The organism is Methanobacterium formicicum DSM 3637 (genome assembly GCF_000302455.1).
In the GTDB taxonomy this organism is placed as follows: domain Archaea; phylum Methanobacteriota; class Methanobacteria; order Methanobacteriales; family Methanobacteriaceae; genus Methanobacterium; species Methanobacterium formicicum_A.
On the sequence record NZ_AMPO01000009.1, the window covers coordinates 1 to 57,671 of the forward strand.

Sequence of the window (57,671 nt, forward strand, 5' to 3'; positions counted from 1 at the left end):
ATCAATAATAGGTGTACCATCAAAAGCATCAATACCAGTAATTTCCACAATTCCCTCTTTTTCATTAACATCAATTAGTTTGCAGGTGGTTAACGCCAGTGGGTTGGGTCGGTACTCCGCACGAGTGGCAAAAACCCCAGCTAGGTGATTGGTAGCGTATGGGGGATGAGTACGTAATGCAGTCCTGTATTTGGCATTGTCAAATTTATCCGCCCACCAGAATACCATGACATGACTAAATTCTGCTAAGTGCTTTAATCCTGGACGGTATGGTTCTGAAATTTTCAGATAGGTTTTGGAATTTTTCATTACCACCTGTCCAATTTTAAAGATTTTATAAGTCTCAGGGGTCTTTTGAATGTCAAAGAATTCTATGCCGGATCTGGTTTCATCCTGACATGAATCTGGAACTATGGGAAACTGTATCTCGGTCAAAAGCTCGTTTTCATTTACATCCTGGGGGCTGTTAAGGTAAATCTCACGGGGAGCCCCGATCATTTCACCCCCTTCTTTAAAAAGGTGTTCCATCATTATTCCATAAGCTGAAACCACTCCATGGTAGGGTCCATGGTAAATACTGAAGATAACCTGGTGTTGGGGCATTACCTTTATTTTGATCCTTCCTTCACCCTTTACCTGTCCTTTGAATGGTATTCCTACATCGTATTCCATCTTTTCGGGGGCTACATCCATGGGGCTGGTGTAGTATACTACAAATGGTGGTTCGTTGATTACTAATCCTTTACTCATTATCCAACCAGTTAATTCCCCTATTAATTCTCCCATATCTTCTACTGGTCCAATATATGATATGCTGGCTACCTGTTTTTCTTCAATGGTTTTTGAATCAATTTTCATGATTTTTCTCCTATTGATGGTTAGGCATAATCTGAACATCATCCCATATATATTTAATTTTTTACGGAATAATATTCCGTATTTTAATGAACTTATGTTTATGAATTAAATGATGGTTTAAAAATGAGATTAATTCAACAAATGAGAAAAATAGTGAATTTGTGAAAAATGTAAATCAAATATTAATAATAAAATAGATTTAAAGAAAAATATTTATTTTAAAAAAGAATAAAAGAGTTTCATGGATAAAAGAATAGATTCAGACCTTTCAAGAGAGTTTCTATTAGATTCCATTGAAGAGATAGTTCCTATTTTAAAGGCCATTGGGAACCCAACCCGGTTTAAGATCCTTATTTTGTTGTTAAATGGCCCTTCAAACTTTCAAATGCTCCTTGATGAAACAAATCTAAAAAAATCTGCCTTGGCTAATCATCTCAACACTCTGATAAAATCAGGATTATTGGAAAAAATCCAACATGGAACTTATTGCCTCACTGAAGATGGTAAAAAATACGTTGAAACCATTGGAAAGACTTTTAAAACCAGCCAAATGATCCAAGAAGAAATGAAAATATCAGAACAAAGGAAAAGTCTTTCATTGACCTTTTTAGAACGTAAGAAAAGGAAAAATTAGATCAAGGTCTAAATTTTCAAAGTAATGTTCAAATCATCCCATAAAAATTATCCCATTAGGTGTTCAGGCAATTATTTAACTGAGAAATATTTAGTCCATTCAAACTGGAATAAAAAATTAAAAAATAAAATTATTCTGTAATATCGTACAATATTTTCATGGCCTTGGTGAATGGAGGGTTACCCGAAGTTAAAAGAACCACCCGTAGGACATCAACAATTTCATCCCGGGTTATATCAAATTCTTTCATGGCACTCATCATCTGCTTCTTCATGGCCCGGTCATCAGAGGCTGCGGCAGTTATTCCCAGGGCGATCAGCTTCTGTGTACGATAGTCTAAGACTTTTCCAGAATATGCTGCTTCATTCAACTCAACTACTGCTTTAAAGATATCAGGATAGTCTTTTTTAACATGAGCCATTCCTTTACCATAAAAAACATCTTCTTTCATCTTATAACCTCCATAAATATATTCATTACTTTTATTTTATGTTATTTATTCCATATATAATTATTAACCGTAAACAGTGTTAAAGGAATATATTAGACATCATGAGATATGACACTGCCAAAATATTGGATAAAATAATTTAAATAAAGAAAAAAAAGAGAAATATTAACAGAGATATTTTTGGAATATAATTATTATCTTTCAGGTAATAAGATGAAAACCAATAAAATAAGTGGTATTTTGCTCTTAATCCTATTTTTTAACTTATTTTTTGTTCAATCAGATTATGCATCTCCCTCTGAAGATATAATATCCCATGTAAAATATATAACCCAAGATATAGGGCCCCGTCCAGCAGGATCAACCTCCGAAAATCAAACAGCACAATATCTAGCCTCATGCTTCCAAAAGTATGGAGTTAAAACTGAAATTCAAGAATTTAAATACTATTCTCTTAACTCAAATGATATAAAAACTTCAAGGAATGTGATCGGCACCATAGAAGGTGTTTCGGATAAAGAAATAATAATATGTGCTGATCTAGACACTCCCCAAGATATTTTAGTTGGTAATTACAGTCCAGGGGCCAATGATGATGCTACTGGCCTGTCAATTCTAATTGGTTTAGCAGGTAAATACCAGAATAAAAAACCATTTTACACAATAAAGCTGGTAGCTTTTGGTGCTGGAGAAGATGGTTTTACATTTCCCCTTATAACTCCTAAAAGATCCAATTTACCACCCGATGCCTATCATCAAATTGTTTACCTTCCTTATTTGGTGGGCGCTCGTCATTATTTGCTTAATCATCAGAATGAGGTGAATAATACCCTGGCAGTGATCAGTGTGGAAGCAGTAGGTATCGGAACTCCTTGTGTTATTTCCAAGGATTATTATACAAAAAATGATGAATTTCTAGTTAACTTTTTAGTGTGGAACGGGAAATTACAGGGAATAAATACCGAAAAGATCAATTTTATGGCATCAAATAGAACTATTGGTGGCGAATCTGCCATCAGCCATATTTATCTGCCATTTTCTATTGCTGGGATCCCTTCAACCTTTATAACTTGTATGAAAAATCCTAATATAAACTCTCCAGTTCACGACGTGGAAAATGAGATGCCAGGATACCTTTCAGTAGATGATAACTATCAAAACCTAGTGAATCAAAATGGTAATGAAGGAAATTTAGAAACACACTTGCAAACTGTTCTTTACCTAATATTTGATGATATTAATAAATTATCAATCTTTAATATTATAAACGGGCAGATTTAACAGTTATATGACAACATTTCAAACCATAAAAACTAAATTCTATTAAAAAAAGAATATTAATATAAAAAAATGGAGGAATTAGGGGAATCATATTAATTTATGGGGGGAAGTAAGAAATGCAGTTGAAAAGATTCATAAATTTTTTTTTCACATCAATATTAGTTTTTTTAATGTTAAACGTGTGTTTTGCCGATGATGGGCCAGTTATAGATAAAAATCAGGCCCAGGCTATAGCACAAGATTATTTAAATACCCATAGTTATTCTTCTTACAAAGCTGTGGCCACTGATACATTACTAGCAAAGGTTAAGGATAAATCTACCGGAAATACTTATTGGATGGATGCAGGTCAAGCCAAAAGTGATGTTCGTGAAGAAAATCCTAAAATCGATTTAGTTTTAAATTTTGTTAGAGTGGTTGATATTGTAAATAACGGAAAGATTGTCGGTAAAATCTATGTAGACTCTTACGATAATGTTGGTGAGATTGTTTACAAAGAACTTCCTGAAAACAGTGCCACAAGTAGTGATGGTGGAAGCAACGGAGAAAGCAGCGACGGAGGCGATTTAACATATAATGGAAGTGGGGACCAAAACTCTGGAGGAATCATAGGGACGATTCAGAGCTTCTTCAATGGAATATCATCCTTTTTCCAGCAAATATGGACTTCCATCTTCGGAGGAAATACTAGTTAAGGTGAATGAACCGTTGAAGATGGGGGTTTAAATGAATGAAAAAAAGGATAACAATATTATTATTTTTTATAGCGATTATTGCATCGTCTGGATGTACAAATTCGGATAACGACCAAAATGCAACAACTGAATTAAATAGAACAGATTCGAGTAGTGGATCAGGAAGCGGTTCAACTGGAGGCAGTAGCTCAGGTGGATCAAGTGGATCTGGCGAAGGAACTCTTATTGACTCAGGTAAGACTTCCGGACCAACTACAGAATTATTAAGTGGTGAAACCTATGAATGGAAAACCTACAAGATCAATGATAACAAAATAGTTATGTACAGTACTTTTACAAATACGGATGGAAAAGTTGTTAAACAAACAAATACTTGGGAAAAAGCCCCAAATGATCCAGATCAACTCATACAAATAACTGTAATTCCAAAAGAATCAGGCACAAGCAGCTGGGAGCACCAAACTTCAAATCAAGGTTACTCCACCGTATTAAACTACTATTGGCATGTTCGAGGTTCCGGATTCGGCGGACCAATACATTGATTGAATAAAGGATGATAAAATAAGATTAAAAGGAGTTTATGTATTGTATTGGTAGGTTGTTTTGTGGACTTGCATATGCAGATTCAGTGGAATAACACCCTTTTTCCAGCAGATGGGACTCAATCTTTGTAGTTTAATAAATTTAGATGAATGTGATAAGGGGAACTGAGTAAAAATCAGTTCCATGGTTTTATCTATGGGACAATGACACTTTCAGGAAGTTTTCCATTGGATTTATACTCATTTAATACCTTAATAAATGTTTTAAGGAGCATTTCTGGTGATAGATCGTTAGCACCACCTTCATAAACACCAATATAGTTAGGAACTATACTATTTTGATCCATCCATTTGTAGGTACGATCTGCCATGTCCACGTATTCATTTTTGGCAATTTTTGCTGAATTGACGGTACCAGAAGGGTTTTCAGCTTTTTGGTAAGTTTTTATGGGTATATTGCCTTTTTCTCCACTATTAATCATTACAATGCCCTTGGCAAATATATAAAGGCACTGGTTCATAGAAAGGTTAACCCCTTTGAATTGAATGCTTTGAATACTTCCAGTTGATTTTGATACTTCAGAAGCTAAATTAGGAACTTCAGATACTGGAATCCCCGAGCTTTCAGAAATCGTGATATTATTGTTACTTGTACATCCTGAACAAAACAAAATCAACCCAACAATTACTATTCCTAAAACAAACACACCCTTCATATTATCCCCCCACTATTTAAGTAACAAAATATTCTTTATTTTAACTTCATATTAAACTTTTAGAATACTGGGAAGTAACAGAAACAGGAGTTAGGAATGACAGAAACATTTGTTGAAATTAAAAATCTAAAGAAAGCCTTTACAACGGGAAAAATAAAGGCCAACTAAAAAGATAAAAATATTTTGATTGATTAATTATTTATTGTTTAAAAATCTTTTTTAATTCATTATATGAGTTAAGATATTAATAGAAGTCATAATGGTCCTTTATCAGGGTGCCCTTCCCTCATTCCCATTCCCGCTTCCTTCTCCAGTGCTCCCTTCTTGAAGAACATTTTAACCAGGTTCTGGGCGTGTTCACGGGCACGGTTATCTGCCAGGAATTTCAGGTCCTTCTCATCAACCCCTTCATCTTCGTGGACGAATACTTCCAGGATATGGGTGTTGGTCATGAGCTGTGCCTGTATGAGTCCAGTGGATGCTTCATGGGCACAGGTTTTATCCATTACCTCCGGTCCGGGCATTCCCAGGGCCATGACCACTTCACATCCTTCCTCTTCAATGAGTTTTTTACAGGCCACTGGAAGGTCCTTGACTCCAGGGACTGTTCTTCGGATTATTTTATTATTAGCCACGTGTTGATTTATCTCATTTATAGCAGCAGACGCCATGTCGTAACGGGCAAAAGTAGTATCGCAGATTCCAATTTTCATTTTATCACACTGATGGTTATAAGGTAAGTACGAGTTAAGATTTTCTCTTTGCATATTGTCTTGGTACTGACTTTATATGAATATTTTGTAAAATAACCAAAAATTATGGAACCGCTATTTCATTGAATGAAAAAATAGTTTTCTAATGAAAAAATAGTAGTTTCGAATGAAAAAATAGTTTCCCTGCTTTTCAATTAATCCAGTGATATTAAAAAAGGTTCTAAAAAAGTTAAAAAGTAAGTAAAAAAGGTTGCAGGGGAATTACCCTACAATCCAAAGGATTTTTTCAATAATTCCACATTGACGTATCCTGCTCTGAATAGTTCTCCAGTGGTAAGATCGTTGATTACCACTTCTGCTGGTGCGAACATTCCCTTATCAATCTTGAAGAAGTCGAAGTTGGCTTCTTTGAAGACATCATAGAATGGTTTTCCATATCCATCAGCAGCAGAGGATGGTAAATTCTCGGCCAGTGATTTCAGGTCGTCCTTGGTTTCTGATTCAATGTAATAGTAGGTTCGGCCACCGAATAAAACTGCGTCGTTGGTTTTTCCCATGGCTTTTAAGCCGTCAGGGTCCACAGGAGCTATTGGGGCTATTCCTGCTGCGTGTTTGACCTTGTTAACATCGAAGTGCAGGGCCTCCAGCATCTTGTAGGTTCCGTTTTCCACTACCCTTCCTGCTATCTGGATAGAACCAACCAGGGATGATGTTGGGGCTACCAGGGCGTAAACATTCTCAGGTGCAACTTTACATTCTTTAGCTACGTAATCCAGGACATCGGCTCCAGGGAGTTTGTCGGATTCCAGAGTTATGATGGCCAGGTCTGCTTCATCCATGTAGCCGATTTCTTCATAGGTTTCTTCAGGTTTTAAGGCTAATGCTCTTGCTGGACCTGAGCCCAGGGCAAAAAAGTCACCCACACTGACAGACCATCCAGCTTTCTGTGATCCCAGGGTTGAAATAGCTGGCTGGTGTGTTTTTATCTTCACTGAGGGTAGTGCTAAACCTTCAGAAAGGTCTCCCGGGATGGATATTCCCACTTCAGCCAGTCCACCGAGACATACAATAGTGTAAAGTTCTCCTGCTTTAAAACTTCCAGTTACATTGACTCCTGCATCTATAACTGTTGAACCGTTTTCCAGTTTGTGAACTGCAATATTAAGGTCGTCTGCATTCTCAATCATTAAGTCTACTGTTTTTTTAGCTTCTAAATTGACACTTACCATCTGATCATCTCCAATGAAAGCAAGATCCAATGGACATTATAAAAATTATCCATTAAATTCCTTTTAATCTACCGGGAGTTTTAAGTTTTTTTATTTGGTTTTCATCTATCTTAAAAAGATATCTTAAAAATCATATTCATTAAATTAATAATCCATTTATTAGGTTATTAACCTATTTACTGAACTATTAATCCTATTAATTAGACTATTAACCTATTTATTGAACTATTAATTTATTGATTAAGTTGTTAGCCTATTTACTAAACTATTATTTATACTGCGGCCATTACTAAATTCAGTTAATTCTTAAATCAGTATTTAAACCCTTAATGCCTCTTCAAAGTTCACCTGGTATATGTGGGCGCTGATTGAGTGTATGGTAAGACTGCCCACTTCTACTCCCACTTCTCCGGCAACGTAACGGGAGAGATGAGTTAATCCCACTGCGTTGGGGAACCATGCTCCATATATGTCATGGGAACGCCAGAGTCCGGTGGTGTGAAGTTTCCCTTCCCTTATTTTAAAGTCCACCAGGATCATGCAGGGCACTTCCTCGCTTTGAGTGTCAGTAGGAGGGTCCCATGTGACGGATATTGCCCTTCTGGATTCTTTACAGTTTTTAAGACGATTGATTGCTTCTTTTATCTGGTCTATACCATCAAAATGTTTCCTTAACCGGTTTCCATAGGTGTACACGAATCCCTGTTTATCATCACTCAGGAACTGTTCAGCATATATCTCCAGTTTCTCCCCACTCCAGAAGTATCCATCAGGAATCTCCAGTTCCAGTGGTTGGCTCATGGTTACCACTGTGTTGCGAAGTTCCAGTGTCAGGGAGCCTCTTTCATCGTTTATTTCAGAACCTTTCTGCATTACCCTCTTAACCAGTGTTTCCCATCCATTTTTTATGGTGGTTGTTTTAATCAGGATAGCCATCCAGCTGCCTCCGTCATGTTTTTCAGTTTTTTATAAGCTGCTTCTTCTGGCAGCATACGCATTCCACAGTCCGGGTCAACAATCATGTTTTCTGCTCCAATAATTTTTACTCCCCTCTCCAGTAAGGTTCGAATTTCATCTGGACTTTCCACCTGTTCTTTTTTGGTGTCCACACATCCAAAACCAATTTTCTTACTCTTAAGATCGGTGTTCTGGAGAATTTCCATATTTTTTTCTATTCCTGCAAATTCACAGTCAACTATGTCCACCGGGAATTTCAGGAGTTCTCCCAACACCTGACTTACATCTCCACATACGTGCATGGCCAGGGGCACATTCAATCCTTCAGAAGCTATTTTTATGGCATGGTAGGCTGTTTTGATATCTGCCATTCCAGTGGAGAGGAATGGTTCATCGAATTGTATCATAGCTGCACCGGCCTTTTCCAGGTATTTGGCTTCACGGTTAAGGGCATGCGCCAGGTCGATGATTGCTTTATCACGTTTTTCCAGAGTGTAAAATCCTTCCATTCGTGAGGATAAGACCAGTGTGGTGGGACCTGTGATGATTCCTTTAACACCCCGGGCATCTTCATTGAATTCACCCTCAGATAAAACATTTTCACCTGATTGGAACTCTTCAGATATACCACCCGCAGTTTTTAAGGCGGTTTTAACGTCTTCTGCTCCGATTGAATGGTTTATTGGGAGTATTTTACCTTTGATCTTTGATGTTCCATCCTCCCAGACCATTCCAGTGATTTCCCGGGCGAATATCTCCACCATGTCCCCCCGTACCTGTCCAGTGGATATGATGTTCACACCTGCTTTTACCTGTTGGGTGACAGCAAACTCCACCGCAGCATGGTACGGGTCGTAACTTCCCAGGAAAGAGGATAGTCTGGAAGAGAATGATGATGGTTCCTGTGGGGATGCAGGGTAACTTCCAACTACTGTTGTTAACATTTAAATCCTCGTTGTATGTTTTTATAATTATAATAGTCTTATTTAATGCGCAATAATCTATTTAATGTCAAATAGTTTTATTTAACACATTATAACCTATTTAATGCCCAATAGTCTTATTTAATGTATTCTAAATGTTTTTTTATTTTTTTGTTTCTTATTCCCTAAATAATATACTCAATCACTGAATATGGCTTTCTCGATATATAAAATCAATTATTATCCTGACCAGAGATTACTTATCCAGCTGAGATTACCTAAACTGAGATTAACTATCCAACTATTTATGATTTTGACAGGGTTATCATTATATTAAATAAACCTGTGAAAACATAAAATAACACGTACTAAAATTAGTTATGGAGTTAATTAATAAAACAGGAGGGCATATTGTATGGAATTTGCAGATTGTTTGAAATTCGCCAATGAAAATCCTGTTGCCTGGTTGGCAACTAGTGAGGGTGACCAGCCCCGTGTGAGGGGTATGGGAATGTGGTACGCGGATGAAACTGGTTTTTATTTCCAGACTGCTACCATGAAAGAAATGGTGGGACAGCTTGAGAAAAATGGTAAGGTGGAATTTGCCTTCTACCATCCTGATGAAGCAGTGGGAACCATGCTGAGAGTGGCTGGTGAGATTGAATTCCTGGATGATATTGAAATTAAAAAGAAGGTTTTAGCTGACCGTCCTTTTTTAGCTGAGTTTGGTCTCACAGCTGAAGGTCCAGAACTGGTTGTATTCAGGATCTCCAAGGGTGAAGCTCATTTCTGGGACTGGGAAAGTAACGTTAAACCAAAAGAGATCATTAAGTTTGGGGATTAATCAATTCTAAACTTTTTTTTAAATATTTTTCTTTCGAAGAATGGAAGTATATGGTTTTAGACTGTATGCTCCATATAACTTTTTTTAGATTTATGGCTTTTTAATTTATTAAAAGGATTCTAAAAAGAGTATTTTAACTAAAAAATAATATTTAATCTATTTTAACAGCCCTTATCTTTTCCCGTTCCTCAGGAGGAACCGGTACTTCAACTGTAGCTGTCCCATAACAGGGTTTGGTGTAAGGGAGCATTATAGTGCCTTTTTCCTCATTGATACCAATTGGTACTGGGGGTACACCAATGATGCGGGCTCCCACTATTTTTTCCCCGGGATTGACATGAACCACTTCCGGGGCGTTCTTTTCTATGAAACGAGCACAATCTTTGAACCCGGATCGGGTCATATGTATCTCGTAATCTTCTGATTCACGAAGATAAGTGTCAAGGCAAAACATTTAGGAATCCTCCGGTTTATCAAGTTTATTTTTCATAGATTCAACCTTTTTATCCGATTCACCCTTCTTTTTAGGAGTTTCCATCTCAGGAGATTCATCAGGGTTCTCCAGTTTTAACAGTGCCCTGTCTAAACGTACCCTGAGGGGCGTGGGGTTGTGGTATGCTCTGGCAGATGCAATATCAGCCTGAGTGTTCTCCCGGACTGTGTTTTCAAAGGAATCCAGTTTTTCCTGATCACGGTGGAATACCAGTGCCAGGCTCTGGGTATTGAGGATGTGATAGAAGGTTACAAAATAGCTTACTGCAGCATCTTTAGCCACGAATCCTAAAAGAAAATCATAATCTCCCTCATTTAATCCATCCAGACAGGATTCTATGTCTATCTTGTTCTGTATGTAATATTCCTCAGGATCAGACACTTCCACCAGTTTCTTGGCTGATGGTGTGCTGACCACCGTAACATGGTATCCCATCCCAGTTAATTTATGGGCGGCATAAATTGTCAGTGGAGTTTGTGAAGGTGATTCAGGACATCCTAATAATATAATGGCTTTTTTCATGATGCATTCCTCAATTTTCTTTTTATTATCCTTAATTTCTCTTAACCAGTACCACGTGTCCCACCACCAGGGCACTCAGGAGCAGGAAGGTTAATAGAGCAGTTCCATTAATGGAACGGTTCATTAAAAACAACCCAATTGTTCCCTGGGCAATAAAAGCAGTTAATGACCCTATCAACAGGGCTTCTCTTCCCAGGCAACCTTTGTCCCCATTTTCTCTACGTTCGCGGTAGATGCGGAGTATTCTAAATCCAGTGTACATTACAAAGATGCACCATCCCAGTAAAAATACAAGGAACAGGTAACCGAAGTCGAAAGCCATTCCAAATATGCCTGGGAGCATGTAGTCGATAACGTCTTTTTTGGTTACCAGTATTCCGTAGAATATGGGGAATGGTAGGCCAAATAGGGTGATTAAGTTTACGGGTAATGATATGTATCCATCGGAGCCTCCTAAACAGGCATCACCCCAATAACAGGACCCTAACTGGTGTCCCAGTAGAGTGGTGTTTTTAATTACCATCTGAACACTGGCGGTTGCATAGTTTTCTATCCTGGAAAGTCGCAGCAGTGGGCTGAGCACACTCATGTCCAGAACCCGTGAGAGGACTTCCAGTGATCCAAAAGCAACCAGGGCTGCCACTATAACCAGAGCTATCCTCCGGATAGTGAACACTGATTTCTGGCGGAAAGATTTGGATATTATGAAGAATCCTATGAAAAGCCCGAATAACCATAGTAAAAGGAAAGACCGGTGCATTAACCCTCCAACAATGGTTATGAATAGTATAATTCCACCCATGTATATTTGAAGACTTCTGGTGTTTATACCCGACTTTTTCATCATAGGAATAGCAGCCATTATGGTTACCACTGCCAGTAAAGCCAGTGGCCCGTAGGGATGGGTGAATTCCGAGTGTGTGAATCCTGGTATGAACAAAAACAGGGCATCTACTCCAAACATTAAGGCAAATCCTGCTGCCACGATCATGGCCAACAGGAGAATCAGGTTCAAACCCATTGGTGCCAGGTTTAATATAAAAACAACCGCTATTTGGATTATGATCGCGATTTCTATTATGTACTGTAGGTGAGTCTGAGCAATTAAAGCCATACTGTATAATTCCTCCAATTTAGGACTTTATTTACTAAAAGGATAGTTTATATTCTTTAAAAATTCATAAAAAATCATATGATTTATTAAATGCATTAGTTACCTTGAGTTATGAATAATTTTAAATAAATCTGAATATTGTTTTAATGATGAATATTTTCCAATAAAAATATTGTTATTCTAATGAAAATATTGTTCTAATGATTTTAATATTCAATAATTTATTCACTAATTTCAACTAATTAATTTCAACATCAACTAATTAATTTCAACAAATATTAATTTAGTTTTTATAATATCTCCTTCATAATTTTACAAGCCGTATTTTTATATACTTATAAGGCATGTATTTAAAAGCTTTTGTGAAAGATCATCTGACATTGAATAGTATTCCATACTTTCCATGATTTATTATAATCTTTAATACCAGAAATAACACCAGTTTAAGTAGTTATATTCGGTTTAATACGAAATTTATTACCTTCAATAAAATTTTGAATTATTCATGGGAAAATAGGGGCAAAGAAGACTATTAACCGTCTTTCTCCTTTTATCTTACGTTCTATTTCAACAGGTATTACTTTTCATGGTATGTAACAGCATTAAGTTTAAATACCCGAAAAGATAAGTGTAGTAGAGGGCTGGTAGCTCAGGTTGGTAGAGCGTCGCCTTGGCATGGCGGAGGCCCCGGGTTCAAATCCCGGCCAGTCCATTAATTAAAGGCTTAATTTTTATTTTTGACGGAATATTTTTTTTTACTGAATTATATTTTCCTGAAATTATATTTTCAATTTCTTAAATTATATTCTCATTATTTTCAAGAACTATATCTACTAAATAAGAACTAGACCCTGCTTGATAAATTCCATTAGATATATATTGGTTGGAAATTCCATTAGAACTACATTCGATTTATTAAAATAAGATACTAATTTTCGATTAATACTGCTAAGTATCCAATTAATGATGTTAATTCTCCAGATGAAAGTTTTTTATTACTTTATAATAAATCGGATTTCTACTTAATTCGAATAAAAGGTAAATTAGACATGGAACTTGAGTTTTGGAATGGAAATAAAGAATTAAGGAAAAAATAATAAAAAAAGATTTAAATTAAGATAATTTGTTTTCACCATTTGCAGCCTGATAAATTCGGTCAATCATGATCTCAAACAGATCATCAGTTGAAAGTTCAAGTGAGGAGTGATCATCTTTAAGAAGCTCCTTTGCCATTCCAACTATTTCTTCAGGACGTGTGGATCGTTTCATGAGCCCCTTTTTGATGTAGTAAGAATCCACGGAAAGTAGTTTACCAGGATAACATGATATCACTGGTGTTCCTAGAAGAGCAGCTTCACGGTTCATGGTTCCACCAGCACCTATAACCAGGTCACAGGCTTTCATAAGACTGAACGTGTCCACAGGCGGTTTTATAAGCGTGATCTTGTCATCATTTTCAAAGATCTGTTGCTGTTCCCTGAAGCGCGGTATCACCAGAATGTTGGCCTGATCCTCCAGAGCTTCAACAATAGGAGATAAGACAGTTTTCCTACAATCTGCATCCAAATAGGAAGCTAATGCAGGTTCTGGGCGCATAAGTATAGTTTTTTCTTTTTCCAGGTCTAATTTTAGGTCCTCAAATATGTGAGGATTGTACTGGAAGTCCACCAGATGAGTGATCTCTGATGTGCCATTGTAAGGGAGCAAGTGGTCAGGATCTGCACCACAACGAACCACTGTCTCTTCTTCAATCACTTCCGGGAGGACAATGGTATCACAAAGAGATAAAGTTAATTTATTAGCAGCTATGGCATGTTCATTATCCAGAACATAAACACTGGGAATATTTAAACCATATGCAACACGAGGAAGCTCAATAGAGTGTTTAGAAACAGCTACATCTGGTTTTTCCCTGCTTATAATTTGGGAAAGCTCGTAAGCCCTCTGTGTACTTCGGATGAGCTTTTCTTCCAGACTCACTCCATGCCATCCCACCAAATGGTAATCGATCCCGAATAGATCCAAGAGTCTATGCACATCACCAAAACGGCGGGCAGTTATAAAAACTTCTTCACCCTGTTCCTCTAGGTAGCGGATTATACTGTGGAAAAACCGCACATGAGGAGAGTTAACTATATCAATCCATACCTTCAACCCATCACCAGCTCATTAATTTGATTTAACCCAAATTGATTTTTTTAATCAATTATCGTTTATGAAGGCATTAATAGCCCCAATAACATCTTCAAAACCGGTTCCGGTTTTAAGACTGGTTTTGATAACCTGTACTTCTGGGTTTAGTTGGTTAACATCACTAACCATTTTGTCATCGTCTGCACCCACTGCTTCAGCCAGGTCCACCTTGTTGATGACCACCAGGTCTGCATCCTGGAAGATCAGGGGGTGTTTTTCCACGGTATCGTCTCCTTCAGTGACACTGATAACCACCATTCTCATGTGACTGCCCAGGTCAAAGTCCACTGGACAGATAAGGTTACCCACATTTTCAATGAATAGCACGTCAATGTCTTTCAGGGGCATGTCATGAAGGGCGTGTTCTACCAGGTGTGCATCTAAATGGCACTCTTTACCAGTGTTCAGTCCTACCACTGGCACGTCATGTTTTTCAAACCGACCTGCATCGTATTTACTGATAACATCCCCAGCAATGACACCGATCTTGTAGTCAACTGCATCTATTATGGCTTCAATAAGGGATGTTTTTCCAGATCCTATGGCTCCCACCACATCCACTGAAAAAACTCGGTCTTTATCCAGTATTCTCTGATTTTTACGGGCCAGTTTACGGTTGGCCACCATTATATCGTGTTGAACTTCCACTTCTGCAACTTTATGCATCCTCATCACTCTTTTCTATTTTAATGGTTTTAACATTACATTCTTTTCCAGTTAAGATTTCCACATTCCTTTCCCCGCACTCTGGACATAATACTATGGTCAGATAATGGTCTGAACCGTCAGTATTTGCCAATCCAGTGAATTCACAGCCGTGGCATTTAATTTCCACCGAAACATCTTCAATTATAATTTCTGCGTTTTCAAGGAGTGTGTCCTCTACTATGACATCTAATAAGAATTTTAACTGCTCAGGATTTAACATTGTGAGCATTCCCACTTCAATAGTTACTTCTACTACCTCTGTGGCATTATTTTTCTCTGCTGCATCTAGTACTGTGTCCACTATGGCCTGGGCCATGGATAATTCATGCATTGGACTACCTCTCTAAGCTTGTATTTAACCTATGTTATGGGAAGCTTATTAATAAAGTTAACAAATAATTAAAAGTGAAACTAAAAAACTGGCAGCTTCTTCTCATGTCAATAATAGTCTGAGAAGTTAAAATAAGCTATTTGAAATCTTTAGTAATATATTAATTAAGTTTTGGTGATTTTAATGATAATCGGAGGATCCTCTTCCCAGAAATTAGCCGCAAACATTGCCCGAGAGATGGATGATGTTCTTTGTCCAATTGAAACTCGAAAATTCCCTGATGGAGAACGCTACGTAAGAATTAAACAAGATGTGGAGGATGGGGTGGTGGTGGTGCAATCCACAGGTTACCCCCAGGATGAAAACCTCATGGAACTCTTCCTGATATTAAAAACCATTCGTAATATGGGCATCACTGACATACGTACCGTGATCCCCTATTTTGGTTATGGAAGGCAGGAAAAAAGTTTTAATTATGGGGAAGCTGTATCTGCAGAGGTGGTCTGTCAGCTAATAGAATTTGCTGGGGCCAGTTCAGTCTACAGTATAAACTTACATGAGCAGAGCATCTGTGATCTTTTCAAGATCCCAGCCTATAATCTGTCAGCCATGCCTGCAATTGCTGATTACGTGGAGAAAAATGTGGAAGATCCAGTAATTGTGGCCCCAGATAAGGGTGCTCTGGGCTTTGCCCAGGAAGTTGCAAGCATACTTAACTGTGAATCAGACTATCTGGAGAAAGTACGCCTATCCCCTGAAAAAGTGGAAACAAAACCCAAAAGCCTGGATGTTGAGGGAAGAGATGCAGTTATAATCGATGATATCATCAGCACTGGTGGGACTATTGTCAATGCCTGCGGTATCCTGAAAGAACATAATGCTAATAAGATTGTGGTGAGCTGTGTGCACCCTGTACTGGTGGGTGATGCTTTGCTTAAGATATTCGCTGCCGGAGCAGATGATGTGGTGGGAAGTGACACCCTTAAATCTGAAGTGAGTAATGTTTCTGTGGCGAGTATAGTAGCTGATGCACTAGAATAAATGATAAATAAATATAATGCATTATCGAGAAAATAATAAATTGAGGAAAGTTTTAGGAAATTTATAGGGATTATTACTGTAAAATATCTCTAATATTCCCCCTAATATCTATCCCATCCTCAAATATTCATTAATCCATCCCAATTCCATTAATTCATCCCATTGAATCAGTTGAATACATGCAATAACATAGTATTCAGGAGATAAGAAGATCATGGTGGAAAATACAAACTGGACCCCTGTACTCATAGGAATTGTTGTAACTGTGATTATCGGACTGGTGGGCATATTCATACCATTTTTAGGCGTTTTAGCCCCGATTATTGGTGGTTTTGTTGCAGCATATCTGGTAGGGGGAGATTACAAGGATGGTGCAGTTAATGGAGGTATTGCAGGTGCAGGTGGTGGAGCTCTCCTTGGATTCGTATTATTAGGTGCTTTCACCGCGATCATTGGTGGCCTGGCATTGGGCTTTATTTTCGGCTTAATACTGGGAATTATCGGAGGAGTAATTGGAGTAGTAACTAAAGACCGGTTTGATTAACAGGAGTGAGTAACAATGGTGAATTGGACAGCAGTGGCTATTGGTTTCGTGGTAACAGTTATACTGGAAACAATTGGAATTATGTTCATATCATTAGATGCAGCAGTTTCTGCATTTATAAGTGTTTTTGCACCAATAATTGGTGGTCTTTTAGCTGCTTATTGGGGCACTGCAACTTATAAAGATGGGATTATTAATGGAGGTCTTGCAGGAGGACTGGGTTCTTTATTGGCTGCTATAATATTCATTCCCGGAACTTTAACATTTATTGCAGAAAATGCAGTGATCAGTTTTATTAGTAGCGCAATTCTGGGAATTATAGGCGGTTTAGTGGGAATATTAGCCAGAGGGAAACCACAAGGAAAAGAAACCTCTCCACAAAAACCAGACACATGATCTATACATTAGATCCCGGTAAAAAAAATTAACAAATAATTTTTTTGTTAAACTTACATTTCCACTTCAATATAATCCACTTCTATTTTTCCGTTGAATAATTTTTAAGATGATTATAGTTTGAGTTACATTCTAAGTTTTAGCAAAAAATTAGATTCAATCTTAACCTCCTACTTCCACGACAACTTATTCATTGCCAACATATTCTCAGATTACTGGTCGCTTATCTGGCAGAGAATTCAAAAATTATATTATAAAACAGTGCTCACAATAAATATATGGAGGGGTTGTCTTGATGAAACCATTTTTTATGGACAATATGTATAGGGGGAATAACAAACAGGAACTTTTCTTTGAAACACGTTTTTTGGTATGCTTTATAGAAAACCATTTGCTGAATTTCACAGTCCCATCCTATTCAATTAACCAATTTGATTATTTTTTATCACAATCACCATCTTTTTCTGCATCCAATAAAATTAAGTTATCTCCTTCACAAACCAACCCATCTCTTTCTCAAACCAGCCTATATCCTTCACAAACCAGCTCATCTCTTTCTCAAATCAAGGGCATTTCAGGTTTGTATCCAGTAATTTATTTCCTTGGAGGTTGAAACCATGACCCCCAGTACAGTTGATAAACCCAGTACAATTGATAGAAATAAAGTTGATAAAGAAATTTTAGCTTCCTTAAAATTCAAAGCAGAGCTAAAATTACTCCCCATAGTTTTACGTGCTGTGCGGGATGTTGCCTGTAGATATGGTCTGGATGAAGTTTCAATAAGGGACTTGGAACTGGCAACAGAGGAAGCCTGTCATAACGTTATAGAACACGCCTATGAACCGGGTGAAGAAGGATACTACAAGGTGAAAATTCATCGTGAACCCACCTGTTTCCGTATTACAGTGAGGGATGAAGGAATGCCCTTCAACCTCCAGCGTTTAAATGAGGATGAACCCTCAGATATTGGTGTTAAGTTAATGCGGGCCTGTACAGATGAAATTAAAAGTAAATATTTGGGAAAAAGAGGGAAAGTGGTGGAACTAGTCAAAAATTTCCCCTTTGAAACTGTGGTTGATGTTGAACCATCCTCTACCATTAACCAGCCCAGTAACGTGGATCTGGCACCTGAATCTGAAAAAGTAAATTTGAGACTGATGCGTTCTGATGAAACCGTCTCCCTGGCAAGATTGATATACAGGGTTTATGGTTACACTTATCCCCATGAAGATATTTACTACCCTGAAAAATTCGCATCCCTCATAGAATCTGGACTGGTAACTTCATGTGTGGCGGTAAATGAGGAGGATGAGATTGTAGGACATCTGGGAGTTTTCCTGGAAACACCGGAAGATCATGTGGGTGAATCTGCTCTGGCTGCAGTAGACCCCCGCTATAGGGGAAGAGGACTGTTTCCCCGGATGAAAAAGATGATGATGGAAGAAGTGGCATCCAAAGGTATTCTCGGCCTGTATAGTCGTGCAGTGACTGTTCATGTGGCATCCCAAAAATCCAACGTTAAAATGGGTTCCAAGGAAACTGGCTTTGTTCTGGCACACTCCCCTCCCACTGCTATTTTTAAGAAAATGAAAACTGAAATAGCAGATATCCGGCGTACTGTAGCCCTCTTCTATGTACCGGTAGTTCCGGACAGGGAGCAGACTGTTTTTTTACCCCACCCCCATCAGATAATCATCAGCAAAATCTACCAGCACGCAGAATTACCACGCGTTTTCAAAAAAGCTGATCCGGATAATGTGGATTTGGCTCCCCATTCCCATATTCACTCTCATGTTTTACCTGAAATGGCCAGTGCATTTTTAAGGGTTAAGGAATTCGGAGTGGACTTCCTTGATGAGCTACGACTCCATGTTCGGGATTTGAAAGAGCAGAAAATTGAGCTCATAGTGCTGGATCTGCCTCTGAAGGATCAGGGCACTGCTACGTTGTACCCTAAAATTGAGAAAATGGGCTTCTTCTTCTGCGGTATCATGCCAGAATACCTGGATGGAGATAGTATCCGCCTGCAGTACCTTAACAATGTGGCCTTTGATCCTGAAAGCGTGGACATTTATTCAGAATTTGCCCATGAAATATTTGATTATGTGGTGGCTGAATGGCGGAAACATTACTAGCAGAAATTATAAAATTAAAATTGATTATAAAATTAGAGAGCATGAGATTAATGAAGTAAGAAATTAAAAGAATGGAATAAATGTAACAGAATGGAATAAATGTAACAGAATGGAATAAATGTAACAGAATGGAATAATGGAATGAAATTGAAGGAATTTATCTAGTTTCTCAATAAATAAATCAGGTTGAAATGTAGGGAAGGGTGTGGAAATGGAAATCACAACAAAAACAGTAAATGAAGTGGAAATAGTGTTCTTAAATGGTAGGTTGGATGCCTATAATTCCAATTTGGTTGAAAAAAAGTTGGATGAACTTATTAACGCAGGTAAAATTAAAATGGTAGCTGATCTTTCTGGAGTGAAGTATATAAGCAGCTCAGGACTAAGGGTGATGCTTTCATCCCTTAAAAAGTTGAATAAATTGGGTGGCACTCTTAAACTATCATCCCTGCAACCCTACGTTATGGAAATCTTTGAAATTGCTGGTTTTACACAACTATTCCAGATTTACGATGAAAAAGAGGAAGCCATTACTAGTTTCTAAACCTTCGAAATGATTAAATTAAGATTTTGAATTAAGAATAAAATCTAAACTCAAAGAATGAAAGGGGAAAATGGTAAAAATAACCTGAAAAAATATAAACTCCTGTAAAAAATTAAAATAAGATTTCTATGGAACCCCTGAGCATAATCCTTTTTACTGATCTGATAGAGAAAGTCTGTGTTATATTTGTGATGGCTTACCTGTTGACCCGTCTGAAATATTTCACCGAAGTCCTTGAGGGTAAATTGACCATTAAAAATCAGATAATACTTATTTTAATATTTGGTGGTATATCCATCTACGGATCCTATTCAGGGGTGGATTTATTTGGGGCAATTGCCAATGTCCGTGATCTGGGCCCCATGGTTGCGGGGCTGGTTGGAGGGCCAATTGTAGGTTTAGGTGCAGGGTTAATCGGAGGTTTGCATCGCATGACCATGGAGGGATTCACCTCCTTTCCATGTTCATTATCCACCATCCTGGCTGGATTGTTTGCAGGTATCATCTACCTCGCCAACCGAAAACGTTTCATTGGCATTTGGGGGGCAGTTTTATTCTCCGTTTTATTTGAGACATTCCACATGATCCTGGTGCTCATAATGGCATCACCATATGCTCAGGCCCTGCAAGTGGTTGAAAGCCTTTACATACCCATGATACTGGCTAATGCAGTGGGAATGTTCATTTTCGCTTTTATGATATCCAACCTCATAAAGGAACGTGCAACTAAAAGAGAACGTGATAAGCTCTCAGCTCAACTTGAAAGAAGGAAAAAGGAGCTGGAAATAGCTAAACAAATTCAGGAAAGTTTTCTACCCCATACCATACCATTTATTGAAAATTATGACCTGGCTGCTAGCAGCATCCCAGCCCAGGAGGTTGGGGGTGACTTTTATGATTTCATACCCATTTCTAAGGAACAAATCGGCCTTACCATTGGGGATGTTTCTGGTAAAGGAATTCCTGCAGCCCTTTTCATGGCATTTTCACGCACCCTCCTCCGTGCCAAAGCCTGCCGCAACCCGGGAGTGGGAAGGATGATAGAAAGCGTTAATAACTTCATTAATGAAGAACCCCACTCTAACATGTTCGTAACCCTGTTTTACAGTATTCTGGATACTTTCCATAACAAACTCACCTTTGTAAATGCAGGTCACAACCCCCCACTACTTCTAAGAAATGAAAATGAGGAAATCATCCGATTAAGTACTGGGGGAGTTGTTTTAGGAGCTATGAAGGGCCTTAAAATGGCTGAAAAAACTATAGATCTCTGTCCAGGGGATCTCCTGGTTTTATACACCGATGGGGTTACAGAGGCCATTAACCAGCAGGAGGACCAGTTCGGTGAGGAACGATTGATTAAAATTATAATGGATAATAATGATCTGTCTTCTGATGATCTGAAGAATCTTATTATTGATCAGGTTTATGATTTTGCCTCTGGCACACCCCAGGCCGATGATATCACCCTCATGGTCCTGAGGCGGATGTTATGATCTTGAAAGAGATGACCTACAAAAAGATGAAATGATCTTATAGATGATATCCCCAGGGAGATTCTGTGACCTTAAGGAGAATTATGATCTGAAAGAATGATAATCTACAGAAGATGATTTGACCCTAAGGAGAATGACCTGAAAGAATGATAATCTACAGAAGATGATTTGATCTCAAGGAGGATTATGGGAATGGATGATGAATTCGAACTTCAGGTAAAAGCAGATCTAGAAAACCTGTCCATTATAGCTGATTTTACCACTGTGAGTGCCGGTAAACTGGGTTTAAATGATAAAGGCGTATTTCAACTCCAACTAGCAGTGGATGAAGCTGCATCCAACATCATCCTGCATGGTTACACACACCAAACTGGCCCCATCCACCTCACCATCTGTAAAGAAAAAAATAATATTATAATCAGGATTGAAGACAGGGGAGAACCTTTCAATCCCCTTAAAGTTCTTAAACCAGATCTAGGAGCACCTCTTGAAGAAAGATCTCCAGGAGGCCTGGGCATTCATTTCCTGAAAACCATGACTGACCGTGTTCATTACCAGTTTAAAGATGGAAAGAATATTCTTACCCTGGTTAAAACTATTGATTAATAAATAACAAAGAAATAGAGTATAAATTAAAAGAATAAAAAAATAGAATTTTATGAATAGAAGATTTTGAAAATAAGAAGAGTTTAAATGTTACATCTTCTTATTTGCTGGTTCCATGTTTATTCTGAGTCCCTTTATTCCTTTTCTCTGCAGGGCACCCACAACTTCACGTGCGTGTTGCTTGGGAAGTTCAACAAAGGAAAATTTATCCAGTACATCAATACGTCCAATGCTGGTTGAAGATAGTCCGGATACTTCTCCAATTGCTTTGACTATGTCTTTAGCTTTGACTTTCTGTTTACGGCCAACGTTAACGAAGAATCTAACCATTCCTGGTTGTGCTCCAGTGTCTCCATATTTAGATTCACCCGGCGCAGATTCATCCTTTCCTCCCACGTACATCTTAAGTAGGGCAGCGGCTATGTCAACTGAGCTGTAATCTTCTTCCATTAATCTTTCGATCAGGTGAATCTCGCGATCCATGTCCCCTTTATCAATCTCTTTCCTGAGTCTTTCCAGGAACAGGTCTCTTTTAACTTCTTCCACTTCACTCACAGAGGGGATCTTGTGTTGTTCAATTCGGACTTTGGTGTATCGCTGGATATCCCTTAACTGGTAGATTTCTTTTCCAGATGCAAAGGTAAATGCCTGTCCTGTTCTACCAGCACGACCGGTTCGACCTATCCTGTGGACGTAGTATTCCTCGTTGTTAGGTACATCGTAGTTGAATACTGCTTCTACATCATCCACATCTATTCCTCTGGCTGCCACATCAGTAGCGACCAGAATTTCTATTTGACCCTTTCGGAACTTGTTCATGACTCTGTCCCGCTGGTTCTGACTCATATCTCCATGCAGTCCATCGGCAAAGTATCCTCTTGTCTGCAGGTTACTTACCAGGCGGTCAACTCTTCTTTTGGTGTTACAGAATACAAGGGCCAGTTTTAGATTGTGCATATCTATAAGTCGGGTTAATAAATCCAGTTTCATCTGTTCTTTAACTTCAAAGTATATCTGCTGGATTTCAGGTACTGTGATTTCCTGGTGAGCTACTTTGAGCATTTCAGGATTGTTCTGGTATTTTCGGGTTATTCCTAGAATCTGACGGGACATAGTAGCCGAAAACAGTAACATCTGCCTTTCGTGAGATACGTGTTCCAGTACGAATTCTATATCATCTCTAAAACCCATGTCCAGCATTTCATCTGCTTCATCCAGGATGATCATCTTAACCTGGTCCATACGTAGGGTGCGACGGTGGATATGGTCCATTACCCTTCCCGGGGTCCCTATGATGATCTGTACTCCTCTTTTAAGGGCTTTAATTTGCCTTTCAATGGGTTGTCCTCCGTAAACCGGTAAGACTGAGGTTTTCTTGTATTTTGATAATTTTTTGATTTCTTCTGCCACTTGAATGGCTAGTTCTCTGGTGGGGCAGAGTATAATTGCCTGCACACCTTTAACTGTGGGGTCAAGTTTCTCCAGAACAGGTATTCCGAATGCTGCTGTTTTACCGGTTCCAGTTTGTGCCTGACCTATAACGTCTTTCCCATCTAATATTGGGGGTAATGCCAGTGATTGTATGGGTGTTGCTTCTTCAAATCCCATATCTGCAATAGCTCGTTTCATTTCAGGGGATAATTTCAAATCTTCAAATAATAAACTTTCCATGGTATCTTCCTTATTCTATCGTCCTTTTTGTTGTAATTTTCCTTGCTATATCAAGTAAAATATTCTATTAAGAAATATTCTAAATTAATTTAACAAATCATGCAAGTAAAATCAGGCCATCTAATTATTACGCTATAAAATTAGTATTTAAAAATAGCCGAAATAATCAAGAACATCCATATTTACTTTTCTGTATATAGATTATGTTGCTATCATCATTTATAGTAATCTATTTGCTAATATTTCCAGTATTAAATTTATTTTCTATCTAAAAACAGTATAAAAAAAACATTTTCCGTAAATAAGAATTTATAAAAAAATCAAAAATGGGGGAATAAATCCCCATTAAAAAACCAGTTTAATTCCGATTTTTTACTCTGTTAATGAGTTGCAGGTTTTTGCAGGATTCCATGGGGTACCATGTCTGTGATCTTTTGCATTTTGTCCATGAGACTTTTTTTACCCTTACCACTGAGGGTGTGTTCCAGGACCTCACTTAAATTTTCAATTGGAACTATCTCAATTTTATCACGGTACCGTTCTTCTATCAGTACATCTTCCATGTTGGACTTGGGAATTAGTACTTTGCGTATTCCTGCTTCTGCTGCAGCTTCGATCTTACCGGTGACTCCACCTACAGGTAGCACGTCCCCACGGATACTTAAAGATCCTGTTAAAGCTACTGATTGGTCGACTGGTATATTCTCCAGTGCAGATACAACTGCAGTGGCCACGGATACACTGGCGCTGTCCCCTTCCACTCCTTCATATGACTGGAGGAACTGGATGTGTATATCGTAATTGGAAATGTCAGTTCCGGTGTGTTTCTTAACCAATGCGCTTACATTCTGCACTGCTTCCCTGGCGATCTCTCCCAGTTTTCCAGTAGCGATGATTTTGCCTTCGTCTTTACTCTGAGCTGGTGCGGCTTCGGCAGCTATGGGCATTATGATACCACTACGGTCACCGATTATGGCAAGGCCATTAACTTTACCCACTTCTCCACCTTCAGATTTGAAGACTCGGTAGCGTTTCTTCTGGACAATGTAACGATCAGCGATTTGCTGTTCAAGGGTTCTGGCCAGTTTTTTAGCATTGAGAACATGATCCACTGTAACGTGATCTGCCTTTTCTCCCTTGGCTATGTCACCAGCAGCTCTTACCAGACCACCAAGATCCCTTAGTTTCAGGGTTAAGGAGTCTTTTTTACCAGCACGACGCTGAGCTTCATGAATGATCTCAGCCACTGCTTCTTTGCTGAAGTGAGGGATACGTCCATCTTTTTTAACTTCCTGAGCCACAAATTGGACCAGTTTGTCCCGGTTTTCTTCAGTATCCTTCATGGAGTCCTTCATGAAAACTTCATAACCGTAACCCCTTATCCTGCTTCTGAGTGCAGGGTGCATCCCTTCCAGGACATGCAGGTTTCCAGAAGCCACCAGCACGAAGTCACATGGAACTTCCTGGGAGCGAACCATTGCCCCACTGCTGGTCTCGCTCTGACCAGTAATCTGGTATTTCTTCTCCTGCATGGCTGTTAGAAGTTCTTGCTGGGTTTTCATCTGCATGGAGCCTATTTCGTCAACGTAAAGCACTCCCTTGTTGGCCTTGTGGATCATACCTGCTTCCACCCGTTCATGGGCAGGGGTTCCCAGTCCACCAGACTGGTATGGGTCGTGCCTGACATCACCCAATAGGGCTCCGGCGTGGGCCCCAGTGGCATCCACGAATGGAGCCATGTTTCTTTTGTTATTGTTAATGAGAAGTTTAGGCACCATTACCGTACTGCGTGGTTTCATCTGCTGCAGGGCAAGGAATACTATACCTGCTGCAATGATTGCTGCCAGGAACTGCTGCATCACGAAACCAATAACCAGGATCAGGCTGATTATGGCAATCATGAACATATTTTTACGTTCTTCCTGTCCTTTGGCCTTGACCTTGTAGTTGGTCACCACATTTTTTCCTTCACCAGCAGGCATTACACCTATCAGGGGGTTCTGGTTGTCTTCCATATTGGGATATACCAATATATCCTGAAGTTCTTCAGGGGGAAGTAGTTCAGCCATTCCCTTGGCGAGCATGGATTTACCAACACCCGGTTCTCCAATTAAAAGAACATTACGGCGCTGTTTAGCTGCCTTTCTAACTGTTTCCACGGCCTCTTCCTGGCCGATGATCTGATCTATGATCCTATCAGGTACCTCAATGTCACCTGAAGTTTTGTAATCGCGAATTTGAGGGGTTTCATCATCTGAAACCTCAGAATTTGGGTTATAATTTGCCATAGGCTTTTGTAACCTCCATAATTTTAGATTTATAAAAAATCAACCTGTTTTTATAATAAGATATACTCTAATGACTATAGTAAAACTTATATAAGAACATTTGCTTTAGTGCATCAAATATGATTTTTTTATGACATATAAAAGTTTCTGATTATAAAGAGTGCCTAAATACTAAAAAGCTATTATAAATAATTTGAATCTCAAGTTAAATCACTTGCATTAATATTACTACATCAAGTTATAAAGATAACTTGAAATTCAGGTATTTAAATGTATTCATAAATTCACAATTATTTCAAATAAGGATCATTCAATGCAGGATTACCGGAATGAGTAGAATGAAATTTTATAATTCCTTAAATTCCAGGAATAGTACAAAAAAGTGATAAAAATGGTGTCTTCAGATAAAACAAAATACATAATGGTTCAGGGAACTGCTTCAAATGCAGGGAAAAGTGTGGTGGTGGCAGCACTGTGTAGGATGTTCTCCCAGAGAGGATACCGTGTTAGTCCGTTCAAATCCCAGAACATGTCCCTGAATTCATTCACCACCAGAGAAAACAGAGAAATAGCTATGGCACAGGTGCTACAAGCAGAAGCTGCTGGAGTAGAACCCCATCACCATATGAATCCAGTTTTACTTAAACCCAAGGAGGATTTCACCTCCCAGGTGATTGTTCATGGAAAACCCGCGGGAGACATGAACTTCTACCATTACCAACATAACTTCCGTGACCAAGCACTCCGGGCTATAAAAGAGTCCCTGGATGCGCTCTCAAATGATTACGATATAATCGTTATGGAAGGAGCCGGATCCCCTGCAGAGATAAACATGCTGGATGTGGACCTGGCCAACATGCAGATCGCCCGCCTGGCTGATGCTGACGTGATCTTAGTAGCAGATATTGATAAGGGAGGAGTTTTCGCATCTATTGCCGGGACATTCCAGTTGTTACCCCCTGAAGACCGCCAAAGAATTAAAGGCATTATAATAAACAAGTTCAGAGGTAACCTGGACATTTTAATGCCGGGAATAAGACAGATCGAAGAAATCGTGGGTGTTCCTGTACTGGGAGTTTTACCCTATGATCCAGGGCTTAAACTTCCTGAAGAAGATTCTGCATCATTATCTGAACGTAAATACCGTAGCAGTGGAAAAATCACAGTTGGAGTGATGAGACTGCCCCGTATTTCCAACTTCACTGACATCGACCCCCTGGAATATGAGCCAGAAGTAGGAGTGAAACTCATTGAAATTGGAGATGAAATAGGTAATGTGGATGCTCTGATTATTCCTGGAACACGTAACAGTATAAGCGACATGGTGGCCCTGGATGAAGCGGGTCTTGCCGATGAAATCAAAAACTTGACCTGTGAAATACCTGTCTTTGGTATCTGTGGAGGATACCAGATGTTAGGCTCAAAAATAATAGATAAATCCCTTAAAGAATCCAATATAGGTAGTGTTAAAGGTATGGGAATTCTGGATGTTAAAACCAGCTTTGGAGAAGTTGAAAAAATAATCAGCCAGAGTCAGGGTACTTTAATTGGTAATGAAATATTCAAAAACTCCCAAGGAGAAATTCTACAGGGATATGAACTCCATGAAGGAGTTTCTCAACTTGGAAAATCCAAACCTCTCCTTAAGGTCATACAGGGTTGTGGTAACTATCCTCAATCTGGTTTTGATGGGGCCCAGGAGGGTTTAACTGCCGGGACATATTTCCATGGAATTTTCCACAATTTCCGTTTCCGCAGATCATTCACTGACTATCTGAGGGAAGCCAATGGCCTTGAACCCCTTGGTTACCAGAAGGATCATTTCCAGGAGTTGAAAAGATTCTCAATACAGAGGTTATCCGATCTGGTTGAAGATAATCTGGACATGAACCTACTTCAGAACGTGCTAAGGTACCAAATTTAACTTATTTAGGTTAATTTATTCTCTTTTTTTCTAAAACTGTTAATTTCTTTAGAATGTTCCTTTTCTGAAATGTTTAATTGATATTTTTAGGATAGCTTTTCTATGAAAAAAAGCTGATATTTAAAAAAACTATCAAGTTCTTAACATCAAATAAGAATAATTCAAAAAAAGAATGTTTTTATGGTTTAAGATTTAATCTTACGATTTAAATGATTAAATGGATGAATTGAATTATACTAATTCTAATCAATGGATTGAAATGGATTGAAATGGATTTGAATATTTAAACAAAAATAGAAGTAACTTTTTTCACGGACCTGCTCTTAACCAGTACCGATACTTTTTCATTTTTCTCAAGAACCCAGTCATCTCGAGGGATGTACATCTCACCATTTTGATGGATGGCTGCAATGATATAATCATCAGTAGGGCTCAAATCACCCACTCGTTTCCCTACAATTCTGGAATTCTCAATGCTTATGTCCAGAAGCTCTGCATTTCCCTTACCCACCACAATCAGATCCGCGATTTTTGGGCGGTTAATCAGTTTTTCTAGGTATCCTGCAGCAGTGAGTTCCGGGCTAATAACATGGTGAATGCCCACTTTTTTAAATGCATCTTCATGATCTGGATTACTTACCCGGGCAATAATCTTAGGAACATTGTACTCCTTTACCAGTATACAGGAGAGCAGATTAGCCTCATCATGGCCGGTAGCAGCAACAAAAACATCAGCATCAGCGATACTCGCCTCTTCAAGTGTTTTTACATCGGTTCCACTTCCACAAATCACCAGAGCATCTAATTCTACCGCTGCATTTTGGCATAATCCACTGTTACTCTCAATGAGAGCTACATCATTTCCAGATGCCACCAGGTAATTAGCAAGGGTTAAACCAACCCTTCCGCCGCCCATTATAACTATGTACATGTTAACACCAATTACTAAAAAACCATTACCAAATCAGGAACATATTAACCCAATTTGTTTTAAAATGATTTTCAAAGTTTAATTATAATTTTTTATTCAATTACACATTTTAATACACATTTTCAAGTTTTTGAGGATTTTTGTTATCTTGAATTTTTTTAAAGATTAGTTTTTAACTATTAAAGATTAGTTTTTATCTATAATACCCATTTATTTTTAATTTTTTATTTGATTTACTAATTTTAAAACTATTAATCATTGGAACTTTAATCATTTGGAACTGTGAATTAATTCATCAAATATTAACCGGGAAACGTAACCAATAACAATTTAAACTATTAAAAAGGATTTTAAGCCATCCCTGACGTTAAGAATCAATTCCTAATTCAACTGTTATTGATAGAAATAACTACAATATAAAGATTGCGGCATGAATAATAAATTTAAATGGATTAAGACATGTTAAAAAAGAATTATAATTATTAAATTCTGTTTAAAATATAATTAGCTTAATATTTATTGGTTTTAGGATTAATGTTTTTAGGAGTAGTTTAATTTTCAAAATTAAGGCACTTAAGATGATTATGTATCACAAACATCTAAATTCAATACTCTAAATTCAATATTTACTTAATTTGATTTATTACTTTAAAATGGGTAATTTAAAAAAAATAATGGGGTGTGAAAAAAATTATTTTATCACTAATACCGGGCAGGTTGCAGATCTCACAACTCTTTCTGTAACACTTCCGGGATATAATCTGTTTAATCCGTGTTTACCCGAAGCTCCGATTACCACCAGATCGATCTCTTCCTCTTTAATAACTTTTAATATTTCATCAGCAGGTTTACCCTTTTTAATCAGTGACTTGAACTGAACATTTTTACACGTGCCCTCACATTGACTTTGTTCCAGTTTTTCCGAAAATTTTTTAACTGCCATATTCCCCTCTTCCTTGAATTGTTCTTCCAAGCTCATTTCAAGATCGTGCTGTGGTATGGATTTTAGATAAGATGTATCAATTACATTTAAGACAATTATCTGGGAAATACTCTTTTCAGCAATCCATATAGCATGTTCTCCAGCTTTTTCAGAATATTCCGAGCCATCAGTGGGTAGTAATATTTTTTTATACAGTTTCATCCCTCCATGTTTACTATTGTAATCTTAAGAATTAATATTTAACCCTATTACCCTGAATTTATTTCTACAAATACTTTTGGATGTGTTGAATAGGATTCCACAGGTTAATGCAAATCATACATCTATAGATCAATCCTGAACATCATTGAAAAATGACTAGATTGAAACTATGAAACAGATGTGAAAAATGAGAGTCGGTGTACTCCACAAATTAAACTAGACAAAAAAATAATTTAAAACCCCTTAAATATTGAAAAAATAGATTATTAACGTTTAAAAATAATTTATAAATTTTAAATCAATTTTTTACCAATATTATGATTATAAAATATATTAAATAATAAAATATATGATTAAATCTTATAAAAACATAATATATTGGTTAATTCATATTCTTTTAGAATATTAATTTAATTCAACAAATATTAAGCATTTTTTTACTTTTTAAAGTATTTATTTAGATATTAACAACTTATTGATCAATTATAAACTATTTAATAAATTATAAAAAATTTAAAGAAGAAATTAGTTGTAATACTCCATTTAAAAAGTGTTTTGAGCCTGAGTTAATCCCACAATAATCCAGAATTAAGTTAACACCTACTAAAAACTCCAATGAGATACAGTTGAAAACCTAAACATATAAATAAGATGAACTGAAAAATCAGGGTATGCGGTGTTAGTCCAGCCTGGTTAAGACACTGGCCTGCCACGCCAGCGACCCGGGTTCAAATCCCGGACGCCGCATTGCGGTTGTAGTCTAGTCTGGTTAGGACTTGGGCCTTCCAAGCCTACGACCCGGGTTCAAATCCCGGCAGCCGCACTTTTCTCTTATTTCATGATGATTATACAATAATTATCCAGTTAAATAACATCTATTCTATTCTAAATAGTTATTTCCAATAGTATTCTAACAGGTTTTTTAATTTATAATATGTGAAATTTTTAATTGATTGTAAATTTCTAATTGATTAAAATTCAAGATTTTTCAGGTATTCATGATACAATATAAATGATGCCCAATTAAGCTACCCGAGAAGATGAATAGCCGAAAAATAGATTAAAAAATAGGATTGTAGTGAAAATAAAAAAGGGATATTTTTAACTGGGTATTAAAAGTTCTGCCGCTACCATCCTGCAGATATCTGTTTTGGTAATTACTCCCACGGGTTTATCTTCTTCAAGTACCAGTAAACCAGATATGTCTGCTCTTAACATCAGGTTAGCTGCATCCTCTATTCCATCATCGGCAGAGATGGTGATGACTTCTTTGGACATTATATCAGTAATCTGTAGTGAAACTACATCTTTGGCTGAAGGTTTGATGGTTCCCAGAACTCCAATAAGATCCGAATAAGAAACCACACCCAAAGGTTCACCATCCTCATCCATAACAAAAAGCCTTCGAACTCCTTCTTTGTACATCTTTTGAAAAGCTTCTGGTGGACGAGTACTGGAAGTAATGGTTATAACATCTTGGTTCATTGCCTCTTTAACTTTCATTTTCTCACCATTATAGAACATCACATATCCTCATTTATCTCCAGATATAGAATATGCATTACATTATTAGTAAACTTTAGTATGGACTATTAAAAGGTATTATGGAATTGGATCATTAAAATCAAAGGAATATTAATTTAATTTGATATAAAAATGAGTAATTATATGACCAAGTAATTTATGACCAAACTATTATGACAAGGATCTACGAACTGAAAGTTCAACCGGTGTAGAGCTACAATTTATTGTTTGAAATTCAGGGATCATGTTTGAAATTTCTGTTAAATAAACTATCTAAATAATAACTATTAAAGAAAAAGCTAATTATTGAAAAAAAGGAAACAAACTAGAGTTAATAAAAGTTAGAAAATTGGTTCTGCATCCACTAATTTTAAACCTTAACTTAAAAACTATTAAATCAATGAAATTTGACCCAAATTCAAACTGAATCTTAATTAGTATGCAAATTTAGTATGAAATAGGTTTTTGAAATATTTTTTTCATTCCCTCAATTTGAGATTTAAATAGATATAATTAGGATATGCGTTGAATTAAGGTATATTTAACGTTTTTAAGGGAAAATAATGATCTTTTAAAAAAAATCATACAATAATACCTGAAAAATTAATTTTAAGCTGTTTTATTGGGACCATACTAAGCCAGATCCAAAAATCATTCACAGCCCAGTATGAAGTTATTAAGATTATGATAAGGTTTATATATCAAGATTTATTATATTAAACAAAAAAATGTTCATATCTGACAATTAAAAATTGTTGGACGCGAACAATATTTTAGGTATTTTGCAAGATTTAAATACCATAAAACTGTAATATAATATTAAATATCCGGAGGGATCCAATTTGATGAGAATAAGCATGTCATTACCCAAAAAGTTGTTAAATGAATTTGATGAAGTATTAAAAGATAGAGGATACCAATCCAGATCCAAAGGTATCAGAGACGCATTAAAAGATTACATCGTCAGATACCAGTGGATGAAAGAAATGGAAGGTGACCGTATAGGAATCATTGCAGTGATCTACGACCACCACTATACTGGAGTAATGGAAGACCTCACTGACATCCAGCACGACTTCCGAGAATACATCAACGCTGTTATGCACGTGCACATGACTGAAAAATACTGTCTAGAAGTAGTAGTTGTTAAAGGAGACGTTAAATACATCCGTGACCTCACTGAAAAGATTATGAGGCTCAAAGGAGTAGAACACGTTAAACTAACCAGTACCGCCAGTGGACAAAATTAAGACAAAAATAATAATACACTTACTTACTAAGATTAACAGGATGAAAATTACATCCTATCAACAAAACTTGCTATCAGATACCGAGCGGCTGACAGCATTTTACGAAGTAATACGTGAAAAATCTAAAGGTGTAATATACGATTTAGGGACTGGTTCAGGAGTACTTGGCTCCTGGGCAGCTCCATTATCTCGTAGAGTATACGCCGTGGAAAAAGATCCGGTTACAGCCAAGATCGCCCGAAAAAACCTTAGCAAATTTAAAAACGTTTCCTTGATGGTAAACAATGCTAAAACTATTTCTTTTCCTGAAAAAGCAGATGTTATAATCTGTGAAATGATGGATACTGCTCTAATAGACGAAGACCAGGTCCCAGTTCTTAATTCTGTGCGAAAATATCTGAAAAAAGATGGAAATATTATCCCCTGCGGAGTATTTAATGGAGTGGAAGCACTTGATGTGAACATTGCCCACCCCTGTTACCATGAAGGGAAAAGTCCACAACACAGATTAATGAGCGAACTTATCATATACGATAAAATTAATTTTAAAGAACACATAAATCCTGAAATTGACTACAGCATCACTGTTCCCATCAATAATAATGGAACAGTTTCAGGGATTAAACTCACAACTTTCACCCTTTTAACACCTAATTTTATCTGCGGACCAACACCCATGCTTAATCCTCCGCTTTTAGTTCCCACCAACCAGTTAAATGTGGAAAAAGGAGATGAAATCATATTAAAACTAAATTATTCCATGGGAGGTGGGTTAGATACTCTTAGAGCATCAATTAAAACATTTTCTTAAAAATCCAGAGAAAGTAGTGATACTGGGAATCGGGAATGATATGAGAGGTGATGATGGTCTGGGATCTATTCTGGCCCAGAAATTATCAATTCTTGAAAACGAAAATATAACTGTATTTGACGGGAAAACTGTGCCAGAAAATTTCACTGGCGCCATAAAAAGAGAAAATCCAAGCCATATCATCCTTTTAGATGCTGTGGAAATGAATAAATCCCCGGGTCACATAAAGTTAGTGTCCATAGAAGAAATCGCAAACTACAGCATATCCACACATGCAATGCCCTTATCCTTCTTAATTAAATATCTAGAATCAACTACACCTGCTGAAATCATGTTACTGGGAATACAACCTGAAAACATGAATTTAATCTGTGAAATTTCCCCTAAAATACAGGAAAGCTTAAATTATGTTTTAAAGTTGTTTAAACATGTGCTAAAAAACTTTTAGATATTCTACTTAAGGAAAGATACTCTAACATTTTAATTCAAATTTGGATTAAACAATAATAATCCAATTTAAAACATCTAATTAGATATTCTACCCTAGATAGATTCATTATTTAGCTAAAGGGAGAATATCAGCCAAAAGATGGATTTATTATCAGTTAAAGGAATACCACTTATAAAAACTCCATCTCCCAGTACAAAAAATGAGAATATTCCAATAAGGTAAAAATTCCAATAATATGACAATATTGCAATTTGTAAAACTTTAATTTTATTAGTTGGAAACCATAACCCTTGAAATGGATAACATGTAAATATCTAACCCACTGAATTAACATAACTCTATTTTACATGAATCAAATATTCTATATGAATCAAAATATAAGACTATATAAAACTAAAAAATAGGCCATAAAAATGAAATTACTGTTTATCGGGGCCCGTCTATTTGATGATGTGGCTCTCTACACTAAAAATAAAGGAATAAACACAGTTCTAACTGAATCAAACCCTGAATCACCTAATCTAAATCTGGCGGATTCCCATTACATTGTTCCACGTGGAATGGATCATCCCAAAGAAATTGCCATTAAAGAAGATGTTGATGGAGTAGTTCCACTTATAGGGATTGATGGTCCTCTTTTTGATGTGGCTTTGCTTAAAGAAGAATTGGAAAGAGATTATGGTTTACCGGTAGTAGCATCACCACCAGATGCTGTTTCAATCTCAGGGGATAAGGTAAAAACCAAAAAATTTCTGGTGGAAAATAATATAAAAACACCAGAATACAGTTTGATCAGCTCTGACCACCAACAGGATTTAAATGAATTTCCTCAGGTTCTTAAACAGTCACAGGGACAGGGTGGTAAAGACATTAAGATCGCATTATCCAGGGATGATGTTATTGATTACCTGGAGCACTACAGCAGTGCCCTGGCAGAAAAATTCTTAAATGGAATTGAAATATCCGTGGAAATTTTAAGATGGAATGGACACTCTGTTCCGTTGGTCCCGGTTTATAAAGGTAGAACAACCCTTGACTGCATCCACCCCCTGCATAAAATAAAAAAAGCACCACTTAATGTGGAAAATACAGACACCCATGAACTTAACCATACCATCCAAATGATTGCCCAAAATATAGGGGAATTAATGGGTGTTGAAGGCACATCAGACCTTGATCTCATATTGACCCCTGCAGATAATGAAACATTTGTACTGGAAATTAACACTAGACCCAGTGGAACCCGTTACCTGACTGCCGCATCCTGTGATATATACCCCTTACAGGAAATGGTGGATATGGCCACGGGTTCATGGAGTGCTGATCAAGTGGTTAAACGGAAAAAAGAGTATTCTGCACTGGAAATTCCAGTGGGAGATTATTCCAGTGATCGTAACAATTTCGGATTCCGGAAATTTCACGGAGAAAATAGCTGGATAATTCACGGCCCCAAAAAACATCAAAGAATAACCATTCGAGGCAAAGATGAGGAAAATGCTCTTGAAACTGCGGGAAAACTTAATTTAGATTTGGGGAATAAAATTAAAGAATAAAATCCAATAAAAATTACTTTGAAATAATAATCTGGAAAAAGTTATAATAAATAAACTGATTAAATACAAGTAATCTTTAAAAAGGGTATGGATATATACTTACAATCTAATAATTTGACATTCAGTTTGAATAATAATCTACATTCAATTTGAATTGATTATGAATGTTTAAGCATTCATTTTTAAGATTATTACAATTCTACAGAGTAAAATTCTTTAAATTCATAATATAATTTCATTGTTATAGAGGTCATATAATAGGTGGTAAATTGAGCAATACAGAAACACTAATTTTAACATTAATTTTAACATTTTTAGCTACAATATTCTTCACTTACTTCGTTCGTAAGATACTCAAAGATGCGGATGTAACTGACAGCCCCATAGTAACAGAACACAAACATAAAACAGGCACCCCTACCATGGGCGGCCTGGCCATGCTCCTGGGAGCAGCACTGGCGGCAGCAGTTTATTTTAATGAAAAAAATCTGGTTCTTACCGTTTTGATCATGTTAAGCTCCGGTTTGGTGGGATTACTGGATGATCTTCTGGGATTGAAGATCAAGGAAGTGCAGAAAGTGGCACGTAACATTTCCACCAATCCCATAACCATAGGCCGTTTAACTCTTAAACCCGGTGAAGAAGCCAGGGTTGCAACAGAAAAGGCCAGAAGTGATCTTCCAGATTTATTAGATGATGGAAAAGTTGAAATCACCGGAGAAACACCGATAAAAACTGAAGGGAAAGAAAGAGATAAAATACTGGCCCAGATTGTTATAGGAGTTTTCCTGGCAGCTACAGGGGCAGTTAGCAGTGCGGTTTTAGGATTTGAAGCAGGAATATTCATCATTCCCGTGGTGATCTTTGGTATTATAGGTTCCATTAACTCAGTGAACCTTATTGATGGAATGGACGGGCTTGCTGCAGGCATATTAACCATTGCCTCTGCTTCCTGTGCTATTTTTTCAATTATAACTGGAAATCCCACCGCTGCAATGCCTTTTGCAGTTTTAACTGGAGTTTCAGCTGGTTTTTTGGTGTTCAACCATTATCCTGCAAGCATAATCATGGGAGATACTGGTTCCTTTGCTCTGGGAGCAGGATACATTACTGCCGGTTTTCTGGGTGATGTTATCTACTTTGCAGTTATTGCCCTGGCCATACCAATCATCTCAGTAATTGTCAGCCTCATGCACCGTTCTCATATTATAAAATTGCCTGTTGAACCTTTACATCACACATTAAATTACAAGGGACTCTCTGAAAAAAAGATAATCGTCCTTTACTGGTCAATTACCCTCATAATTTGTGTGGCAGCTATTTTAACATATCAATTTATACTTTAATCATGATTTAACTCTGTGGGAATACAATTCAGGAATAGGACATACAATGAAACAACTTACCACCTCATATCTGGCTAAAAAATGCCAGGGAGAGTTAATTGGCAATAATCAGGTTATAATCGGCATATTTAATATTTTAAAGGATGCAGGAAACGGTGACGCTATCATAAGGCACTGGATTGATGAAACAGGTGTGCAAATAGCCTCTGATAAAGGTGCTTCATGTGTGATAACCCAGGATGCCCGTGGAAACGCAATTGAAACCGCCAAAAAACTTAATTTTCCAATTATTTTAACTGAAAAAATCGAATTAATTAATGCCTTTGCCCTTAGGTGGGCCCTTGATACTTACGCCCCCGATACCCTAAGAATAGTGGTAAGTGGGACTAACGGCAAATCCACCACCACCCACATGATACATTCCATTTTAGTAGAAGCAGGTTACACTGCTCACACCAATACTGACTCAGAATCAGAGTTTAACACCCTGATCGATCCCATGGTAGCTAAACAGATTGCTGAGTTTGATGGAAATCTGGATGCGGTTGTTCTGGAGGTTTCAGAGGTTCAGGGATGGGATGACAGGAACATGGACGACCACGCCCATCTCATGACCAGTGCAATCCAACCACAAGTAGTGGTCCTAACCAACGTGGCACTGGACCACATTAGCCTGGTGAATTCTCTGGAAGAAGCATCAAAAGAAATTTCAGGCACATTGAAAGGATTCAAAGGGAATTATGTGGTTTTAAATTGTGACGATCCACTAATACGTAACATGCAGAGTCTGGTTTCACCAGAAAAAAAGGTTATATTCTATGGCTCAGGATCCAATGTTGAATTCCATGAAGAAGGAATCTTCCACAAAGGAAAACTACTCATCCCCCTGGAAGATCTTCCATTTAAAAGTCCTCATTTCATCCAGAACACTCTTGCAGCAGTGAGCACAGTACTTGCTCTTGAAATTAATCCCGAAATCATCATAAAAGCAGTTAAATCTTATAATCCCTTAAAACGCAGGTTCACGGTACTGGGAACTGAGCCACTCATTATTGATGACTTCGCACACAACCCCCAGGGAATAAAAGCCACCATTAACAGTGCAGCTGATCTGACTTCCGGAAATCTTCATGTGGTTTGTGCCATTAGGGGTTCCAGAGGAAACTCACTTAACAAATTAAACGCTCAGGCTGTTGCTGATTCTGTTAAAAATCTCAACTGTAACTTAATATTGACCAGTAGCCAGGATGTGGTGGATAGTGCTAACTGGGTTAAAACTTCTGAGAAAAAGGTATTTATAGATGTACTGCAAAAGGAAGGAATCAATTACATCCATTATGAAACTCTGGTAGATGCATTAAAAAAAGCTTTAAAATCATCCCATAAAAGGGATAGCATACTTCTTATCGGTGCTCAGGGCATGGACCCCGCATCATATGTTTTAAAAAGTATAACTGTCGAATAAATCATTAATCCTAACAAAATAAATCATTAATCTTAATATTTTAACTTAAATTAAATGATAATTTCATGTTTCTATCACTAATGTTCTATCGATTATATTTTATTCCACTAAAATAAAATTCCAATATAAATAAACCTATATTATTTATTCCATTTAGCACTAATATTCCCAATATATTCATTAACTCTCATTAAAAAAAAGGAAGGATTAGGGTTCATCCTTGATTATTCAAATCATTTATAAATGAATTTATTAAGGTCAAATAATAGAAATAACCTTGATAAATTCCTATAAACCCAAAATCAATACACTTAAAGGAATACGTTCAATTAACCCATTGAAATATTTCAAAGATACCATGGTAAATTGTTTAAACAAATTACACCATGAATTTACATTTCATTAATCAAAAGGTAATCAATACTCATAATTAAAGATCAGATGATAAGAAAGTATTGATACGCGAAAATAAAAGTATTGACAGATTACGTGAAAAGAATTAGAGAAACAAGTCGGTGTTAAATAAATGAGTACAGATATGGACAAGCATTCATCTGAGGTGGAAAAAATTCCTCAAAAAAGAATGGAAACCTACGGAGTTATTGGTGTGTGTGGCGTTGTGGGTAACCTGGCTGCCAGAGTCCTTATGGATCATGGTCATCATGTAATATGCACTGACATTCATAGTTCCAATAATTGCCCATTCCTTTATACTTTAAATGATTATAACACCCAAATTTACCTGAATGAACATCCAGAAGCGTTTTTTAAGTCATCAGATTATATAATACCACCACCCAGCCTCAAAAAAACTTCGAAATTGTTCCACAGGATAGAAGACAGCTCGGCTCAGCTTATGGAAGTGGAGGATCTCCTGAAACAGATTACCCCAAATAAACCAGTTATCTGCATCACTGGAACCAACGGTAAAACTACCACCACCACCCTCCTGAAGCATTTCTGTTATAATGCCGGATTAAAACCAACAGAACATGGTTTCATGACTCTTCAGGGGAATATTGAGTACATCCCACCATTACAATGCAGATTGGCTGGAGATATTGCAGTGGTGGAAACTGGTACTGAAGGGAATACAGGGGATTTGAAGTTCATAATGGACAGATGCCATCCTTCCTGCGGGGTTATAACCAACATAAACCCGGATCACCTGAACAACGGACATGACTTCATGCATTACAGTCTTATTAAGGGGGAACTCTTAGAAGAGCTTAAGGGCAAAACTGTAGTGGTTAATGGAGATGATCCTACCATTATGGCACTTATCTCCAAGATGGATTATCAGGGGAAATTGGTAACTTTTGGAGTTGAACACGAAGTTCAGGGCGAAAGTAAGAAGGAATGCTGGTGTGGGGAAGAAGTCATACTGCACGAAACAGTTTCAGGAGTAGGATACTATGAGTGCCAGTGTGGTTTAAAACGTACTATTCCAGATTATCTGGCCACAAATATCCGTGGTAACAGTTTTATTCTGCAAACCCATGATAAGAAGATTGAAATGGAAATGGGGATCACTGGACTGCACAATGTTTACAATGCCCTGGGAGCTATTGCAGTGGGCCATGAATTGTTGAAAATGCCCCTTGAAGACATTAAAAAATATCTCATAACATTTAAAGGGGTTCCGGGACGTTTAGAATACATTTATGAAAGTGAAAATCTGGATTTAATTGTTGATTATGGGCACAATCCCTCTGGAGTGGAAACAGTACTCAGAGAGCTCCATAAAACTTATGATAAACTAGCAGTAGTCATAACCATATCATCAGAATCAGGAAAGACTGGGGATACGGATATTATCATGCGAGCAATGTCCAACGCCGATTTTATTATACCTGCCTCTTATTACTCCCGACTGGCTTCAGAAAAATATATTTCATCTGAAAAGATCATAACACCCTCTGTAGAACCTGAAAAATTCCGTGAGGGAACCCTGGGAGCCACCAGAGAACAAGTGATAGAAGGCTTTAAAAAAGGATTAGAATGTGATGCAGATGCCGTGGTATGTATGGGTGAAGCTGCGGTGAAATACAAGGAAGATATTAAAATTTGGATAAATTCAAGGGATAATTTGATAGATTTACAAGATTAAAAATATTTACAAAACAAAAAACAAGTTTACGAGATAATAGGAATTTATAATGAGTTAATTAGCAGGTGAAAAAATATGTTCATAAAGGTAAGAAGAGATACCCTGATTATTTTAATGTTGGCATTTATTCTTATCACATCTGGAAGAGTGATGTCATACATGTCTTATGCTTCATCTAATGGAACTGATCAGGGAGTTGCAATATCAGGAGTTATAGTTAAAGGAAACGATATTGTGCCCACTGAATCCATAAGAACCAACATTGCCAATGTGGGTTTTAGAACTGGGAGTTATATTCAGGGGGATACTCTCATAACCAGTAAACGAAAGGTGCCCATGAATGAAGCCCTGGAAAATGCACGTCAGGCAGCGATGCTTTCCACCATTCCAGGAACGACACTAACACCAATCAAAGCTGCGGATGTGCAACTGGACAAAAGTACAGGTATATTAACCGTTAACGTCATTGAAGACTTTTCTACAGTGCAAGTAAACGGAACTTCTAGGTGAAGTAAAGATGATTGATAAACGTTTGAAAACAATTCTGGTATTCCTGGTGACCATAGCATTGTTGGTTAACACCTCCGCTGCCACTTGTAACATAGTGGTCATCACCGACCCCACTGGAACCGATCCCAATGGAGCTGCAGCAGGCAGTATGTCCTTTGCAGATAACATGTTCCAGTCCACCTTCATTTTATCCAAGGAAAAGCATTTCTCAGTTCTCTCAGGGGGAGAAGGTAATTCAACTGAGAGACTAAGAGCAATCACCAGTACATTAACCTCACTGGAAAATGGTGCTTCACCCAGCACTGCTGCAAATGCAGCCAATAGTTACTCAGGAATCAGGGTAATGGTAGGAACTGCTACCCAGGGAGCAGCAGTGGGAGGATCCTATGATGTTTATGTGGTGACTGTGGCTAATGACGGCACTATCACAGTTACACCTCATGCCTCAGACGGAGTTGCAGTACTTCCAGCTGGAACAAAGGGTGCTATAATACACTTGCGTAACACTGAAGGAAACCCCCTTTACGGAACAGCAGAAGCTGTACGTCAGCAAACCGCAATTAACATTGGTAAAATGATTCGTGATGGTTATCCGGCCACCAAAATCTTGGGCTCAGCAATGGCAGAAGTAGCACAGGATGCTGGTGAAAAGTATGGGGGAGGAGGAAATAACCTGGTATCTTCCATATCCACTGGAGACATGTTCACTCCAGCCAAATTGAACACAACCGGTTACCCTATGGACGAAGCATATTCCAAAGAATGTCCCACCTGTGGGTGGAGTATTGGATTCCCTGCAGCAGATAACTATCAGACCTGTCCCTATGATGGCACTGCACTGAAAACAGTTTCTGCTACAGATGCATTAAGTGATAAGATAACTGTCACCAGCAACACTACCTCAGTTTCAACTTACGGAACTGATGCAGCAGGAATCAGTGAAACCACACAGGAGCTTGTACAGTATTCAGTTAAGAAAAATGGTTTTAACAGTGCCACAATAGCCAGCACTATAAATAAAGCCATAGACAATGGTAACCTGGTTGGTGTAAACTACATAGAACCTAAGGATATAAACATCGTGGAAAGCACCCGTTCTGTGGGAGTTTATTATAAGCCCCTTCCAGATGGCCGAACTTCCCCACCATGGAATCTACCTATAAGCACATCACTACTGGATATTGTCGGGAGTATACAGACTGCAATTGGATTGATACTGATAATCCTGGTATTATTCCGCAGCACATTAATCAGTTCTTTCCTTAAAAAAAGGCGGTAAACCATGACTTTGATACTAATTCGTGCTGAAAACCAGACTAAAATTCTTAACAGCCTGGCAGATATTGAAAGACATGCAGGACTCAAGATCAATGGGACCCCTAGAATTATGGAAAATAGCATGGCGGATAAATATGCACAGAGCATATTAAATGCTAAATTAAGGTCTAGATCTAAAATTGCGGTTGTAGTATCAGTTCAGGAAGATGCAACTCGCAGTATTCTCCAGATAAAAAAAATACACCCCCCAGCGCATATACTGGTTATAAGCAAAGAGTATACTCAATGGGAAAAGATAAAAAAGATTTTCAATACCCTTCCCCCACTTAAAGGGTATTATTCTGCTAAAAACCCAAATCTGAAAAAACCGAGGAAAAAATAAAAACAACTAGAAAAGTATCTATTTTAAAATACAACCAAAATAAAAGAATAGTTAAGGTAAAAAAGTTAAAACTACCTTAACTTAATAACCTTTTTATAACTTCTTAACCCTTTTTAATTCTTGCAATATCACCTATAGTGGCTTTTTGCATATGGGCACCACGTAAATCATCCATTTGTGCCTGGTCTGTTTTTTCAAGTAGAGTTACCTTCAAGCTTCTTTCCAGTTTCCGTGCTAACTTCAGATCAGGAACCATCTTCCCTGATTCCAAACGGTGTATCACTGAAACCTTCTCGTATATCTTTTCACCCAGATCTTCCCTGGACCAACCCATTTTCTCACGAGCTTTCCGGATTACATTCTGGTAATCCTCAATAACTTCATGTGTTGGTTCCTGAGATCTAAATGATTGTCTTCTACCTGCAGGTGGCCTGCTACCAGGACCTCTCTGAGGTTTTGGGGGTTCTCTTTGTACTTTACCAAATTTTGAACAATCATTACATGTTAACATAATAGAATTTTCAATTTTCGTTCTAACTGGCTTTCCAATAACCTTTTTTCCGCATATCTCACATCTCATGATGATCCCTTTAGTTTTAATTGGTAATCTTTATAGTTTAATTGGTATATACTTAGAACACCTCAATACTTAAATATTATTAGGGACAATAAACCCAATAAATAATATCAATATAAGCGGATATTATTCTTCACCAACCTAATGAGGAGTGAACTTGTAAGATGGAAAAAACATCCCAAAACATCTTAAAAAAGATAGAAGACCTTAAAAAAGAGATAAAAATCCTGAAAGAGGATAATGCCAAGACTAAAAGAAATCTGATGTGGAAGGTTAGGAAACTTGAAAAAGACAAGCTTCTAATTGAAAACGAGAAGATGCGACTGGACCGAGAAGTAAAATCCCTCCGTGGGGAAATTGAAAGGTTCCGCTCACCACCACTGGTAATTGCCACTGTAACCGAAGTCCTAGATGAAGGTAAGGTAGTGGTGAAAAGCAGTACCGGACCACACTTTGTAATTGGATATTCCCGTTTCTTGGATGAAAAGTCACTGGAACCAGGAGCAAGAGTAGCCCTTAACCAGCAGACATTCAGCATTGTCAGTGTTTTACCATCTGAAAAAGATCCACTCGTAACTGGTATGGAAGTTGAAGAAAAACCAAATGTAAGTTACGAAAAGATAGGCGGACTCGAAGAACAGATCGTGGAGATCAAAGAGACCGTTGAATTACCACTTAAAAAACCAGAACTATTCACCAAAATAGGAATAGAACCACCAAAAGGAGTACTCCTCTATGGACCTCCAGGTACTGGTAAAACCTTACTGGCCAAAGCCGTGGCCCATGAAACCAATGCCACCTTTATAAAAATTGTGGCCTCTGAATTTGTGAAAAAATACATTGGAGAAGGAGCCCGCCTGGTGCGTGGTGTCTTTGAACTGGCCAAGGAAAAAGCCCCCAGCATAATATTCATAGATGAAATAGACGCCATAGCCGCTAAAAGACTCAAAAGTTCCACCAGTGGTGACCGTGAGGTTCAAAGAACCCTCATGCAGCTATTAGCAGAGATGGACGGATTTGAAGGAAGGGGAGACGTGGGAATAGTTGCTGCCACCAACCGACCCGATATCCTGGACCCCGCTCTACTAAGACCCGGAAGATTCGACCGTTTCATCGAAGTACCCATACCCAACGAGGATGGTAGAAGGGAAATACTCAAAATCCACACTAAAAAAATGACCTTAGAAGAAGATGTGGATATAGATCTCATTTCCAACCTCAGTGACGGTGCATCCGGAGCTGATCTTAAAGCAATCTGTACCGAGGCAGGTATGTTCGCCATAAGGGAAGAAAGACCCATTGTGGTTATGAACGACTTCCTGGATGCAGTGGATAAGATCATTGGCATGGAACGTGACGAAGAAATACGAAAAGAAGCTGGAGTGATGTACGGATAAGCATCCGTGCCCCTCATTATTTTTTTATTTTAAATTAAAGTATTTATTGAAGTATTTTCATTAATTGGAAAAAATATTTGATTAAAAAAATATTGAAAATTATTGAGAAAAATAACATACAAAATCAAAGGCCAATGATGAACCCTATGAGCTCTGAACTGGTGATGACTGATGGGCGAGCTGAGGCTTATTCTACTTCTACCTCTTTTTTTCATGAATTAGTTTACTAGAAATTTTAATTATCTAATCCATTCTGACACTCATCATGACTTCTAGAAATGACCTCAGCAACAAGAAGCTCAACCTTATTAAACACTAGCTTCCCATTTAACTCTTCTATTTCTGGCCTCATTACAATCACCACCGGCACTTTCCCCATAATTGCCGCCTGAATTTTGGACATGGTACCCCCACTCTGACCACTTTCCTTGGTTAAAACCACTTTTATCTGGAATTCTTCCATGAGAATACCATTAAAACTTGGCGAAAAGGTTCCCTCCATGGCAATAATATTATCATGAGGTATGCCCAGTTCCAGAGATTTTTTTACAGAATAAACTGTGGGAAGAACCCGGGCAACAACAAATTCTGGGGAAATTACCTCAGTAACGTAATGGATGGTGTTCACACCTGCTAGATGTAAAACTTTACCATTTGCAAAACTCTTTGAAAAACTTCGTTCCTTTGAAAACTCACTTTTGTTTAAAGATTCATGGTTTAAATACTCACTTTGGTCAAGTATTTCCTTGATAATAAGTGCAGCATCCTCAAAGGAATGAACATGATGAATAAGATCGCTATCAGGAAGTGCAGTTTCAGGTCTTTCAAAACGAATATATGGTACATTCACAGTATTTGAAGCTTTTATCGCATTTTGAGTAGCTGCTGCTGCAAATGGGTGGGTGGCATCAATTAAAAGTTCAATATCATTATCTTGTATAATATTAGTCAATTTTTCAGAATCAAAAAATCCTTCCAGAACTTTATTTGCCCCGGATTTCTGTGCCAGTTCCACTCCGTGAGGGGTGGTGGCAGTGGCCAGAACACTGATCCTTTCCTCTTCTGAAAGATCAGAAATGATCTTCCTGGCATCACTGGTTCCTGCCATTACCAACACATTCATTTTTTAACCTCTAACCTGTTAAACCTCTAACCTGTCTTTTTACCTAGATTTCTTTAACCCTGATTTTTTATTTGACCTTAATCCTGAACTTTTATTCCTAGTTTAATGGATTACCCCACTTAGGAATGTGGGGGAAGAGTTCATTTTATGAACTTTCCAACCAGCCAGTCACTGATGAATATAGTACAGGCAACCAGTAGGATTACAACCCAATCAAACGCACCAAGGGCCGTGGTACGGAAGACTCCTTGCAGGAACGGTAGATATATTACTCCTAATTGCAGCAGGAATGATGCTCCAATTGCTATGAAGAAGAATTTGTTGGTGAATCCTCCATCAGACCGGCAGTTGAACACGTTGAATATCTGGTACATTACAAAGACGGTGAAAGCCATGGTCATGGCCTTGGTTAAGTCTGTGCCACCGGATAACAGGTAATAATACAGTGCCAGTGTACCAACTGTCATGACCACCCCGGCCACTGCTATTTTAATGAGGTTTCTCCGGGGAATGATCTCTTCCTTGAGGGGTGGGCGTTCCATAACACCCTTTTCTGGTGGTTCAACACCCAGAGATTGGGCAGGAGGTCCATCCATTATTATGTTTATCCATAAAACCTGTATGGGGTTAAAGGGGATTGGTAATCCCATTACAGAGGCTGACGTAATGGTGAGTATGGCTCCGATGTTAGTGGAAAGCTGGAACCGGACAAAACGACGGATGTTGTCGAATATGGTTCTTCCTTCACCCACTGCTTTGACTATGGTGGCGAAGTTATCATCCTGAAGGAGCATGTCCGCAGATTCCTTGGCAACATCGGTACCACTTCCCATGGCCACACCAATAGCTGCTTTTTTAAGGGCAGGAGCATCGTTTACCCCATCTCCAGTCATGGATGCAACATGTCCCTTCTTTTTAAGGGTTTCAACAATTCTAACCTTCTGTTCAGGGAACACGCGGGCGTATACACTGACATCATCCACCATATTTTCAAATTCCTGGTCACTGAGTTTGTCCAGGTCACTGCCGGTGAGTGCAACGATTTCACCTTCAGCAATACCTATTTCCCTTGCTATGGCTACTGCAGTATCCTTATGGTCCCCAGTGATCATCACTACCCTTATACCTGCCTTTTTAGCCTGGGCAATGGCTTGTCTAGCTTCTTCCCTTGGTGGGTCCATCATACCCACTAGACCCGCAAAGATAAGGTCTTTTTCCAGTTCCTCCTTATCTTCCAGGTTTTCCTCAGGGCCCAGTTTGCGGTAGGCAAATCCAAGAACACGAAGTGCGCTTCCAGTCATTTCTTGAAGGTCTTTCATTGCATTTTCAGTGTCTTCTGGTTTGATGGAGCATACTCCATCTTCACCATCAATTTGGGAACATTTCTGGAGTAAAACCTCGGGGGCTCCTTTTATCAGGATGTACCTATCCGGGCCTATCTGATTGACAGTGGTCATCCTTTTACGGGTACTGTCTAATGGTATTTCCAGTAATCTTGGATTTTTTTCCTCCATTTCCTTCCGGTTGTAACCATTCTCATTAGCATAAAGTAAGAGTGATGCATCGGTGGGATCTCCCAGTAATTTACCATCATCAGTCTGAGTGGCATTGTTACAGAGTGCAGCTATGGTGTAAACCATTTCAGGGTCAGTTACTCTGGCATCCCGGACTGTCATCTGGTTCAGGGTTAGTGTTCCGGTTTTATCAGTACATATAACGTTACAGGACCCTAAAGTTTCCACTGCCAGGAGTTTGCGGACTATGGCATTGCTTTTAGCCATTCTTTGCATTCCCAGGGCCAGTGTAAGGGTTAAGATTGCAGGGAGTCCTTCAGGAACAGCAGCCACTGCCAGGGAAACCGAGGTCATGAATGTTTCCACCAGGGGTGTTCCCTGGAAATACTCAAGTGCGAAAACAATTGAACAGACCACGACAGCCAGTAATCCTAAAGTCTTACCGAGACTGGCTATTTTTTGCTGTAAGGGTGTTTCTTCTTCTTCTCCCTGGATCATCTCCGCGATTTTACCGATCTCGGTGTCCATACCAGTTTCCACCACAACACCCCTACCACGGCCAGATGCAACATCAGTTTCCATGAAGGCCATGTTTTCTGAGCCGTGTTCATCACTAGATATGGTGTTGGGGTGTTTTTCAACTGGTAATGATTCTCCAGTCATGGCTGATTCATCTATCAAAAGGTCGTAGCTTTCAACTATCCTGAGATCAGCCGGTACATTATCTCCTTCCTCTAAAAGAACAATATCCCCCAGGGTGAGTTCTCCTGCAGGTACTTTCTGCTCCTGACCATCCCTCAAAACCACCGCTTCAGCAGATATGAGTCCTTTGAGCTTCTCCATTGCCTTCTCAGCACGGTATTCCTGGATGAATCCAACCACTGCGTTTATAATAACCACAATGAGTATTACAATTGCATCGAGGGTGTCTCCCACGAAATATGCTGCAACTGCGGCAATGAGCAGGATCAGGATGAGTATGTCTTTGAACTGTCCAAAGAAGATAGTGATTGGTCCGGCCTTCTTCTCCTCAACCAGTTCGTTTTTACCATGTTCTGATAATCTTTTTTGAGCCTCAGAACTATTTAACCCATTAATACTTGAATTGAGGGTTTTTAAAGTTTCATCTACGCTTAATTTTTTCCATTTCATGGGAAATGCACCTAAAACATTGAATATGATATTATTGGATACGATTTGAAAAATAATATTATTTTTTAAATATTTGTGATTTATGTTTGATGTTTATTTAAAATACCAGAGTAACCTGCATACAGTTAATATTAGTTCATTTAATTTGCACATCAACTTCTTTATAACTCATTTAATATTTCTTTATAAACCCTTATTTAAAGATTTTTTATAGAAAACTGCTTTCTTATAATTAACTAAATCCATTTTCCCCTTAATGTTAATAGAATCCGTTGAAAGGGGTTTTATTATTAAATCTGCCCCTGTTTTTACTGAAAGCTTCTCCAAGTAGGGGTGTAATTCTTCAGGAGGTCTTATGGAATAAATAAGTCCAGCATTCTTATATATTTTTAAGTTAGGTTGTCTAATATCATCTAGGATGATCTCATCATGGTAAGGTTTAATATCAGTCATGATGATATCCACCTTAAGATGTTTCTTCAGGTCGCATGCAACCTGCGGAAAGTGTCCCACTGCCACTTCCACGATACTGGAAGATTGGGAATAATGTTTGATAATGTAATCCGTAAAGTCACTCCACATTTTTATCACTCGTAAATGGAGAAATTCATGATAATAAGAGAATTCAAACGTCCTGACCTTAAAAGAGTCCTGGAAATTGAATTATCCTCCTTTGATGACCCCTATCCATCCAATGTTCTGGTGGATCTTTATAACTTGGGAGCGGGTTTTCTGGTAGCCCAAGAAGATAATATTGTGGTGGGGTATATTATATTTTGGATCAGGTTTGAGGATGAAGGCCATATCATTTCCCTGGCCGTGGATCAAAAATATTATAGAAAGAAAATTGGATCACAACTGGTGGAAACAGCACTTGAAATCTTCAAAAGATATAATGTGAATAGCATTCGCCTGGAAGTACGGAAAGAAAATCGTGAAGCCCGTAAATTCTATCAAAAACTAGGTTTTGTGGAAAAAGCCCATCTAGTAAAATATTATGAAGATGGGGAAGACGCCGTGGTTATGGGCAAATTATTGGAAGACTTTGATTAATCACCGGAAAAAAGTTCCCCAAACGAAGTACAAAGATAAAAAAAACCCCTGATTCACAGGAATAAAAACATTAATTCACAATATATTATCAAGTTTCTAAAGTAGTTCATATTTCATGGAAAATCAATGATAATTTGAATAAATAATCAATTACATATCATAGGTTAGGCAATGATATTTAGACCTTAGAACCATATCTAAGATCGCGAATTCATAAGGATAAAATAGTTGAACCGACTATTAATTTAAGATAAAAGTTAGGTAAAACAAATTTAGCAGATTTTTTAATATTATCCATTTTAGCAAATTGAAGGCCCCAATCAAATTAAATAAAAAAAATTGGTGCCCATAGTAATATTATAACATGGTGATTGAATGCAAAAAGAGGCCAAATTAGCTTTAGAGGACGGTACAATATTAAAAGGAGAAGGATTCGGTTACCAAACAATTAAAACAGGAGAAGTGGTTTTTGCCACTGGAATGACCGGTTATGTGGAATCACTTACTGATCCATCCTATAAGGGTCAGATCCTCATGTCCACATATCCTCTGCAGGGTAACTACGGCGTGTCTAAAGAGTGGTTCCAGTCCAATGGAATAAAAGCCGAAGGATATGTAGTTAAGGAACAAAACCCCTATCCATCACACAGCCACTCTGAAAATAGCTTATCCGGTTTTTTAGAGGAATATAAAATTCCAGGAATCAGTAACATTGACACCCGCTCCCTCACCTTGAAGATCAGGAAATACGGGGCTCTTAATGGTGCGCTGTCCACAGAAGAAATTGATGATGAGGAACTCCTGGCCATGGCCCAAAACCAGCCAGGAATTGAATACATTGACCTGGTGGATAAAGTTTCAGTAACCCAGCCCAAAATACTGGGAGAAGAATATAAAGACCGGGCAGTTGTCCTAGACTGTGGAATAAAAAATAACAGTATCAACGCGCTCCTCAGAAGGGAGATTGGTGTTGTTCTGCTTCCTTACAATACTTCACCCCAGGAAATTATGGACTATGAACCCGGAGCTCTCCTGGTTTCAAGTGGACCCGGGGATCCCAGCAGGGTGAGTGAAACCATCCAGACTGTGCAAAAACTTTCTGAGAGACTTCCAATTTTTGGTATCTGCCTGGGACAGCAGATTATTTCCATGGCATTTGGTGCCAAGATTTACAAGATGAAATTCGGACACCGGGGAATAAATCAGCCAGTTAAGGATCTCAAATCAGGTAAAGTTTCCATAACATCCCAGAATCATGGTTTCACCATTGATCACAAAGCTTGTGAAGATTTACCCATAAATGTAACCCAGATAAACCTTAACGATGGCACAGTAGAGGGCATAGAACACCAGGAACTCCCAATATCCAGTGTACAGTACCATCCAGAAGCAGGACCTGGACCACACGACACTGATTATTACTTCGACAACTTCGTGGAAAACCTTAAAAAATATTAACAGAAAGTCTGTTTGAATAGATTTTGAGATTTAAAGGGTTGAAATAGATTAAAATTATGTTAAATACCATGTATCGACTTTAAATTTATTATAGGGAATAGAAGAGGACAAAAGAGGATTAGAAATGCCGCGGGATAAAGATATTAACAAGGTACTAATCATCGGATCAGGCCCCATACAGATTGGTCAGGCCGCTGAATTTGATTATTCGGGCTCTCAAGCCTGTAAATCCCTCCAGGAAGAGGGTATTGAAACCGTACTCGTGAACAGTAACCCAGCCACCATTCAAACCGATATGGACATGGCCGATTCAGTTTACGTGGAACCATTAACTCCTGAAATTGTGGCCCAGATCATTAGAAAAGAAAAACCAGATGCAATTCTTCCTACCATGGGTGGGCAGACTGGTTTGAATGTTGCCACTGGACTGGAACAGATCGGTGCTCTGGAAGGAGTTAAAGTAATTGGATCATCAGTCCAGACTATTAAAAACGTGGAGGACAGGGATCTTTTCGATCATTTCATGAAAGAACTCAATGAACCAGTTCCCAAAGCCAGGGCAGTATCCACTTTAGAAGATGCAATTTCAGCAGTTGAAGAAATAGGATACCCGGTTATTGTCAGACCCGCCTTTACCCTGGGTGGAACTGGTGGAGGAGTGGCCCATAACCAGCAGGAACTGGAAAAGATCGCCACCAGGGGACTGGATATGAGCTACATTAACCAGGTGCTCATTGACCAGTCCGTAATGGGTTGGAAAGAATTTGAGTACGAGGTGATGCGGGATAAAAATGATACCTGTATCATTGTATGTAACATGGAGAACCTGGACCCCATGGGAATTCATACCGGGGAAAGTATTGTGGTGGCCCCTTCACAGACCCTTTCTGATGTGGACAACCAGCGCCTCAGGAATGCTTCCATTAAAATCATACGTGCCCTGGAGATACAGGGTGGTTGTAACATACAATTCGCAGTACACCCCATCACCGGAGAATACAAGGTTATTGAAGTTAATCCCCGGGTGAGCAGGAGCAGTGCCCTGGCTTCCAAGGCCACAGGATACCCAATTGCCAAGATTTCATCCAAGATTGCAGTGGGCATGACACTGGATGAGATTCAGAATGATATCACCAAGGAAACACCGGCATCCTTTGAACCCAGCCTGGATTATATCATTACTAAAATACCTCGCTGGCCATTTGACAAGTTTAAGGGCATCAGCCGCGAGATAGGGATTCAAATGAAATCCACCGGTGAAGTTATGGCCATTGGCCGCACCCTGGAAGAGTCCATGCACAAAGCTATCCGCAGCTTGGATGTGGGAAGCTTCGGGTTTGATACAGTAGAATTTGATGAAGAAAAACTTAAAAACGCCACTGATGAACGTTTATTCCAGGTTTACAGTGCATTAAAATCAGGGATGACTGTTGAAGAGATCCTGGAGATCACCCAGATTGATCCATTCTTCCTTCATAAAATACTGAACATAATTAATTGGGAAAACCAGTTAAATGCTCAAAACATTCTCGAACCAACTGTAATGCGTAAAACCAAAAAAATGGGCTTTTCCGACCATAAAATATCACAGATCACCGGTCTGGATGAACCCCTCATTAGACAGGCTCGGGAAATAGAAGGAATAATTCCATCCTACAAGATGGTTGATACCTGTGCAGCAGAATTCGAAGCCAAAACTCCTTATTATTACGGTTGCTATGAAGAAGAAGATGAAGTTACTGTTTCTGATAATAAAAAGGTTATAATAATTGGTGCCGGTCCTATCCGGATTGGTCAGGGTATTGAATTTGATTACTGTTGTGTTCACGCAGCTATGGCTCTTAAAGATACTGGTATTGAGACCATTATCATTAACAATAACCCTGAAACAGTCAGTACAGATTATGATATCTCCAGTAAACTCTACTTCGAACCACTCACCCTGGAAGATGTTTTAGCCATCATCAATAAGGAAAAACCATACGGAGTGATAGTGCAGTTCGGAGGTCAGACCTCCATTAACCTGGCAGTTCCCCTAGCCATGGAAGGAGTGCGTATCCTGGGAACACCACACGAAAGCATTGATCGGGTTGAAGACAGGGAAAGGTTCACTGAAGTTTTAGATAAGCTGGAAATACCCCAGGCAGATTATGGTATTGCCCATTCCTTTGAGGATGCTCACAAAGTAGCAGAACGGATTGGATTCCCAGTGCTGGTGCGACCTTCTTATGTTCTTGGTGGTCGGGCCATGCAGATAGTCTACGATGATAATGAACTCCGGGAGTACATGAAAGAAGCAGTGCGCATATCACCTGAACATCCTATACTGGTGGATAAATTCCTGGAAGATGCCATTGAGATAGATGTGGATGCATTATCAGATGGAGAACAAGTTTTCATCGGAGGGATAATGGAACACATTGAAGAAGCCGGTGTCCATTCTGGTGACTCTGCCTGCGTTATACCCCCACAAAGTCTTTCTAAAGATATTTTAAAAATCATCAAGGATTACACCACCAAACTGGCACTGGAACTGGATGTTGTGGGACTCATGAACATCCAGTACGCATTTAAAATGGATGATGAGGATAACCCCAAAATTTACATCTTAGAAGCCAACCCCCGGGCCAGCCGAACTGTTCCCTTCGTGAGTAAAGCTGTGGGTGTGCCCCTGGCAAAGATCGCAGCGGAATTAATGATGGGTAAAAAACTCAAAGATTTTGGACTGTGTGATGAAGTGAAAATAAATCATGTGGCGGTTAAAGAATCTATCTTCCCCTTCATAAAACTTCCTGAAGCAGATTCTATACTGGGACCGGAGATGAAATCAACCGGGGAAAGTATGGGAATTGATGAAAACTTCGGAGTGTCTTACTATAAAGCACAGCTTTCAGCAGGCATGGAATTACCCCAGAAAGGTACTATTTTCATTAGTGTTCGTGATGCTGATAAGGACAAAATTCTGGATATTGTGCAAAAAGCCGAAGAGCTTGGTTTTAAACTAATTGCAACCAGAGGAACCGCCCTTGCAGTTCAGGACCATGTGGATATAGATATCATACGCAAGATCAGCCAGGGTTCACCAAATATACGGGATGCCATCCTTAACAAGGAAGTGGCCATGATCATCAACACTCCCTCAGGCAAACAATCCGCAGATGACGGATATTACATCCGGAGGATGGCTGTTGAACTGGGAATACCCTACGTTACCACACTGGCCGGAGCAAGAGCAGCTTTAAATGCCATTGAAAATGTTGAAAAAGGAAAAATTGGAGTTAAATCTCTCAAAGAGTACCATGAAATTGCATAATATTATTCCAATCTCTTTTTAAATTTTTATTTTTACGTTTTTTTGAAGGTTAAATCTTTATATATACTCTAACCAATTCCGACGCCACCAATTCCAGTCTAGCTTGTGAACTTTTAAGTAAAAAGATCATATCTCTTTGGATCCTTAATAACCCTCAAAATTAAAGGTCTACTTAAATCAGATCAAAGGATTAAATATCTCCATAAACATACTTTCTCCTGTATGATTAACATTAAAAATGGCCTGGTACTTTACGGTCCCAATATGGAGCCAAAACATGCCAATATCCTGATTGAAGATAATCTTATTGTTGAAGTTTCCCCCCATGCATCAGGGGGTGAGGAAATAGATGCTAAAGGTTGTATTGTTTCCCCTTCATTAATAAACAGTCATGTACACATGGGAGACTCGGTGGTCAAGGATATTGGTGATGGAGAATCCATTGAAAAGATTGTAAAACCACCCCATGGATTGAAACACCGCTTACTTGCCCAGGCAGAACCTCAAAAAATTATTAACTCCATGAGGGGTTCTCTACATGAAATGCTAGACACTGGAACCAGCACCATAGTTGATTTCCGGGAAGGAGGAGTTAATGGAATATCCCTTCTTGAAAATGCAGGTGAAGACATTCCACTGCGTAAAGTGATTCTGGGACGTCATGATTCGTTTTTCAAACCATTCCTTCCATCCATTAGTAGTGATATGGAAATGGAAATAAGAGATAGCACTCAGGAAATCCTTGAACATGCACAGGGTGTTGGTTTAAGTGGTTTTGGCGAGATCAACGATGATGTGGTAAAAATTATCACCAAAACCTGTTCCAGTGCAGGTAAACTAGCTGCAATTCATGCAGCAGAGTATGAGGAAGTACAACGAAACTCACTTAATTCCACTGGTAAAACTGAAGTTGAACGGGCCCTGGAAGCTGTTTTTGATATTTTGATCCATGTAACATCACCCCTCAACCTGGATCTGGACCTTTTAAGCAAGACAAATACGTCTGTTGTCTGCTGTCCCCGTTCCAATGGTGCTCTTTCTGTTGGAATACCTCCCATTAAAGAAATGTGGGATCTGGGAATTAATCTTCTTCTGGGCACAGACAACCTGATGTTCAATTCACCAAACATGTTCAGGGAGATGGAATACACCCTGAAAGTTACGAGGGGTTATTACCAGGAATATTTCCCCCCCGTAGAGATCCTGAAAATGGCTACTGTCAATGCTGGTTCTGCCCTGAACATTAACATCGGATGTATCCAGGAGGGTATGCTGGCTGATATCATGATGGTGGAACAGTTATCAGATAATCCCATACTGTCCCTGATTAACCGCACTGAATCGAAAAACATAATAGGTCTCATGACAGATGGTAATTTAGTATACCTTAGGTGAAACCATGTACCAAAAAATATTATTACCCACTGATGGTTCAAAATTTGCTGAAAAAGCAGCTGACCATGCTATATGGATAGCAAGCAAAAGCGGCGCCGAAATTATCGTTTTAAATGTTATTGAAACATCCTCACTTGTGGGGCTCCCTGCAGAAGACCTCATTGTAAGAATCAAAGAGATGCTTAAAGAAGAGGGGAGAAGATCCTTGGAAAGAATTTCAGAAATGGTTACCGAGGAAGAAAAGGAACTCAAAATAGAAGATATTAAAGTAAACCTTAAAACTGAGGAAGGATCCCCAGCTGATGCCATATTAAAAACTGTGGAAAAAGAAGACATAGATCTGGTAGTCATGGGAACCTCAGGAAAACACGGTTTAGACCGATTTTTATTGGGCAGTGTAACTGAAAAAGTGGTTAGATCAGCAAAATGCCCTGTCTTAGCCGTCCACTAAAAAAATTCTATTTTTAATATTTATTTTAGTTGCAGCTAACAGCTGGTGAAACAATGCAGATAAAGGACATAATGTCAGAGGAAATACACTACATCCAAGTACCAGGGAACCGAGCTAACGCTCTGGAACTCATGAGAAAAAACAATGTATCAGGTTTACCTGTAGTAAAAAAAGGCACTAAAACACTGTTAGGCATACTCACCCGAACTGATCTGGTTGAAAACCCTGATGAAGAACAAATTGCCTTAATAATGACCAGAGATTTGATAACCGTAGCTCCTGATGACAATATAAAAGATGCAGCCAGAAAAATGGTTGAAAATAACATTAGAAGAGTTCCAGTAGTGGAAAATGAAGAATTAGTAGGTTTAGTCACTGCCTCAGACCTGGTTAACAAAGCACTGTGGAAAATGGACCTTAATGATCCCGCCGAAAATTACATACTCCTAAATGTACCTACCACATGGGAGAGAACTCCACTCAATGTTGCTTTCTCCATAATGCGCTATTTCAACCTTAAGGTTCTCTTAGCACTTAATAATGAAGGAAAACCATCCGGAATATTAACTGAAACCGATTTCCTGGAAGAAAGTGAAGTGGTATCTGAACAAACAGTTCACAACACTTCTGTGGGCACAGAGGGAGATAAATGGTCATGGGATAGTACAAACGTACTCTATGTTTTTAAAAACCATTTACAATTCTCTGACAAAGAAGTAAGGGATGTGGCTACCAGTGACCTGGCAATAGTTACCACCAAAACCCCGGTCAAGGATTGTGCCAATAAAATGAGGCAGAGAAACATCGAACAGATGCCGGTTATTGATGTGGAGGGGGAACTGGTTGGATTGATAAGAGCAGGTGACCTCATCAAATCACTCCTTGATTAAAAATAGTTAATTAATTATTCGTAAATGATTTTTTAATTAATTGATTTTTAATTAATTTTTTTATTGCATCTTTTTATTTATTTAAAAAATACCTAAACACTTAAACAAACATATTGAAGATTAAAATGTCAGAAACAACTCCCATACCAAAACCAATTATTAAAATAAAAGCTGATCCTGAAATTATCCGTATCGTTGGTAAAAAAGGGGGGGAAGTCTCCCTGCAGGACATCAATCTTAGATTCATTATGGCCACCATGTGGTGGGAAGGAGATCCCCAGCTGGAAACTTTTTTCCAGATACTGGAATTAACCATTAAACGGGCCCTGCAAGAGGTTCACCCCCATGAAAAAATGGTTATAGATTATTCTTACACAGCCAATGACATTCTGGAAGATGCATCCGAGATCATGGTTGAGATAGAGAACATAGAAGCTGATGGCGAAGTACTGGAAGTAGAAGGAGATATTATTGTTCTCTCTGGAAACGATAGCAGAGGTTTTTTCAAAAAACTAACTGCATTCCGGCGTAAAGTTAAAGAAACCGTACATCGAGAAATTTAATAAAAATCGAGAAATTTAATAAAAAAATCTAAGGGAATTACTCCCTTTTTACACCACGGTTCATATCCAAAATTTTTACAGCAAGGTTCATACAATAGCTATTTAAACTTATTTTTATCAGCCCATCAACTTTCACTATTATCAGCCATCAATTTTATTATAATTTTTAATCAAACATTAT

At 38.4% G+C, this 57,671-nt stretch carries 56 protein-coding genes and 3 tRNA genes (1 of these 59 running past the window's edge); 36 read left to right on the plus strand and 23 right to left on the minus strand.

What is annotated here, in order from left to right; genetic code table 11:
* On the minus strand, nt 1-858 hold an 858-nt coding region (locus A994_RS12960; protein WP_004031317.1), incomplete at its 3' end, for a TrmO family methyltransferase domain-containing protein.
* A 241-nt stretch (nt 859-1,099) separates the two neighbouring features.
* Between A994_RS12960 and A994_RS09570 the strand changes: the two genes are divergently transcribed.
* Entirely contained in the window at nt 1,100-1,492 is a 393-nt protein-coding gene (locus A994_RS09570; protein WP_004031318.1) for an ArsR/SmtB family transcription factor, read from the plus strand.
* A 130-nt stretch (nt 1,493-1,622) separates the two neighbouring features.
* Here the strand turns inward: A994_RS09570 and A994_RS09575 are convergent, their stop codons facing one another.
* The gene (locus A994_RS09575) at nt 1,623-1,943 is read right to left on the minus strand and encodes a carboxymuconolactone decarboxylase family protein (RefSeq protein WP_004031319.1); all 321 of its coding nucleotides are present in this window, start codon (nt 1,941-1,943) and stop codon (nt 1,623-1,625) included.
* 213 nt (nt 1,944-2,156) lie between these two features.
* On the opposite strand from A994_RS09575, the gene A994_RS09580 reads away from it, so the two are divergent.
* From A994_RS09580 to A994_RS09590, 3 genes are all read left to right on the plus strand, one after another.
* Complete coding sequence (locus A994_RS09580) at nt 2,157-3,224, plus strand: M28 family metallopeptidase (RefSeq protein WP_004031321.1); 1,068 nt, start codon at nt 2,157-2,159, stop codon at nt 3,222-3,224.
* A 170-nt stretch (nt 3,225-3,394) separates the two neighbouring features.
* Nucleotides 3,395-3,919 (plus strand): hypothetical protein, encoded by a 525-nt coding sequence (locus A994_RS09585; RefSeq protein ID WP_157787275.1) that lies wholly within the window; start codon nt 3,395-3,397, stop codon nt 3,917-3,919.
* 35 nt (nt 3,920-3,954) lie between these two features.
* Complete coding sequence (locus A994_RS09590) at nt 3,955-4,461, plus strand: hypothetical protein (RefSeq protein ID WP_004031323.1); 507 nt, start codon at nt 3,955-3,957, stop codon at nt 4,459-4,461.
* Nucleotides 4,462-4,655: 194 nt separating this feature from the next.
* On the opposite strand, the gene A994_RS09595 is transcribed toward A994_RS09590, so the two are convergent.
* From A994_RS09595 to A994_RS09615, 5 genes are all read right to left on the minus strand, one after another.
* Entirely contained in the window at nt 4,656-5,177 is a 522-nt protein-coding gene (locus A994_RS09595; RefSeq protein ID WP_004031324.1) for a pseudomurein-binding repeat-containing protein, read from the minus strand.
* A gap of 254 nt (nt 5,178-5,431) precedes the next feature.
* A complete protein-coding gene (gene ribC / locus A994_RS09600; RefSeq protein WP_004031325.1) occupies nt 5,432-5,890 on the minus strand; it encodes a riboflavin synthase in 459 nt (152 codons plus the stop codon).
* Between the two features lie 266 nt (nt 5,891-6,156).
* Nucleotides 6,157-7,119 carry a methenyltetrahydromethanopterin cyclohydrolase gene (gene mch / locus A994_RS09605; RefSeq protein WP_004031326.1) on the minus strand — a complete coding sequence of 321 codons (963 nt, stop codon included), beginning with the start codon at nt 7,117-7,119 and terminating at the stop codon, nt 6,157-6,159.
* Nucleotides 7,120-7,437: 318 nt separating this feature from the next.
* The gene (locus A994_RS09610) at nt 7,438-8,055 is read right to left on the minus strand and encodes a thymidylate synthase (RefSeq protein ID WP_004031327.1); all 618 of its coding nucleotides are present in this window, start codon (nt 8,053-8,055) and stop codon (nt 7,438-7,440) included.
* Complete coding sequence (locus tag A994_RS09615; protein ID WP_004031328.1) at nt 8,043-9,020, minus strand: methionine synthase; 978 nt, start codon at nt 9,018-9,020, stop codon at nt 8,043-8,045. Before A994_RS09615 ends, A994_RS09610 begins: the two co-directional genes overlap by 13 nt.
* 394 nt (nt 9,021-9,414) lie before the next feature.
* Here A994_RS09615 and A994_RS09620 point away from each other — a divergent pair, with 394 nt between their 5' ends.
* The gene (locus A994_RS09620) at nt 9,415-9,843 is read left to right on the plus strand and encodes a pyridoxamine 5'-phosphate oxidase family protein (RefSeq protein ID WP_004031329.1); all 429 of its coding nucleotides are present in this window, start codon (nt 9,415-9,417) and stop codon (nt 9,841-9,843) included.
* Between the two features lie 151 nt (nt 9,844-9,994).
* Here the strand turns inward: A994_RS09620 and A994_RS09625 are convergent, their stop codons facing one another.
* Genes A994_RS09625 through A994_RS09635 form a run of 3 tightly spaced genes read right to left on the minus strand, consistent with a single transcriptional unit; the run spans nt 9,995 to nt 11,972 of the window.
* Complete coding sequence (locus tag A994_RS09625) at nt 9,995-10,297, minus strand: DUF1894 domain-containing protein (RefSeq protein WP_004031330.1); 303 nt, start codon at nt 10,295-10,297, stop codon at nt 9,995-9,997.
* Complete coding sequence (locus tag A994_RS09630) at nt 10,298-10,858, minus strand: DUF1890 domain-containing protein (RefSeq protein WP_004031331.1); 561 nt, start codon at nt 10,856-10,858, stop codon at nt 10,298-10,300.
* Between the two features lie 31 nt (nt 10,859-10,889).
* Nucleotides 10,890-11,972: a hypothetical protein gene (locus A994_RS09635; protein WP_004031332.1), complete on the minus strand. Its 1,083-nt coding sequence runs from the start codon at nt 11,970-11,972 to the stop codon at nt 10,890-10,892.
* Between the two features lie 638 nt (nt 11,973-12,610).
* On the opposite strand from A994_RS09635, the gene A994_RS09640 reads away from it, so the two are divergent.
* Nucleotides 12,611-12,684: transfer RNA gene (locus A994_RS09640), tRNA-Ala, on the plus strand.
* A 401-nt stretch (nt 12,685-13,085) separates the two neighbouring features.
* On the opposite strand, the gene A994_RS09645 is transcribed toward A994_RS09640, so the two are convergent.
* From A994_RS09645 to hypA, 3 genes are read right to left on the minus strand one after another with little or no spacing between them, the layout of a single operon-like run.
* The gene (locus A994_RS09645) at nt 13,086-14,126 is read right to left on the minus strand and encodes a DUF354 domain-containing protein (RefSeq protein ID WP_004031334.1); all 1,041 of its coding nucleotides are present in this window, start codon (nt 14,124-14,126) and stop codon (nt 13,086-13,088) included.
* Between the two features lie 48 nt (nt 14,127-14,174).
* A complete protein-coding gene (gene hypB / locus A994_RS09650) occupies nt 14,175-14,831 on the minus strand; it encodes a hydrogenase nickel incorporation protein HypB (protein WP_004031335.1) in 657 nt (218 codons plus the stop codon).
* On the minus strand, nt 14,824-15,204 hold the full coding sequence (hypA, locus tag A994_RS09655) for a hydrogenase maturation nickel metallochaperone HypA (protein WP_004031336.1): 381 nt from the start codon (nt 15,202-15,204) through the stop codon (nt 14,824-14,826). Before hypA ends, hypB begins: the two co-directional genes overlap by 8 nt.
* Nucleotides 15,205-15,387: 183 nt before the next feature.
* Here hypA and A994_RS09660 point away from each other — a divergent pair, with 183 nt between their 5' ends.
* The 8 genes from A994_RS09660 to A994_RS09695 all read left to right on the plus strand — a co-directional run bounded on the left by A994_RS09660 (nt 15,388) and on the right by A994_RS09695 (nt 21,966).
* Nucleotides 15,388-16,245: a ribose-phosphate diphosphokinase gene (locus A994_RS09660; protein ID WP_004031337.1), complete on the plus strand. Its 858-nt coding sequence runs from the start codon at nt 15,388-15,390 to the stop codon at nt 16,243-16,245.
* 214 nt (nt 16,246-16,459) lie between these two features.
* On the plus strand, nt 16,460-16,789 hold the full coding sequence (locus A994_RS09665; RefSeq protein WP_004031339.1) for a DUF5518 domain-containing protein: 330 nt from the start codon (nt 16,460-16,462) through the stop codon (nt 16,787-16,789).
* A 15-nt stretch (nt 16,790-16,804) separates the two neighbouring features.
* The gene (locus tag A994_RS09670; RefSeq protein WP_004031341.1) at nt 16,805-17,185 is read left to right on the plus strand and encodes a DUF5518 domain-containing protein; all 381 of its coding nucleotides are present in this window, start codon (nt 16,805-16,807) and stop codon (nt 17,183-17,185) included.
* Nucleotides 17,186-17,477: 292 nt separating this feature from the next.
* Entirely contained in the window at nt 17,478-17,798 is a 321-nt protein-coding gene (locus A994_RS09675) for a hypothetical protein (RefSeq protein WP_157787276.1), read from the plus strand.
* A gap of 4 nt (nt 17,799-17,802) precedes the next feature.
* Nucleotides 17,803-19,320, plus strand: a complete 1,518-nt coding sequence (locus A994_RS09680; RefSeq protein ID WP_004031343.1) for a GNAT family N-acetyltransferase — start codon at nt 17,803-17,805, stop codon at nt 19,318-19,320.
* A 211-nt stretch (nt 19,321-19,531) separates the two neighbouring features.
* On the plus strand, nt 19,532-19,864 hold the full coding sequence (locus A994_RS09685) for an STAS domain-containing protein (protein WP_004031344.1): 333 nt from the start codon (nt 19,532-19,534) through the stop codon (nt 19,862-19,864).
* A gap of 128 nt (nt 19,865-19,992) precedes the next feature.
* Nucleotides 19,993-21,360: a SpoIIE family protein phosphatase gene (locus tag A994_RS09690; RefSeq protein ID WP_004031346.1), complete on the plus strand. Its 1,368-nt coding sequence runs from the start codon at nt 19,993-19,995 to the stop codon at nt 21,358-21,360.
* Between the two features lie 192 nt (nt 21,361-21,552).
* A complete protein-coding gene (locus tag A994_RS09695; RefSeq protein ID WP_100222298.1) occupies nt 21,553-21,966 on the plus strand; it encodes an ATP-binding protein in 414 nt (137 codons plus the stop codon).
* Between the two features lie 90 nt (nt 21,967-22,056).
* Here the strand turns inward: A994_RS09695 and A994_RS09700 are convergent, their stop codons facing one another.
* Nucleotides 22,057-23,637, minus strand: coding sequence for a DEAD/DEAH box helicase (locus tag A994_RS09700; RefSeq protein WP_004031348.1), 1,581 nt, complete (start codon nt 23,635-23,637; stop codon nt 22,057-22,059).
* A gap of 380 nt (nt 23,638-24,017) precedes the next feature.
* On the minus strand, nt 24,018-25,925 hold the full coding sequence (lonB, locus tag A994_RS09705) for an ATP-dependent protease LonB (RefSeq protein ID WP_004031350.1): 1,908 nt from the start codon (nt 25,923-25,925) through the stop codon (nt 24,018-24,020).
* Between the two features lie 391 nt (nt 25,926-26,316).
* Here lonB and cobQ point away from each other — a divergent pair, with 391 nt between their 5' ends.
* Nucleotides 26,317-27,849, plus strand: a complete 1,533-nt coding sequence (cobQ, locus tag A994_RS09710) for a cobyric acid synthase CobQ (RefSeq protein ID WP_004031351.1) — start codon at nt 26,317-26,319, stop codon at nt 27,847-27,849.
* A 283-nt stretch (nt 27,850-28,132) separates the two neighbouring features.
* Here the strand turns inward: cobQ and A994_RS09715 are convergent, their stop codons facing one another.
* Complete coding sequence (locus A994_RS09715) at nt 28,133-28,780, minus strand: potassium channel family protein (protein ID WP_004031352.1); 648 nt, start codon at nt 28,778-28,780, stop codon at nt 28,133-28,135.
* A gap of 691 nt (nt 28,781-29,471) precedes the next feature.
* Complete coding sequence (locus tag A994_RS09720; protein WP_004031353.1) at nt 29,472-29,924, minus strand: universal stress protein; 453 nt, start codon at nt 29,922-29,924, stop codon at nt 29,472-29,474.
* A 673-nt stretch (nt 29,925-30,597) separates the two neighbouring features.
* Here A994_RS09720 and A994_RS09725 point away from each other — a divergent pair.
* Nucleotides 30,598-30,671, plus strand: a tRNA-Gly gene (locus A994_RS09725).
* Nucleotides 30,672-30,673: 2 nt separating this feature from the next.
* A tRNA-Gly gene (locus tag A994_RS09730) sits at nt 30,674-30,747 on the plus strand.
* A gap of 278 nt (nt 30,748-31,025) precedes the next feature.
* Here A994_RS09730 and A994_RS09735 read toward each other — a convergent pair.
* Nucleotides 31,026-31,427, minus strand: a complete 402-nt coding sequence (locus tag A994_RS09735; protein ID WP_048204208.1) for a CBS domain-containing protein — start codon at nt 31,425-31,427, stop codon at nt 31,026-31,028.
* Between the two features lie 866 nt (nt 31,428-32,293).
* Here A994_RS09735 and nikR point away from each other — a divergent pair.
* The 10 genes from nikR to A994_RS09785 all read left to right on the plus strand — a co-directional run bounded on the left by nikR (nt 32,294) and on the right by A994_RS09785 (nt 42,604).
* A complete protein-coding gene (gene nikR / locus A994_RS09740) occupies nt 32,294-32,698 on the plus strand; it encodes a nickel-responsive transcriptional regulator NikR (RefSeq protein WP_192812716.1) in 405 nt (134 codons plus the stop codon).
* A 40-nt stretch (nt 32,699-32,738) separates the two neighbouring features.
* Nucleotides 32,739-33,509 (plus strand): methyltransferase domain-containing protein, encoded by a 771-nt coding sequence (locus A994_RS09745; protein WP_004031357.1) that lies wholly within the window; start codon nt 32,739-32,741, stop codon nt 33,507-33,509.
* A gap of 16 nt (nt 33,510-33,525) precedes the next feature.
* Nucleotides 33,526-33,957 carry a hydrogenase maturation peptidase HycI gene (gene hycI / locus A994_RS09750; protein WP_004031358.1) on the plus strand — a complete coding sequence of 144 codons (432 nt, stop codon included), beginning with the start codon at nt 33,526-33,528 and terminating at the stop codon, nt 33,955-33,957.
* A 416-nt stretch (nt 33,958-34,373) separates the two neighbouring features.
* Nucleotides 34,374-35,513 carry an ATP-grasp domain-containing protein gene (locus tag A994_RS09755; protein ID WP_004031359.1) on the plus strand — a complete coding sequence of 380 codons (1,140 nt, stop codon included), beginning with the start codon at nt 34,374-34,376 and terminating at the stop codon, nt 35,511-35,513.
* A 269-nt stretch (nt 35,514-35,782) separates the two neighbouring features.
* The gene (locus A994_RS09760; RefSeq protein WP_004031360.1) at nt 35,783-36,859 is read left to right on the plus strand and encodes a glycosyltransferase family 4 protein; all 1,077 of its coding nucleotides are present in this window, start codon (nt 35,783-35,785) and stop codon (nt 36,857-36,859) included.
* A gap of 46 nt (nt 36,860-36,905) precedes the next feature.
* Nucleotides 36,906-38,324 carry a Mur ligase family protein gene (locus A994_RS09765; RefSeq protein ID WP_004031361.1) on the plus strand — a complete coding sequence of 473 codons (1,419 nt, stop codon included), beginning with the start codon at nt 36,906-36,908 and terminating at the stop codon, nt 38,322-38,324.
* Between the two features lie 526 nt (nt 38,325-38,850).
* Nucleotides 38,851-40,434 (plus strand): Mur ligase family protein, encoded by a 1,584-nt coding sequence (locus A994_RS09770; RefSeq protein ID WP_004031363.1) that lies wholly within the window; start codon nt 38,851-38,853, stop codon nt 40,432-40,434.
* Between the two features lie 75 nt (nt 40,435-40,509).
* Nucleotides 40,510-40,944 carry a hypothetical protein gene (locus A994_RS09775; RefSeq protein ID WP_004031365.1) on the plus strand — a complete coding sequence of 145 codons (435 nt, stop codon included), beginning with the start codon at nt 40,510-40,512 and terminating at the stop codon, nt 40,942-40,944.
* Between the two features lie 7 nt (nt 40,945-40,951).
* The gene (locus A994_RS09780; protein ID WP_004031366.1) at nt 40,952-42,223 is read left to right on the plus strand and encodes a hypothetical protein; all 1,272 of its coding nucleotides are present in this window, start codon (nt 40,952-40,954) and stop codon (nt 42,221-42,223) included.
* Nucleotides 42,224-42,226: 3 nt separating this feature from the next.
* Nucleotides 42,227-42,604, plus strand: a complete 378-nt coding sequence (locus tag A994_RS09785; RefSeq protein WP_004031367.1) for a DUF356 domain-containing protein — start codon at nt 42,227-42,229, stop codon at nt 42,602-42,604.
* Between the two features lie 103 nt (nt 42,605-42,707).
* Here the strand turns inward: A994_RS09785 and A994_RS09790 are convergent, their stop codons facing one another.
* Complete coding sequence (locus A994_RS09790; RefSeq protein ID WP_004031368.1) at nt 42,708-43,184, minus strand: multiprotein bridging factor aMBF1; 477 nt, start codon at nt 43,182-43,184, stop codon at nt 42,708-42,710.
* Nucleotides 43,185-43,345: 161 nt separating this feature from the next.
* Between A994_RS09790 and A994_RS09795 the strand changes: the two genes are divergently transcribed.
* Entirely contained in the window at nt 43,346-44,578 is a 1,233-nt protein-coding gene (locus tag A994_RS09795; RefSeq protein ID WP_004031369.1) for a proteasome-activating nucleotidase, read from the plus strand.
* A 235-nt stretch (nt 44,579-44,813) separates the two neighbouring features.
* Here the strand turns inward: A994_RS09795 and A994_RS09800 are convergent, their stop codons facing one another.
* The 3 genes from A994_RS09800 to A994_RS09810 all read right to left on the minus strand — a co-directional run bounded on the left by A994_RS09800 (nt 44,814) and on the right by A994_RS09810 (nt 48,892).
* On the minus strand, nt 44,814-45,701 hold the full coding sequence (locus A994_RS09800) for a precorrin-6A/cobalt-precorrin-6A reductase (RefSeq protein WP_004031370.1): 888 nt from the start codon (nt 45,699-45,701) through the stop codon (nt 44,814-44,816).
* Nucleotides 45,702-45,841: 140 nt separating this feature from the next.
* Complete coding sequence (locus tag A994_RS09805; protein WP_004031371.1) at nt 45,842-48,367, minus strand: calcium-transporting P-type ATPase, PMR1-type; 2,526 nt, start codon at nt 48,365-48,367, stop codon at nt 45,842-45,844.
* Between the two features lie 183 nt (nt 48,368-48,550).
* Complete coding sequence (locus A994_RS09810) at nt 48,551-48,892, minus strand: UPF0146 family protein (RefSeq protein ID WP_237739731.1); 342 nt, start codon at nt 48,890-48,892, stop codon at nt 48,551-48,553.
* On the opposite strand from A994_RS09810, the gene A994_RS13625 reads away from it, so the two are divergent.
* The 8 genes from A994_RS13625 to A994_RS09845 all read left to right on the plus strand — a co-directional run bounded on the left by A994_RS13625 (nt 48,839) and on the right by A994_RS09845 (nt 57,490).
* Nucleotides 48,839-48,964, plus strand: coding sequence for a hypothetical protein (locus tag A994_RS13625; protein WP_272942740.1), 126 nt, complete (start codon nt 48,839-48,841; stop codon nt 48,962-48,964). The two genes, A994_RS09810 and A994_RS13625, sit on opposite strands and share 54 nt — an antisense overlap.
* A 12-nt stretch (nt 48,965-48,976) precedes the next feature.
* Nucleotides 48,977-49,420, plus strand: coding sequence for a ribosomal protein S18-alanine N-acetyltransferase (gene rimI / locus A994_RS09815; RefSeq protein WP_004031374.1), 444 nt, complete (start codon nt 48,977-48,979; stop codon nt 49,418-49,420).
* Nucleotides 49,421-49,795: 375 nt separating this feature from the next.
* Nucleotides 49,796-50,878 (plus strand): glutamine-hydrolyzing carbamoyl-phosphate synthase small subunit, encoded by a 1,083-nt coding sequence (carA, locus tag A994_RS09820; protein ID WP_004031375.1) that lies wholly within the window; start codon nt 49,796-49,798, stop codon nt 50,876-50,878.
* 124 nt (nt 50,879-51,002) lie between these two features.
* Nucleotides 51,003-54,191, plus strand: coding sequence for a carbamoyl-phosphate synthase large subunit (carB, locus tag A994_RS09825; RefSeq protein WP_004031376.1), 3,189 nt, complete (start codon nt 51,003-51,005; stop codon nt 54,189-54,191).
* A gap of 222 nt (nt 54,192-54,413) precedes the next feature.
* Nucleotides 54,414-55,586 carry an amidohydrolase family protein gene (locus A994_RS09830; RefSeq protein ID WP_004031377.1) on the plus strand — a complete coding sequence of 391 codons (1,173 nt, stop codon included), beginning with the start codon at nt 54,414-54,416 and terminating at the stop codon, nt 55,584-55,586.
* A 4-nt stretch (nt 55,587-55,590) separates the two neighbouring features.
* Nucleotides 55,591-56,037, plus strand: coding sequence for a universal stress protein (locus A994_RS09835; RefSeq protein ID WP_004031378.1), 447 nt, complete (start codon nt 55,591-55,593; stop codon nt 56,035-56,037).
* A 53-nt stretch (nt 56,038-56,090) separates the two neighbouring features.
* Entirely contained in the window at nt 56,091-56,927 is an 837-nt protein-coding gene (locus tag A994_RS09840; protein ID WP_004031379.1) for a CBS domain-containing protein, read from the plus strand.
* Nucleotides 56,928-57,052: 125 nt separating this feature from the next.
* Entirely contained in the window at nt 57,053-57,490 is a 438-nt protein-coding gene (locus A994_RS09845) for a hypothetical protein (protein WP_004031380.1), read from the plus strand.
* A gap of 170 nt (nt 57,491-57,660) precedes the next feature.
* Here A994_RS09845 and larE read toward each other — a convergent pair whose 3' ends face one another.
* Nucleotides 57,661-57,671, minus strand: the 3' end of a protein-coding gene (gene larE, locus A994_RS09850; protein WP_004031382.1) for an ATP-dependent sacrificial sulfur transferase LarE. The gene runs 1,057 nt beyond the window's last position; 11 of the gene's 1,068 nt are visible here — the last part of the coding sequence; the start codon falls outside the window, past its right edge; it ends in the stop codon at nt 57,661-57,663.

What these genes read in the sequence shown, in the direction of transcription:
- A994_RS09670 (WP_004031341.1), top strand. Translation starts at nt 16,805, where the DNA reads ATGGTGAATTGGACAGCAGTGGCTATTGGTTTCGTGGTAACAGTTATA.
- A994_RS09835 (WP_004031378.1), top strand. Translation starts at nt 55,591, where the DNA reads ATGTACCAAAAAATATTATTACCCACTGATGGTTCAAAATTTGCTGAA.
- A994_RS09680 (WP_004031343.1), top strand. Translation starts at nt 17,803, where the DNA reads ATGACCCCCAGTACAGTTGATAAACCCAGTACAATTGATAGAAATAAA.
- A994_RS09755 (WP_004031359.1), top strand. Translation starts at nt 34,374, where the DNA reads ATGAAATTACTGTTTATCGGGGCCCGTCTATTTGATGATGTGGCTCTC.
- hypA (WP_004031336.1), bottom strand. Translation starts at nt 15,204, where the DNA reads ATGCATGAATTATCCATGGCCCAGGCCATAGTGGACACAGTACTAGAT.
- A994_RS09770 (WP_004031363.1), top strand. Translation starts at nt 38,851, where the DNA reads ATGAGTACAGATATGGACAAGCATTCATCTGAGGTGGAAAAAATTCCT.
- A994_RS09575 (WP_004031319.1), bottom strand. Translation starts at nt 1,943, where the DNA reads ATGAAAGAAGATGTTTTTTATGGTAAAGGAATGGCTCATGTTAAAAAA.
- A994_RS09795 (WP_004031369.1), top strand. Translation starts at nt 43,346, where the DNA reads ATGGAAAAAACATCCCAAAACATCTTAAAAAAGATAGAAGACCTTAAA.
- A994_RS09700 (WP_004031348.1), bottom strand. Translation starts at nt 23,637, where the DNA reads ATGGAAAGTTTATTATTTGAAGATTTGAAATTATCCCCTGAAATGAAA.
- carA (WP_004031375.1), top strand. Translation starts at nt 49,796, where the DNA reads ATGCAAAAAGAGGCCAAATTAGCTTTAGAGGACGGTACAATATTAAAA.
- A994_RS09585 (WP_157787275.1), top strand. Translation starts at nt 3,395, where the DNA reads ATGTTAAACGTGTGTTTTGCCGATGATGGGCCAGTTATAGATAAAAAT.
- A994_RS09695 (WP_100222298.1), top strand. Translation starts at nt 21,553, where the DNA reads ATGGATGATGAATTCGAACTTCAGGTAAAAGCAGATCTAGAAAACCTG.
- A994_RS09840 (WP_004031379.1), top strand. Translation starts at nt 56,091, where the DNA reads ATGCAGATAAAGGACATAATGTCAGAGGAAATACACTACATCCAAGTA.
- nikR (WP_192812716.1), top strand. Translation starts at nt 32,294, where the DNA reads ATGAGAATAAGCATGTCATTACCCAAAAAGTTGTTAAATGAATTTGAT.
- mch (WP_004031326.1), bottom strand. Translation starts at nt 7,119, where the DNA reads ATGGTAAGTGTCAATTTAGAAGCTAAAAAAACAGTAGACTTAATGATT.
- A994_RS09845 (WP_004031380.1), top strand. Translation starts at nt 57,053, where the DNA reads ATGTCAGAAACAACTCCCATACCAAAACCAATTATTAAAATAAAAGCT.
- A994_RS09830 (WP_004031377.1), top strand. Translation starts at nt 54,414, where the DNA reads ATGATTAACATTAAAAATGGCCTGGTACTTTACGGTCCCAATATGGAG.
- A994_RS09715 (WP_004031352.1), bottom strand. Translation starts at nt 28,780, where the DNA reads ATGTACATAGTTATAATGGGCGGCGGAAGGGTTGGTTTAACCCTTGCT.
- rimI (WP_004031374.1), top strand. Translation starts at nt 48,977, where the DNA reads ATGATAATAAGAGAATTCAAACGTCCTGACCTTAAAAGAGTCCTGGAA.
- hypB (WP_004031335.1), bottom strand. Translation starts at nt 14,831, where the DNA reads ATGCATAAAGTTGCAGAAGTGGAAGTTCAACACGATATAATGGTGGCC.
- A994_RS09590 (WP_004031323.1), top strand. Translation starts at nt 3,955, where the DNA reads ATGAAAAAAAGGATAACAATATTATTATTTTTTATAGCGATTATTGCA.
- lonB (WP_004031350.1), bottom strand. Translation starts at nt 25,925, where the DNA reads ATGGCAAATTATAACCCAAATTCTGAGGTTTCAGATGATGAAACCCCT.
- A994_RS09805 (WP_004031371.1), bottom strand. Translation starts at nt 48,367, where the DNA reads ATGAAATGGAAAAAATTAAGCGTAGATGAAACTTTAAAAACCCTCAAT.
- A994_RS09775 (WP_004031365.1), top strand. Translation starts at nt 40,510, where the DNA reads ATGTTCATAAAGGTAAGAAGAGATACCCTGATTATTTTAATGTTGGCA.
- A994_RS09735 (WP_048204208.1), bottom strand. Translation starts at nt 31,427, where the DNA reads ATGAAAGTTAAAGAGGCAATGAACCAAGATGTTATAACCATTACTTCC.
- A994_RS09720 (WP_004031353.1), bottom strand. Translation starts at nt 29,924, where the DNA reads ATGAAACTGTATAAAAAAATATTACTACCCACTGATGGCTCGGAATAT.
- A994_RS09800 (WP_004031370.1), bottom strand. Translation starts at nt 45,701, where the DNA reads ATGAATGTGTTGGTAATGGCAGGAACCAGTGATGCCAGGAAGATCATT.
- A994_RS09615 (WP_004031328.1), bottom strand. Translation starts at nt 9,020, where the DNA reads ATGTTAACAACAGTAGTTGGAAGTTACCCTGCATCCCCACAGGAACCA.
- A994_RS09790 (WP_004031368.1), bottom strand. Translation starts at nt 43,184, where the DNA reads ATGAGATGTGAGATATGCGGAAAAAAGGTTATTGGAAAGCCAGTTAGA.
- A994_RS09570 (WP_004031318.1), top strand. Translation starts at nt 1,100, where the DNA reads ATGGATAAAAGAATAGATTCAGACCTTTCAAGAGAGTTTCTATTAGAT.
- A994_RS09780 (WP_004031366.1), top strand. Translation starts at nt 40,952, where the DNA reads ATGATTGATAAACGTTTGAAAACAATTCTGGTATTCCTGGTGACCATA.
- A994_RS09635 (WP_004031332.1), bottom strand. Translation starts at nt 11,972, where the DNA reads ATGGCTTTAATTGCTCAGACTCACCTACAGTACATAATAGAAATCGCG.
- A994_RS09765 (WP_004031361.1), top strand. Translation starts at nt 36,906, where the DNA reads ATGAAACAACTTACCACCTCATATCTGGCTAAAAAATGCCAGGGAGAG.
- A994_RS09745 (WP_004031357.1), top strand. Translation starts at nt 32,739, where the DNA reads ATGAAAATTACATCCTATCAACAAAACTTGCTATCAGATACCGAGCGG.
- A994_RS09660 (WP_004031337.1), top strand. Translation starts at nt 15,388, where the DNA reads ATGATAATCGGAGGATCCTCTTCCCAGAAATTAGCCGCAAACATTGCC.
- A994_RS09610 (WP_004031327.1), bottom strand. Translation starts at nt 8,055, where the DNA reads ATGGCTATCCTGATTAAAACAACCACCATAAAAAATGGATGGGAAACA.
- A994_RS13625 (WP_272942740.1), top strand. Translation starts at nt 48,839, where the DNA reads ATGTTTCTTCAGGTCGCATGCAACCTGCGGAAAGTGTCCCACTGCCAC.
- A994_RS09665 (WP_004031339.1), top strand. Translation starts at nt 16,460, where the DNA reads ATGGTGGAAAATACAAACTGGACCCCTGTACTCATAGGAATTGTTGTA.
- A994_RS09580 (WP_004031321.1), top strand. Translation starts at nt 2,157, where the DNA reads ATGAAAACCAATAAAATAAGTGGTATTTTGCTCTTAATCCTATTTTTT.
- A994_RS09625 (WP_004031330.1), bottom strand. Translation starts at nt 10,297, where the DNA reads ATGTTTTGCCTTGACACTTATCTTCGTGAATCAGAAGATTACGAGATA.
- cobQ (WP_004031351.1), top strand. Translation starts at nt 26,317, where the DNA reads ATGGTGTCTTCAGATAAAACAAAATACATAATGGTTCAGGGAACTGCT.
- A994_RS09685 (WP_004031344.1), top strand. Translation starts at nt 19,532, where the DNA reads ATGGAAATCACAACAAAAACAGTAAATGAAGTGGAAATAGTGTTCTTA.
- A994_RS09690 (WP_004031346.1), top strand. Translation starts at nt 19,993, where the DNA reads ATGGAACCCCTGAGCATAATCCTTTTTACTGATCTGATAGAGAAAGTC.
- A994_RS09630 (WP_004031331.1), bottom strand. Translation starts at nt 10,858, where the DNA reads ATGAAAAAAGCCATTATATTATTAGGATGTCCTGAATCACCTTCACAA.
- ribC (WP_004031325.1), bottom strand. Translation starts at nt 5,890, where the DNA reads ATGAAAATTGGAATCTGCGATACTACTTTTGCCCGTTACGACATGGCG.
- carB (WP_004031376.1), top strand. Translation starts at nt 51,003, where the DNA reads ATGCCGCGGGATAAAGATATTAACAAGGTACTAATCATCGGATCAGGC.
- A994_RS09785 (WP_004031367.1), top strand. Translation starts at nt 42,227, where the DNA reads ATGACTTTGATACTAATTCGTGCTGAAAACCAGACTAAAATTCTTAAC.
- A994_RS09620 (WP_004031329.1), top strand. Translation starts at nt 9,415, where the DNA reads ATGGAATTTGCAGATTGTTTGAAATTCGCCAATGAAAATCCTGTTGCC.
- A994_RS09595 (WP_004031324.1), bottom strand. Translation starts at nt 5,177, where the DNA reads ATGAAGGGTGTGTTTGTTTTAGGAATAGTAATTGTTGGGTTGATTTTG.